Source organism: Pseudomonas sp. S3_E10, from assembly GCF_054667615.1.
In genome coordinates this window covers 4,970,385-5,028,055 of the sequence record NZ_CP162743.1, presented here as the reverse complement: position 1 = coordinate 5,028,055, position 57,671 = coordinate 4,970,385, and the positions used below count along the sequence as shown (strand labels likewise).

At 61.8% G+C, this 57,671-nt stretch carries 44 protein-coding genes and 1 pseudogene; 24 read left to right on the top strand and 21 right to left on the bottom strand.

Features of this window, described 5'->3' with window-relative positions; translation table 11 throughout:
* Positions 1 to 118: 118 nt before the first annotated feature.
* The gene (gene cysS / locus AB4N98_RS23065; RefSeq protein WP_017527137.1) at positions 119 to 1,501 is read right to left on the bottom strand and encodes a cysteine--tRNA ligase; all 1,383 of its coding nucleotides are present in this window, start codon (positions 1,499 to 1,501) and stop codon (positions 119 to 121) included.
* Positions 1,502 to 1,516: 15 nt separating this feature from the next.
* Entirely contained in the window at positions 1,517 to 3,217 is a 1,701-nt protein-coding gene (locus AB4N98_RS23060) for a glutamine--tRNA ligase/YqeY domain fusion protein (protein ID WP_116077829.1), read from the bottom strand.
* Between the two features lie 237 nt (positions 3,218 to 3,454).
* Here AB4N98_RS23060 and AB4N98_RS23055 point away from each other — a divergent pair, with 237 nt between their 5' ends.
* Both AB4N98_RS23055 and lpxH read left to right on the top strand, forming a co-directional pair.
* On the top strand, positions 3,455 to 3,961 hold the full coding sequence (locus AB4N98_RS23055; protein ID WP_065877469.1) for a peptidylprolyl isomerase: 507 nt from the start codon (positions 3,455 to 3,457) through the stop codon (positions 3,959 to 3,961).
* Positions 3,958 to 4,707, top strand: coding sequence for a UDP-2,3-diacylglucosamine diphosphatase (gene lpxH, locus AB4N98_RS23050; RefSeq protein WP_017527134.1), 750 nt, complete (start codon positions 3,958 to 3,960; stop codon positions 4,705 to 4,707). The genes AB4N98_RS23055 and lpxH overlap by 4 nt, the downstream gene beginning before the upstream one ends.
* Positions 4,708 to 4,772: 65 nt before the next feature.
* On the opposite strand, the gene AB4N98_RS23045 is transcribed toward lpxH, so the two are convergent.
* The 7 genes from AB4N98_RS23045 to AB4N98_RS23015 form a co-directional block, all read right to left on the bottom strand.
* A complete protein-coding gene (locus AB4N98_RS23045; protein WP_017527133.1) occupies positions 4,773 to 6,302 on the bottom strand; it encodes a DHA2 family efflux MFS transporter permease subunit in 1,530 nt (509 codons plus the stop codon).
* Positions 6,302 to 7,501 (bottom strand): efflux RND transporter periplasmic adaptor subunit, encoded by a 1,200-nt coding sequence (locus AB4N98_RS23040; protein WP_017527132.1) that lies wholly within the window; start codon positions 7,499 to 7,501, stop codon positions 6,302 to 6,304. Before AB4N98_RS23040 ends, AB4N98_RS23045 begins: the two co-directional genes overlap by 1 nt.
* Before the next feature lie 15 nt (positions 7,502 to 7,516).
* Positions 7,517 to 8,968, bottom strand: coding sequence for an efflux transporter outer membrane subunit (locus tag AB4N98_RS23035; RefSeq protein WP_017527131.1), 1,452 nt, complete (start codon positions 8,966 to 8,968; stop codon positions 7,517 to 7,519).
* Positions 8,968 to 9,438 carry a MarR family winged helix-turn-helix transcriptional regulator gene (locus tag AB4N98_RS23030; RefSeq protein ID WP_017527130.1) on the bottom strand — a complete coding sequence of 157 codons (471 nt, stop codon included), beginning with the start codon at positions 9,436 to 9,438 and terminating at the stop codon, positions 8,968 to 8,970. Before AB4N98_RS23030 ends, AB4N98_RS23035 begins: the two co-directional genes overlap by 1 nt.
* A gap of 190 nt (positions 9,439 to 9,628) precedes the next feature.
* Positions 9,629 to 13,300 (bottom strand): translocation/assembly module TamB domain-containing protein, encoded by a 3,672-nt coding sequence (locus tag AB4N98_RS23025; RefSeq protein WP_460148935.1) that lies wholly within the window; start codon positions 13,298 to 13,300, stop codon positions 9,629 to 9,631.
* Positions 13,300 to 15,027 carry an autotransporter assembly complex protein TamA gene (locus tag AB4N98_RS23020; RefSeq protein WP_368949749.1) on the bottom strand — a complete coding sequence of 576 codons (1,728 nt, stop codon included), beginning with the start codon at positions 15,025 to 15,027 and terminating at the stop codon, positions 13,300 to 13,302. The genes AB4N98_RS23025 and AB4N98_RS23020 overlap by 1 nt, the downstream gene beginning before the upstream one ends.
* A gap of 64 nt (positions 15,028 to 15,091) precedes the next feature.
* Positions 15,092 to 15,742, bottom strand: a complete 651-nt coding sequence (locus AB4N98_RS23015; RefSeq protein WP_017527127.1) for a GNAT family N-acetyltransferase — start codon at positions 15,740 to 15,742, stop codon at positions 15,092 to 15,094.
* A 169-nt stretch (positions 15,743 to 15,911) separates the two neighbouring features.
* On the opposite strand from AB4N98_RS23015, the gene xthA reads away from it, so the two are divergent.
* Together xthA and AB4N98_RS23005 are read left to right on the top strand one after the other, a co-directional pair.
* Positions 15,912 to 16,724 (top strand): exodeoxyribonuclease III, encoded by an 813-nt coding sequence (gene xthA, locus AB4N98_RS23010; RefSeq protein WP_017527126.1) that lies wholly within the window; start codon positions 15,912 to 15,914, stop codon positions 16,722 to 16,724.
* 129 nt (positions 16,725 to 16,853) lie between these two features.
* Complete coding sequence (locus AB4N98_RS23005; protein ID WP_137219768.1) at positions 16,854 to 18,185, top strand: substrate-binding domain-containing protein; 1,332 nt, start codon at positions 16,854 to 16,856, stop codon at positions 18,183 to 18,185.
* A 51-nt stretch (positions 18,186 to 18,236) separates the two neighbouring features.
* Here the strand turns inward: AB4N98_RS23005 and AB4N98_RS23000 are convergent, their stop codons facing one another.
* Positions 18,237 to 19,466: an acyl-CoA dehydrogenase gene (locus tag AB4N98_RS23000; protein WP_017527124.1), complete on the bottom strand. Its 1,230-nt coding sequence runs from the start codon at positions 19,464 to 19,466 to the stop codon at positions 18,237 to 18,239.
* Positions 19,467 to 19,632: 166 nt separating this feature from the next.
* Here AB4N98_RS23000 and AB4N98_RS22995 point away from each other — a divergent pair, with 166 nt between their 5' ends.
* The 3 genes from AB4N98_RS22995 (at position 19,633) to AB4N98_RS22985 (ending at position 21,961) form a co-directional block, all read left to right on the top strand.
* Positions 19,633 to 20,568: a LysR family transcriptional regulator gene (locus AB4N98_RS22995; RefSeq protein ID WP_017527123.1), complete on the top strand. Its 936-nt coding sequence runs from the start codon at positions 19,633 to 19,635 to the stop codon at positions 20,566 to 20,568.
* Positions 20,569 to 20,652: 84 nt separating this feature from the next.
* Positions 20,653 to 21,045, top strand: a complete 393-nt coding sequence (locus tag AB4N98_RS22990) for a MerR family transcriptional regulator (RefSeq protein WP_003174785.1) — start codon at positions 20,653 to 20,655, stop codon at positions 21,043 to 21,045.
* A gap of 16 nt (positions 21,046 to 21,061) precedes the next feature.
* Positions 21,062 to 21,961 (top strand): hydroxymethylglutaryl-CoA lyase, encoded by a 900-nt coding sequence (locus AB4N98_RS22985; protein ID WP_116077824.1) that lies wholly within the window; start codon positions 21,062 to 21,064, stop codon positions 21,959 to 21,961.
* A 546-nt stretch (positions 21,962 to 22,507) separates the two neighbouring features.
* Here the strand turns inward: AB4N98_RS22985 and AB4N98_RS22980 are convergent.
* Together AB4N98_RS22980 and AB4N98_RS22975 are read right to left on the bottom strand one after the other, a co-directional pair.
* The gene (locus AB4N98_RS22980; protein ID WP_175404197.1) at positions 22,508 to 27,631 is read right to left on the bottom strand and encodes an NEL-type E3 ubiquitin ligase domain-containing protein; all 5,124 of its coding nucleotides are present in this window, start codon (positions 27,629 to 27,631) and stop codon (positions 22,508 to 22,510) included.
* Positions 27,632 to 27,730: 99 nt separating this feature from the next.
* A complete protein-coding gene (locus tag AB4N98_RS22975) occupies positions 27,731 to 29,362 on the bottom strand; it encodes an AMP-binding protein (RefSeq protein ID WP_460148934.1) in 1,632 nt (543 codons plus the stop codon).
* 150 nt (positions 29,363 to 29,512) lie between these two features.
* Here AB4N98_RS22975 and AB4N98_RS22970 point away from each other — a divergent pair, with 150 nt between their 5' ends.
* From AB4N98_RS22970 to AB4N98_RS22955, 4 genes are read left to right on the top strand one after another with little or no spacing between them, the layout of a single operon-like run.
* On the top strand, positions 29,513 to 30,676 hold the full coding sequence (locus AB4N98_RS22970; protein ID WP_017527120.1) for an isovaleryl-CoA dehydrogenase: 1,164 nt from the start codon (positions 29,513 to 29,515) through the stop codon (positions 30,674 to 30,676).
* Positions 30,677 to 30,687: 11 nt separating this feature from the next.
* Positions 30,688 to 32,295, top strand: coding sequence for a carboxyl transferase domain-containing protein (locus AB4N98_RS22965; protein ID WP_065877484.1), 1,608 nt, complete (start codon positions 30,688 to 30,690; stop codon positions 32,293 to 32,295).
* A gap of 15 nt (positions 32,296 to 32,310) precedes the next feature.
* Complete coding sequence (locus tag AB4N98_RS22960) at positions 32,311 to 33,117, top strand: gamma-carboxygeranoyl-CoA hydratase (RefSeq protein ID WP_017527118.1); 807 nt, start codon at positions 32,311 to 32,313, stop codon at positions 33,115 to 33,117.
* Positions 33,114 to 35,039, top strand: coding sequence for an acetyl/propionyl/methylcrotonyl-CoA carboxylase subunit alpha (locus tag AB4N98_RS22955; protein ID WP_065877488.1), 1,926 nt, complete (start codon positions 33,114 to 33,116; stop codon positions 35,037 to 35,039). The genes AB4N98_RS22960 and AB4N98_RS22955 overlap by 4 nt, the downstream gene beginning before the upstream one ends.
* Here AB4N98_RS22955 and AB4N98_RS22950 read toward each other — a convergent pair.
* Positions 35,036 to 35,671: a LexA family protein gene (locus AB4N98_RS22950; RefSeq protein ID WP_065877490.1), complete on the bottom strand. Its 636-nt coding sequence runs from the start codon at positions 35,669 to 35,671 to the stop codon at positions 35,036 to 35,038. The two genes, AB4N98_RS22955 and AB4N98_RS22950, sit on opposite strands and share 4 nt — an antisense overlap.
* 131 nt (positions 35,672 to 35,802) lie before the next feature.
* Between AB4N98_RS22950 and AB4N98_RS22945 the strand changes: the two genes are divergently transcribed.
* A complete protein-coding gene (locus AB4N98_RS22945) occupies positions 35,803 to 36,153 on the top strand; it encodes a DUF6124 family protein (RefSeq protein ID WP_017527115.1) in 351 nt (116 codons plus the stop codon).
* Between the two features lie 462 nt (positions 36,154 to 36,615).
* Positions 36,616 to 37,767: a M14 family metallopeptidase gene (locus tag AB4N98_RS22940; RefSeq protein WP_017527113.1), complete on the top strand. Its 1,152-nt coding sequence runs from the start codon at positions 36,616 to 36,618 to the stop codon at positions 37,765 to 37,767.
* Positions 37,768 to 37,782: 15 nt separating this feature from the next.
* Here the strand turns inward: AB4N98_RS22940 and AB4N98_RS22935 are convergent, their stop codons facing one another.
* Both AB4N98_RS22935 and AB4N98_RS22930 read right to left on the bottom strand, forming a co-directional pair.
* Positions 37,783 to 38,322, bottom strand: a complete 540-nt coding sequence (locus AB4N98_RS22935) for a cytochrome b (protein ID WP_017527112.1) — start codon at positions 38,320 to 38,322, stop codon at positions 37,783 to 37,785.
* Positions 38,319 to 39,401, bottom strand: coding sequence for a catalase family peroxidase (locus AB4N98_RS22930; RefSeq protein WP_017527111.1), 1,083 nt, complete (start codon positions 39,399 to 39,401; stop codon positions 38,319 to 38,321). Before AB4N98_RS22930 ends, AB4N98_RS22935 begins: the two co-directional genes overlap by 4 nt.
* Positions 39,402 to 39,571: 170 nt before the next feature.
* On the opposite strand from AB4N98_RS22930, the gene AB4N98_RS22925 reads away from it, so the two are divergent.
* From AB4N98_RS22925 to AB4N98_RS22910, 4 genes are all read left to right on the top strand, one after another.
* The gene (locus AB4N98_RS22925; RefSeq protein ID WP_065877491.1) at positions 39,572 to 40,078 is read left to right on the top strand and encodes a sigma-70 family RNA polymerase sigma factor; all 507 of its coding nucleotides are present in this window, start codon (positions 39,572 to 39,574) and stop codon (positions 40,076 to 40,078) included.
* The gene (locus AB4N98_RS22920) at positions 40,075 to 40,812 is read left to right on the top strand and encodes an anti-sigma factor family protein (protein WP_068931686.1); all 738 of its coding nucleotides are present in this window, start codon (positions 40,075 to 40,077) and stop codon (positions 40,810 to 40,812) included. Before AB4N98_RS22925 ends, AB4N98_RS22920 begins: the two co-directional genes overlap by 4 nt.
* 83 nt (positions 40,813 to 40,895) lie before the next feature.
* The gene (zapE, locus tag AB4N98_RS22915) at positions 40,896 to 41,990 is read left to right on the top strand and encodes a cell division protein ZapE (RefSeq protein WP_065877493.1); all 1,095 of its coding nucleotides are present in this window, start codon (positions 40,896 to 40,898) and stop codon (positions 41,988 to 41,990) included.
* A 37-nt stretch (positions 41,991 to 42,027) separates the two neighbouring features.
* Entirely contained in the window at positions 42,028 to 43,329 is a 1,302-nt protein-coding gene (locus AB4N98_RS22910) for a protein kinase (RefSeq protein WP_065877769.1), read from the top strand.
* Between the two features lie 61 nt (positions 43,330 to 43,390).
* Here the strand turns inward: AB4N98_RS22910 and AB4N98_RS22905 are convergent, their stop codons facing one another.
* Both AB4N98_RS22905 and AB4N98_RS22900 read right to left on the bottom strand, forming a co-directional pair.
* The gene (locus tag AB4N98_RS22905) at positions 43,391 to 44,098 is read right to left on the bottom strand and encodes a YebC/PmpR family DNA-binding transcriptional regulator (protein WP_017527106.1); all 708 of its coding nucleotides are present in this window, start codon (positions 44,096 to 44,098) and stop codon (positions 43,391 to 43,393) included.
* A 99-nt stretch (positions 44,099 to 44,197) separates the two neighbouring features.
* Positions 44,198 to 45,055 carry a LysR substrate-binding domain-containing protein gene (locus AB4N98_RS22900; protein WP_017527105.1) on the bottom strand — a complete coding sequence of 286 codons (858 nt, stop codon included), beginning with the start codon at positions 45,053 to 45,055 and terminating at the stop codon, positions 44,198 to 44,200.
* A gap of 110 nt (positions 45,056 to 45,165) precedes the next feature.
* Here AB4N98_RS22900 and AB4N98_RS22895 point away from each other — a divergent pair, with 110 nt between their 5' ends.
* The 3 genes from AB4N98_RS22895 to AB4N98_RS22885 all read left to right on the top strand — a co-directional run bounded on the left by AB4N98_RS22895 (position 45,166) and on the right by AB4N98_RS22885 (position 47,804).
* Entirely contained in the window at positions 45,166 to 46,275 is a 1,110-nt protein-coding gene (locus AB4N98_RS22895; RefSeq protein ID WP_217855183.1) for a 2-aminoethylphosphonate--pyruvate transaminase, read from the top strand.
* A gap of 28 nt (positions 46,276 to 46,303) precedes the next feature.
* Entirely contained in the window at positions 46,304 to 47,131 is an 828-nt protein-coding gene (gene phnX, locus AB4N98_RS22890; protein ID WP_068931684.1) for a phosphonoacetaldehyde hydrolase, read from the top strand.
* A 115-nt stretch (positions 47,132 to 47,246) separates the two neighbouring features.
* Positions 47,247 to 47,804 carry a cytochrome b gene (locus AB4N98_RS22885; protein ID WP_017527102.1) on the top strand — a complete coding sequence of 186 codons (558 nt, stop codon included), beginning with the start codon at positions 47,247 to 47,249 and terminating at the stop codon, positions 47,802 to 47,804.
* Here AB4N98_RS22885 and AB4N98_RS22880 read toward each other — a convergent pair.
* A complete protein-coding gene (locus tag AB4N98_RS22880; protein WP_017527101.1) occupies positions 47,785 to 48,684 on the bottom strand; it encodes a 1-aminocyclopropane-1-carboxylate deaminase/D-cysteine desulfhydrase in 900 nt (299 codons plus the stop codon). The two genes, AB4N98_RS22885 and AB4N98_RS22880, sit on opposite strands and share 20 nt — an antisense overlap.
* A 57-nt stretch (positions 48,685 to 48,741) precedes the next feature.
* Positions 48,742 to 50,781 carry an NADPH-dependent 2,4-dienoyl-CoA reductase gene (locus AB4N98_RS22875; RefSeq protein WP_017527100.1) on the bottom strand — a complete coding sequence of 680 codons (2,040 nt, stop codon included), beginning with the start codon at positions 50,779 to 50,781 and terminating at the stop codon, positions 48,742 to 48,744.
* A 212-nt stretch (positions 50,782 to 50,993) separates the two neighbouring features.
* On the opposite strand from AB4N98_RS22875, the gene AB4N98_RS22870 reads away from it, so the two are divergent.
* The 3 genes and pseudogenes from AB4N98_RS22870 to AB4N98_RS22860 all read left to right on the top strand — a co-directional run.
* A complete protein-coding gene (locus AB4N98_RS22870; protein WP_065877496.1) occupies positions 50,994 to 52,124 on the top strand; it encodes a carbon-nitrogen hydrolase family protein in 1,131 nt (376 codons plus the stop codon).
* Positions 52,125 to 52,128: 4 nt separating this feature from the next.
* Entirely contained in the window at positions 52,129 to 53,163 is a 1,035-nt protein-coding gene (locus AB4N98_RS22865) for an AraC family transcriptional regulator (RefSeq protein WP_017527098.1), read from the top strand.
* Positions 53,164 to 53,424: 261 nt separating this feature from the next.
* Positions 53,425 to 53,535: pseudogene (locus tag AB4N98_RS22860) on the top strand (transketolase-like TK C-terminal-containing protein); the annotation flags it as partial.
* 78 nt (positions 53,536 to 53,613) lie between these two features.
* Here AB4N98_RS22860 and AB4N98_RS22855 read toward each other — a convergent pair.
* The gene (locus tag AB4N98_RS22855; RefSeq protein ID WP_065877499.1) at positions 53,614 to 54,084 is read right to left on the bottom strand and encodes a MarR family winged helix-turn-helix transcriptional regulator; all 471 of its coding nucleotides are present in this window, start codon (positions 54,082 to 54,084) and stop codon (positions 53,614 to 53,616) included.
* A gap of 145 nt (positions 54,085 to 54,229) precedes the next feature.
* Here AB4N98_RS22855 and aceE point away from each other — a divergent pair, with 145 nt between their 5' ends.
* Positions 54,230 to 56,890: a pyruvate dehydrogenase (acetyl-transferring), homodimeric type gene (gene aceE / locus AB4N98_RS22850; RefSeq protein WP_017527095.1), complete on the top strand. Its 2,661-nt coding sequence runs from the start codon at positions 54,230 to 54,232 to the stop codon at positions 56,888 to 56,890.
* A gap of 1 nt (position 56,891) precedes the next feature.
* Here the strand turns inward: aceE and AB4N98_RS22845 are convergent, their stop codons facing one another.
* The gene (locus tag AB4N98_RS22845) at positions 56,892 to 57,665 is read right to left on the bottom strand and encodes a DUF2242 domain-containing protein (RefSeq protein WP_017527094.1); all 774 of its coding nucleotides are present in this window, start codon (positions 57,663 to 57,665) and stop codon (positions 56,892 to 56,894) included.
* Positions 57,666 to 57,671 lie beyond the last annotated feature (6 nt).

Genomic DNA, 57,671 nt, shown 5'->3' with positions numbered 1-57,671 from the left:
ACAGGCTTGCGGGCTTGCCTCTCACATCACTTGAGATCGCGAGGAGAGCGTTGAGAACACAAAAAAAAACGCCCCGAACCAGTCGGGGCGTTTTTATTCAGCGTGCGGCAACCAAGCGTCAGTCAGCCAACCGCCACGTCGTCCCACCCTTGCCGTCTTCCAACACCACACCCATCGCGGTCAGTTGGTCACGGATACGGTCGGACTCCGCCCAGTCCTTGCCTGCGCGAGCGGCCAGGCGCGCCTGAATCAGCGCATCCACCTCAGCCGCATCCACACGCCCTTCAGCGCCGGCTTGCAGGAAGTCATCGGCGTGCATCTGCAACACGCCCAGCACGCTGGCCAGCTCTTTGAGGCGCGCCGCCAGGCCCGCCGCCGCGTCGAGATCGCTCTCGCGCAGGCGGTTGATCTCGCGCACCATTTCGAACAGCACCGCGCAGGCTTCCGGGGTGCCGAAGTCGTCGTTCATGACTTCGGTAAAGCGTGCCACGAACGCTTCGCCGCCGGCCGGAGCCACTGCGGGAAGGCCTTTCAACGCGTGGTAGAACCGCTCCAGGGCGCCCTTGGCATCCTTGAGGTTGTCTTCCGAGTAGTTGATGGCGCTGCGGTAATGGCTGGACACCAGCAGGTAACGCACCACTTCCGGGTGGTACTTTTCCAGCACGTCGCGGATGGTGAAGAAGTTGTTCAAGGACTTGGACATCTTCTCGCCATTGATGCGGATCATGCCGCAGTGCATCCAGGCGTTGGCGTAGGTCTTGCCGGTGGCGGCTTCGCTCTGGGCGATTTCGTTTTCGTGGTGCGGGAACTCCAGGTCGCTGCCGCCGCCATGAATGTCGAAGGTCTCGCCCAGGCAGCAGGTGGACATCACCGAGCATTCGATGTGCCAACCCGGACGCCCGGCGCCCCATGGCGACTCCCAGCTTGGCTCGCCGGGCTTGGTGGCTTTCCACAGCACGAAATCGAGCGGGTCCTGCTTGGCTTCGTCGACTTCGATGCGCGCGCCGATGCGCAGGTCTTCGATCTTCTTGCGCGACAGCTTGCCGTAGCCCATGAACTTGGCGACGCGGTAGTACACGTCGCCATTGCCGGGGGCGTAGGCATAGCCCTTGTCGATCAGGGTCTGGATCATCGCGTGCATGCCAGGGATGTGGTCAGTGGCACGCGGTTCCATGTCCGGCTTGAGGATGTTGAGGCGCGCCTCGTCCTCGTGCATCGCGGTGATCATGCGCTCGGTCAGCGCGTCGAACGCCTCGCCGTTTTCATTGGCGCGGTTGATGATCTTGTCGTCGATGTCGGTGATGTTGCGCACATAGGTCAGGTCGTAACCGCTGAAACGCAACCAGCGGGTCACCAGGTCGAAGGCAACCATGCTGCGGCCGTGGCCGATGTGGCAGTAGTCGTACACGGTCATGCCGCACACGTACATGCGCACTTTGTTGCCATCGAGCGGCTTGAAGACTTCTTTGGTCTTGCTGAGTGTGTTGTAGATCGTTAACACGACAACTCCCTTAAATCACTGGCCCCACGAATCACGCAAGGTCACGGTACGGTTGAATACCGGATGACCAGGTTTGGAGTCCTTGATATCCGCGCAGAAGTAACCTTCGCGCTCGAACTGGAAACGGTCTTCCGGCTGTGCGTCGCCAAGCGATGGCTCGGCACGACAACCCGTGAGTACTTGCAGGGAGTCAGGGTTGATGTTGTCGAGGAAACTCGCGCTGTCTTCGGCCTTCTCGGGGTTGGGCGAACGGAACAGACGATCGTACAGGCGCACTTCGCACTCGATGCTGGCAGCGGCCGGCACCCAGTGGACCACACCCTTGACCTTGCGGCCTTCAGGGTTCTTGCCCAGGGTGTCCGGGTCGTACGAGCAATGCAGTTCGACGATGTTGCCATCGGCGTCCTTGATCGCTTCGTCAGCGCGGATCACGTAGCTGCCACGCAGGCGCACTTCGCCATTGGGCTCCAGGCGCTTGTAGCCCTTCGGCGGTTCTTCCATGAAGTCATCGCGGTCGATGTAGAGTTCACGGGCGAACGGCAGCTTGCGCACGCCGAGTTCTTCTTTTTGCGGGTGACGCGGCAGTTCGAGGTGTTCGACCTGGTCTTGCGGGTAGTTGGTGATCACGACTTTCAGCGGGCGCAGCACGCACATGGCGCGCGGGGCGTTGGCGTCGAGGTCCTGGCGGATGCTGAATTCGAGCATGCCAAAGTCGACCACGCCGTCGGAACGGTTGGTGCCGACCATGTCGCAGAAGTTGCGGATCGACGCCGGGGTGTAGCCGCGACGGCGGAAGCCCGACAGCGTCGACATGCGCGGGTCATCCCAGCCATGCACGTGTTTTTCATCGACCAGTTGCTTGAGCTTGCGCTTGCTGGTGATGGTGTAGTTCAGGTTCAGGCGGCTGAATTCGTACTGGCGCGGCTGCGCCGGCACCGGCAGGTTGCTCAGGAACCACTCGTACAGCGGGCGATGGCTTTCGAATTCCAGGGTGCAGATGGAGTGGGTGATGCCTTCGATGGCGTCCGACTGACCGTGGGTGAAATCGTAGTTGGGGTAGATGCACCACTTGTCACCGGTCTGGTGGTGGTGGGCGTGGCGGATGCGGTACATGATCGGGTCGCGCAGGTTCATGTTCGGCGAGGCCATGTCGATCTTGGCGCGCAACACGCGGGCGCCGTCCGGGAACTCACCGGCGCGCATGCGGGCGAACCAGTCGAGGTTCTCCTCCACGGAGCGGTCACGGAACGGGCTGTTCTTGCCCGGCTCGGTGAGGCTGCCACGGTATTCCTTGGCTTGCTCGGGGCTCAGGTCGTCGACGTAGGCCTTGCCGGCCTTGATCAGCTCGACGGCCCAGTCGTGCAACTGGTCGAAGTACTGCGAGGCATAGCGCACTTCACCGGACCATTCGAAGCCCAGCCACTTCACGTCGCTTTCGATCGCGTCGATGTATTCCTGGTCTTCCTTGGCCGGGTTGGTGTCGTCGAAACGCAAGTGCGTGACGCCACCGAACTCCTGGGCCAGGCCGAAGTTCACACAGATCGACTTGGCGTGACCGATGTGCAGATAGCCGTTGGGCTCTGGCGGGAAACGGGTGACGATCTGCGTGTGCTTGCCCGAATCCAGGTCCGCCTGGATGATCGGGCGCAGGAAATTGACCGGGACGGCAGGTCCGGCCTTGGCGTTCGAGGTAGGGTCGACAGTGGGCTTGCTCATAGGATCCTTGAACAGACAGGTTCGTGGCCGGTTGGGGCCAGATAAAACAAAGGGCTCATGATAGCCGAAGCAGTCAAGACACTGACAGAGCGCGGCCAATTAATTGCCCGGGCGGTAAAAAACCACCTCGAAATTCGCACAGGGCAGGCTAAACTGCGCGCCTTGGCCGCCGTTTAGCCAGACAGGTAAAGCGTTTATTCGCCCAAACCCACGAATTCCCTGAAAAGAGTAGTGAACATGACTCAAGTGAAACTGACCACCAACCACGGTGACATCGTCATCGAACTGAACGCCGAGAAAGCGCCGATCACCGTCGCCAACTTCATCGAGTACGTGAAGGCCGGCCACTACGAAAACACTGTTTTCCACCGTGTCATCGGCAACTTCATGATCCAGGGCGGCGGTTTCGAGCCGGGCATGAAAGAGAAGAAAGACAAGCGCCCAAGCATCCAGAACGAAGCGGATAACGGCCTTTCCAACGACAAGTACACCGTCGCCATGGCCCGTACCATGGAGCCGCATTCGGCCTCCGCGCAGTTCTTCATCAACGTCGCCGACAACGCCTTCCTGAACCACAGCGGCAAGAACGTGCAGGGTTGGGGCTACGCGGTGTTCGGTAAAGTCACCGCAGGCACCGACGTTGTCGACAAGATCAAAGGCGTGTCCACCACCTCCAAGGCCGGTCACCAGGACGTTCCCGCCGAAGACGTGATCGTCGAGAAAGCCGAGATCATCGAAGCGTGATATTGCTGATTTCAGACTTGCATCTGGAACAGGAGCGCCCGGACATCACCCGGGCGTTTCTGGATCTGCTCCACGGCCGCGCCCGTGGTGCCCAGGCGTTGTACATTCTGGGGGACTTCTTCGAAGCCTGGATTGGCGACGATGGGATGACCGCCTTCCAGCGTTCGATTGGCGAGGCTCTGCGTGAGCTGAGCGACAGCGGCACCCCGATTTTCATCATGCACGGCAACCGCGATTTCCTGATCGGCAAGGCGTTCTGCAAAGCCGCAGGCGCCACCCTGCTCAAGGACCCGAGTGTCGTGCAGTTTTACGGCGAACCCGTGCTGCTGATGCACGGCGACAGCCTGTGTACCCGCGACCTCGGCTATATGAAGCTGCGGCGCATCCTGCGTAACCCGCTCGTGCTGTTTATCCTGCGTCACCTGCCTTTGCGTACCCGCCACAGGCTGGCGCGCAAGCTGCGCAGTGAAAGCCGTGCGCAAACCCGCATGAAGGCCAACGACATTGTCGATGTGACGCCCGAGGAAGTGCCACGGGTGATGCAGCACTTTGGCGTGCGTACCCTGGTCCACGGCCACACCCACCGCCCGGCCATCCACAAATTGCAGATCGGTGACCAGGCGGCCAAGCGCATTGTGCTGGGGGACTGGGACAAGCAAGGCTGGGCCTTGCAGGTGGATGAGCAGGGGTTCGCGTTGGCGGCGTTTGATTTTGTGAACCCGCAGTTGGCGCTGCCTGGCGCCTGACTCAAGCACACCGTCGTTCAAACGTGAATAGAGATCCAATTGAATTGCATTACAGCCTTCAGCGGTCAGTGACCTGAAGCCGCAGGCCCCGCCTTGGCGGTAAACGGCGGCTTGGCCAGCCACACCAACAGCATCAACCCGGCGAATATCCACCCCATCAAGGTGAAGTAGTCCACGGTGGACATCATGTACGCCTGGCTGGTCAGTATCTGGTCCAGTTGCGTGTATGCCTTCTGCCCTGCCCCACCCAGCGCCTGCAAGGCGTCGCGCGTGGCCGAGTCATAAACGGTCATGTTCTCGCTCATGTAGGCATGGTGTTGGTCGGCCCGGCGAATCCAGATCCATGTGGTGAGCGACGCCGCAAAGCTGCCGCCCAGGGTCCGCAGGAAAGTGGCCAGGCCGGCGCCGTCGGCAATCTGCTGCGGCGGCAGGTCGGACATCAGGATGCTCAAGGTCGGCATGAAGAACAGCGCCACGCCGATGCCCATGAACAACTGCACCAGGGCGATGTGGGTGAAGTCCACCTCGTTAGTGAAGCCGGCGCGCATGAAGCAACTCAACCCCATCGCCAGGAACGACAGCCCCGCCAGCAGGCGCAGGTCGAACTTGTGCGCATACTTACCCACGAACGGCGACATCAGCACCGGCAGAATACCGATCGGCGCCACCGCCAGCCCGGCCCAGGTGGCGGTGTAGCCCATCTGGGTTTGCAGCCACTGCGGCAGGATCAGGTTGATGCCGAAGAAGCCCGCATAGCCGCCGATCAACACAATGGTGCCGATACGGAAGTTGCGGTAGGCAAACAAGCGCAGGTTGACCACTGGGTGCTTGTCGGTCATTTCCCAGATCACGAACACCGCCAGGGCAATCACCGAAATCGCCGCGCCGATGAGGATGAAGTTGGATTCGAACCAGTCCAGGTCATTGCCCTTGTCGAGGATGATCTGCAGGGCGCCGACGCCCACGATCAAGCTGAGCAAACCGACGTAATCCATCGGCTGGTAGCTGGTCACCACCGGGCGTTTTTTCAACTGCGAACGCACCACCATCGCCGCAAAGATACCGATGGGCACGTTGATGAAAAAGATCCATGGCCAGCTGTAGCTGTCGGTGATCCAGCCGCCGAGGATAGGCCCGGCAATCGGCGCCACCACTGTGACCATCGCCAGCAACGCCAGGGCCATGCCGCGCCTGGCGGGCGGATACACCGCAATCAGCAGGGTCTGGGTCATCGGGTACAACGGCCCGGCCACCAGGCCTTGCAGCACCCGAAAGCCGATCAGCTCGGGCATCGAGGTAGAAATACCGCAGAGGAACGAGGCCAGCACAAACAGCAGGGTTGCCCACAGGAACAGCTTCACCTCGCCGAAGCGACGGCTCAGCCAGCCGGTGAGCGGCAAGGCGATGGCGTTGCTCACGGCAAACGAGGTGATCACCCAGGTGCCCTGCTCCGAACTCACACCCAGGTTGCCGGAAATGGTCGGCAACGCCACGTTGGCGATGGTGGTGTCGAGCACCTGCATAAAGGTCGCCAGCGACAGGCCAATGGTGGCCATCAACAGGCTGGGTGGCGTGAAGGAGGCGTTATTGCTCATCAGCGTTGCACAGCCTTGGGAGCGGCGACGCTGTTGTCATGGATCAACTGGGTGATCATGGCGTCAGCCTCGGCCAATTGGCGGTCATACACGTTGGTGGTGAACGAGGCCTTTTGCGGTGGCTGTTGCGCCAGCACCGGGCCGCTCTGGTCGTGCAGGTTCACGTTGACCACCGTGCTCAAGCCCACGCGCAGCGGGTGCTTGGCCAGTTCTTCGGCATTGATGTGAATACGCACCGGTACCCGCTGCACGATCTTGATCCAGTTACCGGTAGCGTTCTGCGCGGGCAACAGGGCAAACGCGCTGCCGGTGCCGGCGCCGAGGCTGTCGACGGTGCCGCTGAATTTCACGTCGCTGCCGTAGATGTCCGACTCGATGTCTACCGGTTGGCCGATGCGCATGTCGCGCAGTTGGGTTTCCTTGAAGTTGGCGTCGATCCACAGTTGGTTCAACGGGATCACCGCCATCAACGCGGTGCCCGGTTGCACGCGCTGGCCCAGTTGCACGGTGCGCTTGGCCACGTAGCCGGTCACCGGAGCGATCAGGGTGCTGCGCGCATTGGTCAGGTAGGCCTGGCGCAGTTGCGCGGCGGCGGCCTGCACGTCGGGGTGAGAGCTGATCACGGTGTCATCCACCAGCGCATTGCTGGTCTTGAGTTGCTGCTCAAGGTTGGTCAGCGCGTTCTTCGCCGCGGTCAGGCTGTCACGGGCGTGGGACAGTTCTTCCTGGGAGATCGCCCCGCCCTGGGCCAATGTCTTACGGCGGTTGTAGTTGTCCTGGGCGGTTTGCACGTCGGCTTTCTGTGCGTTCACCTGGGCTTTCATGCCGTCGACGTTGCTATACAAACCGCGCACCTGGCGCACGGTGCGCGCCAGGTTGGCCTGGGCACTTTGCAGGCCGACGGCAGCGTCATTCGGGTCGAAATTGACCAGCACCTGGCCTTCGTGGACCAGGTCGCCATCGTCGGCGCCGATGCTGACCACGGTGCCGGTGACCAGCGGGGTGATTTCCACTACGTTGCCGTTTACATAGGCATCGTCGGTGCTTTCGTTGAAGCGCCCGTAAAATTCATACCAGCCCCATACGCCCACGACGCCGAGGATGACGATCAGCGCCAGGCCGATCAGCATGACTTTGCGTTTGCGCGGGTTGCTGTCTTTCGGTTGTTCAGTTGCTTGGGTGTTTTCGGCAGTGGCCATGACAAATACCTCGAATTATTCCGTGCGTGTGGCTGGGGTGGTCGATGCCACGTTGTCGGCGTCGAAGCCGCCGCCCAGGGCCTGCATCAATTGAATCGACAGAGCGATTTGCCCGGCATTCAAGGTCGCCAGCTGACGCTGGGCCTGCAGCAATTGCTGCTCGATGCTGAGCACATCCAGGTAGTTACCGACCCCGGAGCCGTAGCGCTGAACCACGGTGTCGTAGGACTGCTGGGCAATGTCGGTGGCGTGTTGCTGGGCCTGGATCTGCCGGCCGGTTTCGCGCAGTTGCGACAGCGTGTCGCCGATATCGCCCAAGGCCTGCACCAGGGTTTTGTTGTATTGCGCCACCGCCAGGTCGTAGTCGGCGTCACGCGCGTCAAGGTCGGCGCGCAGGCGGCCGCCGTCGAAGATCGGCAGGGAAATAGTCGGTGCGATATTGAAGAAGCGGCTCGGCGAACCAAACATCGCGTCCCCCAGCAACGACTCGGCCCCGGCGCTCGCGCTCAAGTTGAGGTTGGGGTAGAAGCGCGTCTTGCTCGCGGCGATGTCCTTGCTCGCGGCCTCGACCCGCCAACGCGCGGCGATCAGGTCCGGGCGACGGCCCAACAGTTCGGCGGGCAGCACCGAAGGGACGGCAACGGCGGCGGGTTTCAACACGCTGGGGCGTGCCAGCTCATTGCCGCGATCCGGGCCCTTGCCGAGCAACACCGCCAGGGCGATCTTGGCACTCTGCAGTTGTTTTTCCGCGTCGATCAGTTGCGACTGGGAGCTGGCTTCCAGGCTCTCGGTCTGCTGGTACTGGTATTGGCTGTCGATGCCCGCGCTCAGGCGTCGCTTGCTCAATTCAAGCATTTGCCGGGTGCGCTTGAGGTCATCGGTGGCCAGGTCGCGCACGATATGCGCCTGGCCCAGGTCGCTGTAGGCCTTGGCCACATCGGCGGCAAGGGTCAGGCGCGCGGCCTGCTGGTCGACTTCGGCGGCACGGGCCTGGCCCAACGCGGCTTCCCAGGCGGCGCGCTGGCCACCCCACAGGTCGAAGGTGTAATTGAAGCTGGCGCCAATATTACGCACGGTGGAGTAGGCATCGCCCTCACCGCGCGGGTCTTGGTCCCGGGCCAGGCGCGAGCGGCTGACGCCGGCGCTGGCGTCCAGGGTCGGCATGCGCGCGGCGTTCGCGGCGTAGGCAGCGGCCTGGGCCTGGTGGGCACGGGCGCTGGCCACTTGCATGTCGGGGCTGTTTTGCAGGGCCTCCTGGATCAGGCCGTCGAGTTGCGGGTCGCCGAGGCTTTTCCACCAGTCGGCGCGAGGCCAGGCGGCGTTCGACAGGGCCGCACCGCTCAGGGATTTACCCGCCTGCAAGGTGTTGGCGTCGAGGCGCCGGCCTTGGGTGTCGAGGCCGCTGAAGTTGGCGCAACCGGCCAGGCTCATCGCCGCGAGCACCAGGCAAAGGGCACGTGGGTTCATTATTTACCTACCCGCTGCAGGGTGATGGGGTCACCGGCAGCTATCAGAATTTTCTTGAGAATCCGTTCCAGGGTTTCCAGCTCACCCGGCTCAAGTGCGCCGGCCAACTGGTTCAACGCTTGCGCGCCGATGTACGGCAGCAGGTCCGCCAGGCGCTGGCCGTCGGGGGTCAGTACCAACTGCACTTGGCGGCGGTCGAGTTCGGAGCGCTTGCGGCTGAGCAAGTCTTTTTGCTCCAGCCGGTCGAGCATGCGGGTCATCGAGCCGCTGTCCAACGACAGGTGGCGACACAGCTCGGCCGGGGTGTCGACGCCGAACTGCGCCATGATGATCAACACCTTGAACTGCGCGGCGGTAATGCCGTGGGGTTCCATATGGGTGTCGATGATGCGGTCCTTGAGGATCGCCGCGCGGCCCAGCAACAAGCCGAGGTGGCAGTTGTGGAAGTTGTCAGGGGTGAAGTGGGACATCGGAAGTCACCTTATTACTGCCTAGGCAGTGAATGTGTGACGAGATGTTACTGCCTAGGCAGCGAAAGTCAAACGGAATAATTAGGTTGCTTGGTATTTGTTCAGGAAGGAGGATTGAAAGAGGCCCCATGTGGGAGGGGGCAAGTCGCATCGTCGCCCCGCCCCGCCCACTTTTTTTACCGCTTCAGGATCAGAAATCGCGTTTGTAGAAGATATCCAGCGAGCTGGCCACGCCGCTGGCCACTTCCAGGTACACCTTCTTGCTCAGCAGGTAGCGCAAGGCGATGGTGCTGGCCGGTTCGAACACCCCGACGCCGTAACGCAGGCTGAGTTTCTCGGTGATCTTGCCGCTGGCCACCACCGCCGTGTTGTTACCACTGCCCTGGGTGTCGAGTTCAAAGTCCTTGATGCCCAGGTTCCTGGCCAGGTCGGATGTCACCCCTGCGCTGCCCATCAAGCCCAGGCCCAGGGCGGCTTGGGCGAGCATGTTGTTGTCTTCGCCAGTGGTGCTCAGCGGGCGGCCCAGCACCAGGTAGGACAGCGCCTGCTCCTGGCTCATGGCCGGTTCCGAGAAGATTTGCGTGGTGGGTTGTTCGGCGCTGCCGCTGAGGCGGATGCCGGCCACCACGTCGTCGGTCTTGCGGATGGCTTCGATATCCAGGTACGGCTGGTCCAGGGGCCCGGCGAACAGCAGGCGCGCGCGGCGTACGTCGAGTTTCTGGCCATAGGCGCGATAGCGGCCGTCGTTGAGCCACAACTCGCCACGGGTGTCTAGGTTGTCGCCGATATGCACGTGGCCCTGCACCTTGGCGGTCAGGCCGAAGCCGGAGAAATTGAGCTGGTCTTCACCCACCGCCACGTCGATATCCATAGCCATGGCCATCGGCGGCTTGCCCTCTTCGGTCTGGCTGCCAATGATGATCGTGTCGTCCGACACCTTGACGGTCGACGGCGGCAGTTCGCGCACGGTGATGTCACCACGGGGGATCCGCACCTTGCCGACGATGGCGAGTTTGTCATCCTTGAGGCTGATGTTCAGGTCGGGCGCCACTTCGAGCACCGCGTAGGGCTCCACCGTCACCGGCAACTGCGAACCTTGCAGGCTCAGGTCCACTGCCAGGGCCTGGCCCCAGTCGATGCGGCCCTTGAGGCTGCCCTGCCCGGCCTTGCCGCTGCGCCAGCCACCGTTGAGCTGCACGCTTTCACCGGCGATCAACGCCTGCACATTCAAGCCTTCGAGGCTGATGGGCAGTTCCGGCCCGGAAATTTCGCCGCCCACCAGATTCACGCTGCCGTTGACCTGCGGCGCCAATAGCCCCCCAGAGATGCGTCCATTGCCGTTGAGCGTGCCGCCGAGGGTTTCCACCATCGGTACAAAGGGTCGCGCCACGGCCAGGTCGAGGCCGACGAGGCTGAAGTTGCCCGTCATCGGCTTGCTCTTCGGCAATGGGTTGATCTGCGCCTGCACCAGCAACTCACCCAGCTTGCCACCGCGCAGGTTCAGTAGTGTGTCGATGCGCTTGGGATTGAGGGTGGTTTCCAGCTTGAGCGTGTCATACGGGAAATCCAGCCACTGGTCTTTGTCCTTGACGCGCAAGGTGCCGCCACTGGCATCCACCGAGACCAGGCCCTTGGGGCCACTGTTGGGCAGGTCCAACTGCAGGTCGGCGTTGAGCTTGCCCTGCCAGGCGAAGTCTTTAGGCAAAAACGCCGCGAGGCTGTCGAGGGGGAATTGCTTGAGGTGGTAACGCAGTTTGGGCTCAGGCATCAGCCGCTGGTCTTCGCCGCAAAGGCTGGCAGGACCGGACACCCAGCAATGCGCAGCAAAGGTCAGCTTGCCATCGGCCAGGCGCTCGATTTTCGCCGGGGCTTGCAGTTTCCAGTCCTGGCCGCCGGCTTGCACATCACCACTGGCCAGGCGCCCGCGCCAGTTGCCCTTGTCGAGGTTGCCGTCCAGGGCCAGGGCCAGTTTGAGCAACGGGCCGGCCAGGTCCAGTTGGACTTTTTGCGTGTTGATATCGCCCTGGGCGGCGGCGGTGAGCGTGCCCAGTTGGGTCTCGCCGCTTTGAATGCCGCTGCCCTTGAGATCGATGGTCGCGCGCTGGGCATTATCCAGGGTGGCGCCGAGGCTCAGGCTTTGCAGGCGGTTGTCGGCAAACGCCAGTTGCTGGCCCTTGAGGTCGAGTTTGCCGTGGGGCGCCTTGAGGCTGCCGGCCACATCGAGACGACCGTTGACCTGCCCACGCAACTGCGGCCACAGCTGGGCCAGACGCGCGAGCTTGATGTCGATTTGCCCGGCCAGACGTTGTTGCAGGCTGCCGCTGCCATTGATGCGGTTGTCACCCAGGCGGATATCCAGGTTCGCCAAGGTCCATTGCTCGCCGGCGCCATCGGCCTTGGCCGCCAGCACTGCCGTTTGCCCCCGCAAGCGCCCCTTGAGGTCGAGGTCGGCGTTGAGCTTGAGCTGCTCATTCTTGAACTCGCCTTTGCTGCGCAGCGGCCCGGCCAGCGTACCGGGCAGTTCAGCCACCCAGTACGCCGGGTTCAGCGCCGACAGGTCCAACGCCGTATCCCAGGCGATGCCATCGGCGAACTGCAGGTTCAGGTGGCCTTCGGCCTTGCCCTGGCCTGCGGTCAGTTTCAGCTCGGGCAGGAAGACTTGCTTAAGATCACCGCTGAACGGGGTGACTACATTGAACTTGCCCGCCGGGCCGTCGAGGTCGGCCTTGAGGTTGCCGAGGTAGTTGCCATCTTTGTAGGAGATCTCACCGTTGAAGGTGCGCAATGTTACCTGCGGCGCGTCGATCAGCGGATAAAGGCGATGCCACGGGAAGTCGATCCAATCGATCCTGGCGTCGGCACTGAAGCCTTGTTGCCAATCCAGCTGGGCGCTGAGTTTAACGCTCTGTTTATCCCCGGCAGTCAGGTCCAGGCCGGCGATCTGTGCGCCCTTGGCGTCGACCTTACCTTGCAGCAGCAGGTCTATCGGGCCTTTTTCCGCCGGCAGCGCGGCTTTGCCCAGCAGTTGATAGCCCTTTTTCAGGTCGCCTCGGGCGCTGAGGTTGAGCTGATTGAGTTGCAAGGTGTCGGGCAAATCGGCGCTGGGCTTGAAACCGTCAGCCTTGATATGCACGGTTGCCGGCAGGTTTTCCACCAAGGGTTGCAGCTCGCCGGTGAGCTTGGCTGCCAAGTAGCCGCTGCTATCGGCGTCGAGCTTGAGGGTATCGAGCAGGTTGCCATCGACCTTGAGGGCGATTTTCCAAGGCACGCCGCCGGGCGCGTAAGGCAGGCTCAGGTTGCCGCTGGCAGTCAACGGCCAATCGCCGGTGGGTTGCAGCAGGCCGGTGAGGTCCAGCGCCAGGTCGTCGCGCTGCAGTTGCACCGAATCGATCTGCAGGCCGGCGGCGGTCCAATGCGCCGCCAATTGCAGACCCTTGAGCTCCTCGCTGCCGTTGAACAGCAGGCTAGCGACGCGAATGTCGCCCAACTGCAGGGCAACCGGCAACGTCAAATCCGGCAACGTGATGGGGCCGCTGCTGTCTTCGGTACTCGGTGGAAATTGCAGGCTGACCTGCTCCACATCCAACCGGTTGATGCACAGCGTCATGCGCAGCAGGCAGGCCGGCGCCCAATCGAAGGTCGGCGCAGTCAGCTCCACGCGGCTGCTGCCTTGCTGCCACAGCAGATGATCGGCGCGCCACTGCCCACCCAAGTGGCCCTGGAAGTTCTCCACGCTCACCCCCGGCAAGCGGCCCAAGGCCCAGCGACTGCCCGCCTGGGTACCGAGTACCACCCACAGCGCCAGCACTACCACGGCGAGGACAGCGACAAGCGCCAGCCCCGCGATTTTCAAACCACGCATCACAACTCAGGCCCCATGGAAAAGTGCAAACGAATGCCGCCCGGGTCTTGCAGGGCATGGGCCAGGTCAAGGCGGATCGGGCCGACGGGCGACACCCAGCGAACACCGATGCCGACCCCGGTTTTCAAGCTCGGCAGCTCCAGGTTGTTGAAGGAATTGCCTTGGTCGATAAACGTCGCGATCCGCCATTTGTCGGCAATCGAATATTGATACTCGGCGCTCAACGCCACCATGTAGCGGCCACCGATGCGGTCGCCGCGATCGTTTTCGGGGGACAAGGTCTGGTACTCGTAGCCGCGCACGCTCTGGTCGCCACCGGCAAAGAAGCGCAGCGACGGCGGTACCGACTTGTAGCCATTGGTGGCGCTGCCGCCGAACTGGGCCCGCGCCAGGAAACGGTGGTTGTCCCACAAGGTGGTGAGGCCTTTGACCATGGCCGTGCCGTAAAGCAGGTTGGTGTCCGAACCCAAGCCTTCCTTGGCCACCCGGGTATCCAATTGCAGGCGGTAGCCGTGGTGAGGGTCGATGCGGTTGTCGCTGCGCAGGTAGGAATAACTGACACCCGGCATCACCAGGTTACTCAGGCCCGAGTCATCGCCCAGGCGATATTCCTCGCGCTGGTATTTGAGCGAGATCACCCGGGTCCAGCCGCTGGGCAACTTGCTGTGCCATTCCGGGCCCACGGTGAGCAATTTACTCAGGGTGTCGGTGTTGGCCAGTTCTTCATTCTGGTAGCCACCGGCGAAACGCAGTTTGTCGGTAAGCGGTGGGTCCAGCGGGATGTCGTACCACAGCCCGACGTTCTGCCGCGGCGCCGACAGTTCGGTTTCCCAGCCATAGCTGTGGCCTTGGGGGTTGACCCAGTGGCGCGTCCAGTTGGCTTTGCCGCGCGGCCCGACGTCGGTGGAAAACCCCAGGCCCAGGCCCATGGTGCGTGGCTTGCGGGTTTGCAGGCGTACGGCGACCGGGATGACATCGTTGGCCGATGCCGCCGGAGCGGCGTCCACGCGCACGCCCTCAAAAAAGCCGCTGGCTTGCAGGTTCTGGTTGAGTTCGGCGATCAGTTCGGAGTCGTACGGGTCGCCGGCCTTGAAGGGCACCATGCGTTGCAGCAGCTCTTCGTCGAACGGCGTGTCGCCGGCGAAGTTGACCTTGCCCAGGGTGTAGCGCGGGCCGCTTTCGTAGACAAGTTCGATATCGGCAACGCCGGCCTGGGGGTCCACCGCCAGTTTCTGACGGGTAAACCGCCCGCTGAAAAAACCGTAGCGCGAGGCCTGGTTCTGGATCAGCCGCTTGGCGTCTTCGTAGTGGCCATGGTTGAGCACGGCGCCGGAAATGAGGTCGTTGCTGGCGGGCACGCGAAACGCCTTGAGGTTCGCGGCCGGGCCATCGACCCGCAAGGTCACGTTACGTAAATGCACCGGTTCGCCGGGGTCGATGGTGAGGATCAGGCGCGGGTTCTTGCCGCCCTTCACGTCACTTTCGATCTGTGGCTGATAAAAGCCCAACGCCTGGGCGGCTTTGCGCGCCTGCTCCTCGGCGCCACGGCTGAACCGTAGCAAGGCCTCTTCATCACGATCGCCCACCCCGCCGATATAGCCTTCGATGTTGGCTTTCAACGCGTCGTTCGAGGGTTTGATCCGCACGTCCAATTCGCTTTGTGCAAATGCGCCGCAGCTTGTGAACAGCAGAACCAAGCCGCTGGTAAATCTTCCTGGAAATCTCATAGGCGCGGATGCTACACGAGCTGAAGAGTTACGTTGAACTGAGAATTATCTGAATAATTCTGTTCTAAGCCGTTGTCGCCTGTAACGACTGCGGGTTGGGATGGAAAAACACGTGCTCCAGGATAGGCCCTACAGCCACTTCGCCGATTTCCTCGTAGCCCTGGCGTTTATAGAAATCCAGATACCGTGAGTTTCCGGTATCCAGCACCACCCCGGACGAATGCGGGTCGTCGGCGCACCAGTTGTGGACCGCCTCCAGCAACTGCTCGCCGTAGTGCTTGCCCTGGAACTGTGGGTGAATACCCAACAATGGCAGCACGTGCACCGACTCGCTGGGCAGGCACGCCAGCACCGCGTGATGGTAGTCGAGGTAACGCCGCGTACCGCGTACGCCGGTGCTCAGCCACATGCGCAACTGCCAGGCCCAGCTCTCGGTAATTCCCAGGCGCCGTTGCGGCGGGGCGATCAGGGCAATACCGATCAGCCGATCATTCACGAACAGCCCAATGGCAGGCAGCTTCTGGAAAAAGTGTTGCTTGACCAGTTCGCGCACCGTGGCGCGTACCCGTTGTTCATAGCCGGTACGCTCTGCTTCGAAGATATAGGCGAACGTCGGCTCATGCCGATAAGCCTGGTACAGCAGTGAGCGGGCCTCGCGGGAGTACCCGCTGTTGAGCAGGCGGATTTCAGCAACGGCAGTCGAAGTTTCAGGCATACGGTCAATCTCCCTGGGCGCCATTTAAACGATGGCGTTCGTATGGGTACGAACCTGCGCGGCACAAATCGTTCTCAGACCTTAGCAGTGCAACTGTGCTACCGCCACGCTGGCCCCCGTCTGACTTGTCGGCTAGCATCGCCCTTTTGCCAGGACCGGACTGCCGACCATGAAAATCGTCTCCTTCAATATCAACGGGCTGCGCGCCCGCCCCCATCAGTTGGCGGCGCTGATTGAAAAGCACCAACCGGATGTGATCGGCCTGCAGGAAACCAAAGTCCACGACGATCAGTTCCCCCTGGCCGAAGTACAGGCCCTTGGCTACCACGTGTATTACCACGGCCAAAAAGGCCATTACGGGGTGGCCTTGCTTTCGCGCAAGGAAGCACTGAGCGTGAACAAAGGTTTTGCCAGCGATGAAGAAGACGCCCAGCGCCGCTTTATCTGGGGCACCTTCGCCGATGAAAACGGCCAGCCGATCACCATCATGAATGGCTATTTCCCTCAAGGCGAAAGCCGCGACCACCCTACCAAGTTTCCGGCCAAGCAACGGTTCTACGAAGATTTGCAGCACCTGCTGGAAAGCCAGTTCAGCAATGACCAGGCGCTGGTGGTGATGGGCGACGTGAATATTTCCCCGGAAGATTGCGACATTGGCATCGGCCCCGACAACGCCAAGCGCTGGCTGAAAACCGGCAAGTGCAGCTTCCTGCCGGAAGAGCGCGAGTGGATGGCCCGCTTGAAGAACTGGGGCCTGGTGGACAGCTTCCGCCACCTCAACCCGGACGTGGCCGACCGCTTCAGCTGGTTCGACTACCGCAGCCGTGGGTTTGAAGATGAGCCCAAGCGTGGGCTGCGCATTGACGTGATCATGGCGTCCACTGGCCTGGTGCAGCGGGTCAAGGATGCCGGTGTGGATTACGATTTGCGCGGCCTGGAAAAGCCGTCGGACCATGCGCCGATCTGGCTTGAACTGAGCTGATCCCCCTCACCGTCTTGGGTTGAATGTGGGAGGGCTTTCCCACATTTGATCGCTTGATTGCCAGTCACATTATTGCAATCCAACTGACTTAATCTCGCGGCACTCCCTTTGGCTTGAGAAGGTGCCGGCATGACGCTGCGCGTTCTGTTTCTGTTGTGTTGCGCGGTGCCCCTCTGCGCCATGGCCACTCCCCTACCCGTCCCCGAACAAGGCCCCGCGTTGCGCATCCAGGGCTCCAACACCATCGGCGCGGCGCTGGGACCTGCGTTGGCCAAGGGATTGATGGAGCAACAGGGCTTGCAGGCGATACACACTGAGCCGGCCAGCGCCAACGAGCAGCGTGTGATCGGCAAGACTCGCCAGGGGAAGTCGGTCACTGTCGAAGTGGCGGCTCATGGTTCCAGCACGGGTTTTGCTGCGCTGAAAAACTCCACGGCCGACCTCGCGGCTTCATCCCGCCCGATCAAGGACAATGAGCTGGTCGACCTCGAGCCCCTCGGCGACCTGAAAAGCCCCGGTGCCGAACAGGTGATCGCCATTGACGGCTTGGCGATCATCCTCAACCCGCAAAACCCGCTGAATACCTTGAACACCGAGCAACTGGCGCAAGTCTTCAACGGTGAAGTCAGCACCTGGGAGGCGCTGGGCGGTATCGGCGGGCCTATCCATGTGTATGCGCGGGATGATCAGTCCGGCACCTACGACACTTTCAAGGAACTGGTGCTGCGCTTGCGTGGCAAGCCCCTCGTCGCCTCGGCCAAGCGTTTCGAGTCGAGCGAGCAGTTGTCGGATGCGGTGAGCCAGGACGCCCAAGGCATCGGGTTTATCGGCCTGCCCTATGTACGCCAGGCCAAGGCCGTGGCGATTGTGGACGGCGACTCACAACCCATGTTGCCGCTCAACAGCCTGATTGCCACCGAGGATTACCCACTGTCCCGGCGGCTGTTCTTTTATTTGCCGCCGGCAGGCCACAACCCATGGGCCAAGGCACTGGTGGAGTTTGCCCAGAGCAGCAAGGGCCAGGCCATCGTCGCGGCCAACGGGTTTATCGCGCAGCAGGTGCAGGCGATGGCGGTGCAAGCGCGCGGGTCGATGCCCGAGGACTATCAAGCCATCGCCCGCGATGCCCAGCGGCTGACGGTGAATTTTCGTTTCGAAGAAGGCAGCGCCAGCCTGGATAACAAAGCGCGCCAGGATCTGCAGCGGGTGGTGGCGTACCTGCGCAACCACGCCAAGCTGGATAAACAGGTGACACTGGTGGGGTTCGGCGACGCCAAGAATGACCCGCAGCGGGCCGCGTTGCTGTCGAAGCTGAGGGCGATGGCGGTGCGTCGCGAGTTGGTAAAAAACGGCGTGGTGCTCAGGGACATTCGCGGGTTTGGCGCGCAGATGCCGGTGGCGGCGAATACCGCGGATGAAGGCCGGATCAAGAATCGGCGGGTGGAGGTCTGGGTGTATTAAAACCTGAGCCTTGCGGGGCTCAGGCTTGCTCCCGATACAGGCGACGCGATCTTACTGCCCGCCGCGCATCAGCTCTTTGGGCACGTACTTGCCGATCTCGAATTTGCCGATGGCTGCGCGGTGCACTTCGTCCGGGCCGTCGGCCAGGCGCAGGGTACGTTGCATGGCGTACATGTAGGCCAGCGGGAAGTCATTGGACACGCCCGCTCCGCCATGGATCTGAATGGCGCGGTCGATCACTTTCAAGGCCACGTTCGGTGCCACCACCTTGATTTGGGCGATTTCGCTTTTCGCCACTTTATTACCCACGGTGTCCATCATGTAGGCGGCTTTTAACGTCAGCAGGCGCGCCATGTCGATTTCCATCCGTGAGTCGGCGATCTTGTCGATATTGCCGCCCAAACGGGCTAACGGCTTGCCAAATGCGCTGCGGCTGACCGAGCGTTTGCACATCAATTCCAGCGCACGCTCGGCCATGCCGATGGAGCGCATGCAGTGATGGATACGGCCCGGGCCAAGACGGCCCTGGGCGATTTCAAAGCCGCGGCCTTCGCCGAGCAGGACGTTTTCATACGGCACGCGCACGTTGTCGAACAGCACTTCGGCGTGGCCGTGGGGCGCGTCGTCGTAGCCGAACACCGGCAGCGGCCGTACGATTTTCACCCCGGGGGTGTCCACCGGCACCAGGATCATCGAGTGCTGTTGGTGGCGCGGCGCATCCGGATTGCTCAGGCCCATGAAGATCAGGATCTTGCAGCGCGGGTCGCAGGCGCCGGAGGTCCACCACTTTTTACCGTTGATCACCCATTCGTCGCCCTGGCGTTCGGCGCGGGCGGCCATGTTGGTGGCGTCCGAGGAGGCCACGTCGGGTTCGGTCATGGCGAAGGCCGAACGGATCTCGCCGCGCAGCAGCGGCTCGAGCCAGCGGTGCTTTTGCTCTTCGTTGGCATAACGCACCAGCACTTCCATGTTGCCGGTGTCGGGGGCCGAGCAGTTGAACGGCTCCGGGCCCAGCAAGGATCGGCCCATGATTTCGGCCAGCGGTGCGTACTCAAGGTTGGTCAGGCCGGCGCCCAGTTCGGACTCGGGCAGGAACAGATTCCACAGGCCCTCGGCTTTAGCGCGGGCCTTGAGCTCTTCCATGATTGCGGTGGGCTGCCAGCGGTCGCCTTCGCTGACCTGGCGCTCGAACACCGGCTCAGCCGGGTAGACGTAAGCGTCCATGAAGGCGGTGACGCGTTCACGCAGTTCCTGAACCTTGGGCGAATAGGCGAAATCCATGAGCAGCTCCCTTCTCTGAGAGGTTGTTTAAGTCATGCAATCGATGCTAGAACAGCGTTGATAATTTACCTAGCCTATTCTCGGCGTGTATTAACATTCATCACCGATATATGATCGACGCCTCGGCACGCAACAAATCGCCACCTAACAATAAGAGCGCACCCCAATGAATCTGAGCAAGGTCGACCTCAACCTCTTTATCGTCTTCGACGCGATCTACACCGAAGCCAACCTGACCCGCGCCGGGCAGATCGTCGGCATCACCCAGCCGGCGGTGTCCAACGCATTGGCGCGCCTGCGCGAGACCTTCAACGACCCGCTTTTCGTGCGCACCGCCCAAGGCATGGTGCCTACGCCCATGGCGCAGAACATCATCGGGCCGGTGCGCAATGCGCTGTCGTTGCTGCGGGTGTCGGTGCAGGAAAGCCGCATTTTCAACCCGCAACAGGCGGCCAAGACCTACCGCATCAGCATGACCGACCTGACGGAGGCGGTGATCTTGCCGCTGCTGTTCCAGCGCCTGCGCCGCCTGGCGCCGACGGTGGTGATCGAGAGTTTCCTGTCCAAGCGCCGCGAAACCACCAAGGAACTGGCCGCCGGCCGCCTGGACTTTGCGGTGGACGCGCCGCTCAACACCGACCCGCAAGTGCGCCATGTCAAGCTGATGGAAGACCGCTACGTGTGCGCCATGCGCAAGGGCCACCCGATGGTGGGTAAAGACAAACTGACCCTGGACGATTACATGGGGCTGACCCATATCCATATCTCCAGCCGCCGCAACGGCTTGGGCCATGTCGACCTGGCCCTCGGCAAGATGGGCCTGCAGCGCAAGATCGCCCTGCGCTCCCAGCATTACCTGATGGCCTCGCAAGTGCTGCAGCAGACCGATATGGTCATGACCGTGCCCGAACGCTTCGCCCGGCGCCATGAACTGCACTGGTTCAATTTGCCGGTCAATGATGTGCCGCCGGTGGAAACCCATTTGTACTGGCACGAAAGCACCGACCAGGACCCGGCCAACCGCTGGATGCGCGAACAGATGATCGAGTTGTGCCAGCAAGTGACGGCCCATGAGAAAAAACTGGATGGCAAGCAGGCTTGACCTGCGCCGGGGCTGCAAAGCAGCCCTTGACGTTAACGTAAACCAGCCACTAGCCTAACGCCCAAGCCACCCTTGAGCATCGTCATGAGCACCACTTACAGCATTTCCGACCTCGCCCGCGAGCTCGACATCACCACCCGCGCCATTCGCTTTTATGAAGAGCAAGGCTTGCTGGCCCCGGAGCGCCGGGGCCAGGAACGCATCTACTCGGCGCGGGACAAGGTCAGCCTCAAGCTGATCCTGCGCGGCAAACGCATCGGCTTTTCCCTAGCCGAATGCCGCGAGTTGATCGAACTCTATGACCCCACCAGCGGCAACCATATCCAGCTCAACAGCATGCTGGCGAAAATCGCCGAGCGCCGTGAGCAACTGGAACAGCAGTTGCTGGATATCGAGCAGATGAAACTGGAACTGGACACCGCCGAAGAGCGCTGCACCCAGGCCCTTGCGCACACCATGAGCCAGGCCGGCCATTGATCAGAAGGTAACTGCCATGTCCCTCCCCTCCTACGTACGCCTGGTGGAAGTCGGCCCGCGCGACGGTTTGCAGAACGAAGCCCACCCCATCAGCGTGGCCGACAAAGTGCAACTGGTGGACGCTCTCAGCGCCGCGGGCTTGAGCTATATCGAAGTCGGCAGTTTTGTCTCGCCCAAGTGGGTGCCGCAGATGGCCGGTTCGGCCGAGGTGTTTGCGCAAATCCAGCGCAAGCCCGGCGTGACCTACGGCGCGCTGGCGCCGAACCTGCGCGGCTTTGAAGATGCCCTGGCGGCCGGGGTGAAGGAAGTCGCGGTGTTTGCGGCCGCGTCCGAAGCGTTTTCCCAGCGCAATATCAATTGCTCCATCAGCGAAAGCCTGGAACGGTTTGTGCCGATCATGGCCGCCGCCAAAGCCCATGGGGTGAGCGTGCGCGGGTATGTGTCCTGCGTGTTGGGTTGCCCGTACGAAGGCTCGGTCGCACCGGAACAGGTGGCGGCGGTTGCCCGCGAACTGTTCGCCATGGGCTGTTATGAAGTGTCCCTGGGCGACACCATCGGCACCGGCACGGCGGGCGCCACGCGGCGGCTGTTTGAGGTGGTGGGTGCCCAGGTGCCACGGGACAAACTGGCCGGTCACTTCCATGACACCTACGGCCAGGCGATTGCCAATATCTACGCCAGCCTGCTGGAGGGCATCCAGGTGTTCGACAGCTCTATCGCGGGCCTTGGCGGCTGCCCCTATGCCAAGGGCGCAAGCGGTAACGTCGCCACCGAGGATGTGGTGTACCTGCTCAATGGCTTGGGGATCGACACCGGTATCGACCTGGAGGCCTTGATTCTTGCGGGCCGGCAAATCAGTACGGTACTGGGCCGGCCTACCGGCTCACGGGTGGCCAAGGCGCGCAGTGCGGTTTGAGTAGAAGGCTTGTGACAATGTGTTACCGAGCCTCTACACATCGAGTAACACGGGAACATATTGTGGGGCATTGGCCGCGTGGCATTTCCCCTAAAAAACTCAAGCCATTGAATTTAAACGACTTTTAAAAGTTGGCACGCCTTCTGCTATCTCTATTGCATAACAAGAATAAAAAGCACCAAACCTAATAAAAATAAGACGAAACGACTCTGACATAACAAAAACAACACGGCAGAGACGCAGCTAACAGATTTTTTTGGAGAAGATGTGCTTCGCAGGGTACGGCTTGCCGAAACCCGCAACCGGTTAGAGAACAATAAAACTACCTCAGGTAGCTACCCACTGGTTGGATCGTTTACGAAGAAGCAGATCAGCGCTCAAAAAAATACGTTTGCTCTTGACCCCGAATGGGGGTCGCCAAAAACAGCAACAAAGGGCCACGGCTGCCAAAAACAACAACAGGCCGCCCCTCAATAATAAAAAAGAGCACGCAACGACACATTAAAGGGGACCTTCGGGTCCCCTTTGTGTTTTCCGGTGGGTATTTCAGAGCTGCGAGCCATGCTCCGCAGCGTGATTATTGAGCACTTTTCGCGTCAATAGTGTTAGCCCCAGTTTTTCCTCTCTCCTTCGCGCGATGCTGAGCGCGTCCATCTGCTTCACATAAAAGTCACTTTGCATCGAGCCATCGACCAAAATTTCTTCGCGGCTCATGCCCAGCGTACTGACCACTGTGTCAACCGCCCTGTCTCGTTCCGTTTGCCAGGCCTCCCTTGCCGCTTGATCCGCTTGAGCACCGGGCCCCTCCTGCAACCTCGACAGCTCATACAGCGCATCGCTCTTTTCATCTATCAGCTTGATTGCGGGGGCTGTCAGCATTTGCAACTCATCGTTGTAGTGCGTACGCAGGTATCTGTCCCAGAATGTTTGTTCAACCAGAAACGTTTCCCGGTCGCCGCTGACAGCTTCGGCTGTCAGCACTTGCGTGTAGGCGTCATCGATGGCCGCCTGGCCCACATTGGCCGTCTGAGAAAACAGCATGTTCCGCGACTTGACCGGTAAACCCAACTTGTCCGCCAACCCAATTCGATACGCCAGAATCACTTCACTCTGCTCTGTAAACGCCGCGCCTCTGGCGATCACATCTCGTTGCGCAATGTCATCTACCAACTTCAGTCGAAACAGTTTTTTCGAAGCGTTCAACAACTGATCCTTGAGCGCCGGTCCCTCTGCCAGCTCCATGACGTTCAGCACGAACAGTTCACGCTCCAGGTTCATGAACTCAAGCGTACTGCCATCACCACACGTGGCCCTGTCATCGGCAATCACGAATAACTCATTGCGAATACGCTCGTTTTCGCTGACCGCCTTGAGCATCTCCCAGACACGCGCTCTCAATTGCGGTCGAGTGGCCGCGCTGCGGTATTCGGCAGAGCGTGTGGTATCGGCCACTACCGTCAGCAATGCACTCGATTCCGGATTGGCCGTGAGCGAGTCCCAGATCGTTTCATAGCGTGATCGCTCGATCTGTTCCAAGTCGCGCAGCCATGACTCCCGCCCTTCGGCAGCCGTAACATGCTCCCAGTTCGGTTGAACCACAGGGGCCTGGAGACCCAGCCGCTGGAGCGTCTGTGCGGATAACGGATTGTCGTGCAGATTGATTCGTGCAGGTTGTTCGAACACGTAATCGGGCAGCGTGCTGATCTGATTGGTATGCAAATCGATATCGACAAGCTGCGGCAAATGCTGCACACCTGTGGGGAATGTTCTTGTCCCGGTACGGCGCAGGTTGAGCCGGTTCAGGCTTCGCAGGCCGCTCAGGTCTGGGGCCCACCCCAGCAGGGTGTTATGGGAAAGGTCGAGGATTTGCAGGCTATGCAGGCTCTCAAGGCGGGCGGTCGACTGTTCGGTCAGGCGAATATCGTTGGCGCTCAGGTTCAGCTCAGTGAGGTTGACGCCGCCATTGGCAAACTCCGGCAATTGGGTCAGGTTATTATTTTCGAGCAGCAGCCGTCGCAAGCCGCCAAAGGCCCGCAAGAACCCCGCCGACTCATCGCTCAACGCCATACGGCTCAAACGCAGATCGCTCACATGGTCCATATTTGCGCTGATCGCGGGGAGCTCTTCGATCATCTCGTCAGACAAATCCAGGGTATGCGCTCCTGCAAATGCCTGGGTGGTGCTGCGCTGCCAAGCAAGTTTGAGGGTGCTGGCGACCCTGCGCCTGGCCCTTGCATAACCCGAACCCGCCTCGTCAACCCATGTGCTAAGCACCGTTTGGAGTTGTTCAAACTCAACCCCAAGCTCAGTCAGCTTCGCGTGGAAGTCAGCGTCGCTACGCCCCTCAAATCCCAAAAAGGCGCGCACCTCTTCAAGCGTCCTGGAGGGATAGATTTTCACCGCCGCAAGCTCAAGTGCCAGAGGTCGCTGCGAGGCGCCCCCCACAGGGCTCAATGGATAACCGAAACGCCCATCGGCAAGGCGCATGGGGGATTTGTAACCTGGCTTGATGGGTTGTAGCGCTAATGCACGCCGGGCCTGCGCGTCGTTCAAAGGTTGTCTCATAAGCTCAAGCTTCAGCGCCTGAGTGTCGGCGTGCAGCCGTTCCCAACTGGTGAACTTACCCCCTGCGGCGAACCAGAGGGCGCTGTAGAAAGCGTCTTTATCGGTTCGGGCGTACAGCGTTTTACCGGACTCATCCACAACTTCCCAATGTGCCAGGGTGACCCGAACCAACCGGCGCTGTAGGGGAGCATCCTTGCTGCCAACACGATCGAGCAGCGCGCCGGTGAGGCTGTCGGCACGTAACTCGATGCCGATTGCCTCCAATCTACCAGGCATGGCCGCCAGCGTGTGCAGGGCCAGTTGCACAGTATCCATTGTGAGAGGGCCGTCAAAATTAAGCGCGGCATGCGCCCGCAGGATGCGTAAGCGCGGCAAGTAGCGGCGCGCCTCTTCCGCCAGCCGCAACGGCACGCGTGAGTGCTGCGTCATGTGTGCCAGCTCCTCGCTGTTGGCATTGGCCAGCAATTCTTCGATGACCAGTTTGGGCAGGCCAGGAAAGGAGCGCTGGATCCGCTGCACGTTGCTGTCAACGGACAGGTCCCCGGACGCAATGTCGCGCTCAATGATTTCACTGCGGTACTCAGTTGCCAGTTGCAGCAAACGACGCTGGTAGGTGACAAGCCTTTTGGCGTCGGAAGGCGCTTCAAGCGCCCTCTTGGCGAGAGGGCGTTGCAAGTGATCCGGCAGCTCGACCTCTGTCTCACCGACGAGGGTATCGAGTCTTACCGTATCGCGCGCAATGCCTTCATCCAATAACTGACGAGCTTCCGTCAGCTCCAGCTGTGCCAGGAGCGACGGCAGGATACGCCCAGCAAGCACGTCCTGTTCGTGCAGCAGCACGACTGGCTTTTCTGTGTCTCCCTTATAAGAACTCCACACGGCGTCTCCCGCCGCATTGTCAATCCGCAGCTCCTTGGTGTCAGGCCACACACCCTTACGCATGATCAAATTGAGTTGCTCATAGCCGGCTACGCGCGTAAGCGCTTGCGGGTCCGTACTGCGCAGATTATCGAGCAATGCCTGGTGTCTGGCGCTTGCCTCGAAGTGTCTCAGGGCTTCCCTGAACAGCGGTGGGGGTAACTGCTGGTCAATATAGATGCCACGCAGCGCTTCATCCGTCACCCCGCTCATGACCCTGAGCTGTTCCAGGTCTGTATCGCTCAAGGCGTCGACACTGTGCCCTATACGGCGTAACAACGTCTTACGGTCCCAGGTGAGGGGCTGTTCGAACTCATGCACCCAGGCGCCGCCGCCGTTATGCCGAATACGCGGTGAATACAGCGAAGCGTCGTCTGGATGGACAAGCCGGATATCGTTATGGCTGCCTGCGACTTTGTAGTGCCCGCCCTCCACCGGCAGATAGCTTTCGCCCGCATGCGCGTATAACCCTCGGGCATCCGGCTTGAGTTCGGCAGGCAGGGTAACCGTGTGCCTGAAGGCCCTCAGATCGGAATCAAACAAGCGTACTCTTGCGCCCCCGAGTTCGACACGGACCAGGCGTTTGACGAACGCCGACTCCTTGGCCACCAGCAGTGCCTTGGGAACCGCCAGCCCCGCCACACCCAGCAATACCGTCGAGAAATGCGCCCAGCCCTCTTGTACTTGCCCCTCGGACCACGACTCGATGCCTTCGAAAAGCTCATAGGACATTTGCAGCGCTCCGACGACCAGCATGACTTCGCCAAGACCCGGCACCACAAGCCCGGCCAGGTTCAGAATGTCCAGCAGCCTGTTTCCCCACAACGACAGCCTGGCGCGTGCGACACGATTATCCATGTCCCCCGTCGAAACGGCTGCGGTACTGCAGTTGGCCATGATCAAACGGACTTTCTGCACCGCGCTGTCCTGCCACACATCCTTTAATGACGGACCGTAGCCGTAGTCGGCCGGGCTAAAGATTCTGCGCTTGGAAGCCGGGGCGAAATCCTCGGATTGAGTGAACTTTCCCTCAGGGTCAAGCAGTGTCTTGAGCTTGGTGAAAAACGCCTGCTGCTCGGAAAGCGGCACGAACTGGCTGAAGAACGTCCGGTATTCGGCCTTGCACAAACGCGTGGTCAGATCATCGGCAAACCAGCCGAGATTGGGATATTCCTTCAATACACATTCCGGATCGCCCGGAATGTAGACCCAGCATCGCCGGGGCTGAAGCGAAGCATTCCTGAAGTGGGCTTTAAACACTACGGGCCCGATGACCAGAATATTTTCCAGCGCCAATGCGCACAGCGAGAACCTGGAGAACTTAATATCCTCCCCATCCAACTGCCGGCCGCGATGGTTAACCAGGATGTCCTTGATCAAGGCATGACCATCATTCTGGATGTCCTGCTTCATCACCGCGATCTGCGCGGCCAGCTCCAGCTGGTTGCGATGCGCGGTAATCATCGCGCTGTAGAGTTTACCGGCGGCTGCCCCCGGGATTGTCGAGGTGATCCGGGCATTGAGCGTGGTACGCACATGCGCGTAATACTTCGCCCCCAGGTCCAGTGTCCTGCACATGCGGGCAAACTCGTGAGCCTTGATTCCCACCGGCACAGACCTGACGTTGCCCGCATCCGGCCATGCCCGCAATGAACGCCGATGAAAGGGGTATCGGGTAATCAGGTGGCAGTCCTGGCAGACAGGCACACTGGTTTCGTCTTCGCTGAAGTTGCTTAGTGCCGCTTCCAGCAGGCTAACCCCTTTATAGGAGTAGAACTCTGACGCCAGTGGCGACTCACGACTTCGGGACGCTTCAGCGGACAGGCGCTCGCATTCCTTTTGTTCTATCTTGCGTGCATAAAAAGTCTGCCTGACGTCCAATTGAACGCCGAAGGTTTTCTTGATGGCCTCGACCAGCAAGGGTTCGGCAAAGTCAGTGACACTGTTCAACCCGACCAGCAGTTGATCCAGCTGATTCAATGAGCGCCGGCTACGTATATGGATCGCCTTGAGCGCGTCCCTGGCTGACTCCGGTGCGTGCCTGTACCAACCCGGAATGTTCAGCGGCTGGAGGGCCAATTGTGTTTTGTGTTCCGCCAGCGCGTCGGTGTACCAGTCGGGTGTGTTGTCTGTGATGGTGTGAAGGTGAACGTTTTGTTCATTCTGGCCTGAAGTGGTCTGTGTCACGAGCATAACCCTGGGGGAGCGAAATAGATTCGCTACCCTAGGCTGTGGCACCGGCACACAGGCGGCACACGAGTATCGCCCTGCGTATGCCGAAGTGTGTCAAGCGCGGCCGAGTTCCTTCAGGGTGATCTCACGCATCCGAAACTTCTGGATCTTGCCTGTCACCGTCATGGGAAACGCCTCCACGAACTTGAAATACCTCGGCGTCTTGAAGTGCGCGATGCGGCCCTTGCACCAGTTCTGAAGCTCAAGCTCGTTGACCATATGGCCTGAATGACATTTGACCCAGGCGACGATCTCTTCGCCGTAACGCTCATCGGGAATACCGATGACCTGCACGTCCGCCACCGCCGGATGGGTGAAGAAAAACTCCTCCAATTCCCGCGGATACACGTTCTCGCCGCCACGGATGATCATGTCCTTGTTACGCCCCGCGATGCACACGTAACCCTGCTCGTCCATGGTCGCCAGGTCGCCGGTGTGCATCCAGCCGGCCTCGTCAATCGCGTCGCGGGTGCCTTCGGGGTTGTTCCAGTAGCTGAGCATCACGCTGTAGCCTCGGGTGCACAACTCGCCAATCTCACCGCGCGCGACCGTGTTGCCATCGCCGTCGATAATCTTGTGTTCCAAGTGCGGCTGGGTGCGGCCGACCGTGGTGACGCGGCGTTCCAAGTCGTCCGTGGCAGCGGTCTGCAACGACACCGGGCTGGTTTCGGTCATGCCGTAGGCGATTTGTACTTCGCCCATGTGCAACTCATTGATGACCCGGCGCATCACTTCGATGGGGCATGTGGCGCCGGCCATGATGCCGGTGCGCAGGCTGGACAATTCAAACTCGCCCCGCCGTGGGTGGTCGAGCAAGGCGATAAACATGGTAGGCACGCCGTACAGGCCGGTAGCGCGCTCCGCGGCGATGGCGGTGAGGGTCAGCAGCGGGTCGAAGCCGTCATTGGGGTAGATCATGGTGGTGCCGTGGGTGATGCAACCCAGGTTGCCCATAACCATCGCGAAACAGTGATACAGCGGCACCGGGATCACCAGGCGATCCCGCGCAGTCAGGCCCAGGCTTTCGCCGACCATGTAGCCGTTGTTGAGGAGGTTGTGGTGACTGAGGGTGGCACCCTTGGGGAAGCCGGTGGTGCCGGAGGTGTACTGGATATTCACGGGCTGGTCGACGTGCAGGCTGGCCTGGCGGCGGTGCACTTGCTCGGGCGGCACACCCGCGCCGAGGGCCGTCAGTTGCGACCAGGGCAAGAACCCCGAAGGTGGGTTGGGGTCAAGGCTGATGAGGCCGCGCAGATCGGGCTTCAGCTCTTGAAGCATCGCGTGGTAATCGGAGGTTTTGAACGACCCGGCACATACCAGCCATTGGCAACCGGATTGCTTGAGCACGTAGTCCAGCTCACTGCTGCGGTAGGCCGGGTTGATATTCACCAGGATCACCCCGAGCTTGGCGCTGGCGACCTGGCTGATGCACCACTCGGCACAATTGGGCGCCCAGATCCCCAGGCGGTCGCCGGCCCGCATGCCCAACGCCAGGAATGCACGGGCGTGCAGTTCAACCGTTTCGGCCAGTTGCCGCCAGGTATAGCGGCGCTGCTGATGACGCACCACAAGGGCTTCGCCGTCGGGGTATTGCGCCACCGTGTGATCGAAGGCCTGGCCAATGGTCATGGCCAGTAAGGGCTTATCCTGAGAGCCACGGCTGTAGCTCGGGTGCGGTTGATCCATAACGACCCCTGTTGTCTTTTTTGTAGGTTGACGTGAACGTAAACTACGATTGACAGCGTCGTAACGCAAGCTTACGTTAACGTAAAGGTGAGCGCCCTCCCCTGGCGCGCCATCGACACAACAACAACGCTGACATTAAGGTGCCTGTCCATGAGTTACCCGTCCCTGAACTTCGCCCTTGGCGAAACCATCGACATGCTGCGCGACCAGGTGCAGTCCTTTGTGGCCAAGGAAATCGCTCCCCGCGCGGCACAGATCGACATCGATAACCTGTTCCCCGCCGACCTGTGGCGCAAGTTCGGAGACATGGGCCTGTTGGGGATCACCGTGGCGGAAGAATATGGTGGCGCCGGGCTGGGCTACCTGGCCCACGTGGTCGCCATGGAAGAAATCAGCCGTGGCTCGGCTTCGGTGGCACTGTCCTACGGCGCGCACTCGAACTTGTGCGTGAACCAGATCAACCGCAACGGCAACCACGAACAGAAACTCAACTACCTGCCCAAACTGATCAGCGGCGAACACGTCGGCGCCCTGGCCATGAGCGAGCCGAATGCCGGCTCCGATGTGGTCTCGATGAAGCTGCGCGCCGACAAACGTGGCGACCATTACGTGCTCAATGGCAGCAAGACCTGGATCACCAACGGTCCCGACGCCAACACCTATGTGATCTACGCCAAGACCGACCTGGACAAGGGCCCGCATGGCATCACCGCGTTTATCGTCGAGCGCGACTGGAAAGGCTTCAGCCGCAGCAACAAATTCGACAAGCTGGGCATGCGCGGCTCCAATACCTGTGAGCTGTTTTTCGACGACGTCGAAGTGCCGCAGGAGAACATCCTCGGCGTACTCAACGGTGGCGTTAAAGTGCTGATGAGCGGCCTCGACTACGAACGCGTGGTGCTCTCCGGCGGCCCCACCGGGATCATGCAGGCCTGCATGGACCTGATCGTGCCCTATATCCATGACCGCAAGCAGTTCGGCCAGAGCATCGGCGAGTTCCAGCTGATCCAGGGCAAGGTCGCCGACATGTACACCCAACTCAACGCCAGCCGTGCCTACCTCTACGCGGTTGCGCAGGCCTGCGAGCGCGGCGAAACCACACGCAAGGACGCCGCCGGGGTGATCCTGTACAGCGCCGAACGCGCCACGCAAATGGCCCTGGATGCCATCCAGATTCTGGGCGGGAATGGCTATATCAATGAGTTCCCCGCCGGGCGCTTGCTGCGTGACGCCAAGCTGTACGAAATCGGCGCCGGCACCAGTGAGATTCGGCGGATGCTGATCGGGCGCGAACTGTTCAACGAAACCCGCTGAGGGAACGCGCCATGGCCACCCTGCACACCCAACTCAACCCGCGCTCGGCGGAATTCGCCGCCAACAGCGCGGCAATGCGCCAACAGGTCGACGCCCTGCACACCTTGCTCGCCCACGTGCAGCAAGGCGGCGGCGCCAAGGCTCAGGAGCGGCATACCTCACGGGGCAAGCTGCTGCCGCGCGAGCGCATCAACCGCCTGCTGGACCCCGGCTCGCCGTTTCTGGAACTCAGCCAATTGGCCGCTCACCAAGTGTATGGCGAGGATGTGCCCGCCGCCGGGGTGATCGCCGGGATCGGCCGCGTGGAGGGCGTCGAATGCATGATCGTCGCCAACGACGCCACGGTGAAAGGCGGCTCGTACTACCCACTCACGGTGAAAAAACATCTGCGCGCCCAAGCCATCGCCGAGCAGAACCGCCTGCCGTGCATCTACCTGGTGGACTCCGGCGGCGCCAACCTGCCGCGTCAGGACGAAGTGTTCCCCGACCGAGAACACTTCGGGCGCATCTTCTTCAATCAGGCCAACATGAGTGCCCAGGGCATCCCGCAGATCGCCGTGGTGATGGGCTCATGCACCGCCGGTGGCGCGTATGTACCGGCCATGGCCGACGAAGCGATTATGGTGCGCCACCAGGCCACCATCTTCCTCGCCGGCCCGCCGCTGGTGAAAGCCGCCACCGGTGAAGTGGTCAGCGCCGAAGACCTTGGCGGTGCCGATGTGCACTGCAAGGTCTCCGGCGTGGCCGACCACTATGCCGACAGCGACGAACACGCCCTGGCCCTGGCCCGGCGCAGCGTGGCCAACCTCAACTGGCGCAAGCACGGCCAATTGGCCCAGCGCGTGCCGATGGCGCCGCTGTACAGCGGCGAAGAGTTGTATGGCGTGATCCCGGCCGATGCCAAGCAGCCGTTCGACGTGCGCGAAGTAATCGCGCGGCTGGTGGACGGTTCGGTGTTCGATGAGTTCAAGGCGCTGTTCGGCACCACCTTGGTGTGCGGTTTTGCGCACCTGCACGGCTACCCGATTGCAATCCTGGCCAACAACGGGATTCTGTTCGCCGAAGCGGCGCAAAAGGGCGCGCACTTTATCGAACTGGCCTGCCAACGCGGAATCCCGCTGCTGTTCCTGCAGAACATCACCGGTTTTATGGTCGGGCAAAAATACGAAGCCGGCGGCATCGCCAAGCATGGCGCCAAACTGGTCACTGCCGTGGCTTGCGCCAAGGTGCCGAAATTCACCGTGATCATCGGCGGCAGCTTTGGCGCCGGTAACTACGGCATGTGCGGCCGCGCCTACGACCCGCGTTTTTTGTGGATGTGGCCCAACGCGCGCATTGGTGTGATGGGCGCCGAGCAGGCCGCCGGGGTGCTGGTGCAGGTCAAGCGTGAGCAGGCCGAGCGGGCCGGTAACCCCTTCAGTGCCGAGGAGGAAGCGGCGATCAAACAGCCGATCCTCGACCAGTATGAAACCCAGGGTCACCCCTACTATTCCAGCGCGCGCCTATGGGATGACGGCGTGATCGACCCGTTGCAGACCCGCGATGTGCTGGCCCTGGCCCTCTGCGCCGCGCTGAACGCCCCCATCGAGCCGAGCCGCTTCGGCGTGTTCCGCATGTAACTGGAGCTGTACCCCATGAGCGATTTCAACACCCTCGAACTGATCACCGACCGCCGTGGTTTTGCCACGCTGTGGCTCAGTCGTGAAGCCAAGAACAACGCGTTCAACGCCGAAATGATCCGCGAACTGATCATCGCCCTCGACCACGTGCAAGGCGATGCCTCCCTGCGTTTCCTGGTGCTGCGCGGGCGCGGCAAGCACTTCAGCGCCGGCGCCGACCTGGCCTGGATGCAGCAGTCGGCCGAGCTGGATTACCACACCAACCTCGACGACGCGCGCGAACTGGCCGAGCTGATGTACAACCTGGCCAAGCTGAAAATCCCTACCCTGGCGGTGGTGCAAGGGGCGGCTTATGGTGGCGCGCTGGGCTTGATCAGTTGCTGCGACATGGCCATCGGCGCCGACGACGCGCAGTTCTGTCTGTCGGAAGTGCGTATCGGCCTGGCACCGGCGGTGATCAGTCCCTTCGTGGTGCAGGCCATCGGCGAGCGTGCGGCGCGGCGCTATGCCCTTACCGCCGAACGCTTTGGCGGCCAGCGTGCGCGGGACATCGGCCTGCTCGCGGAAAGCTATCCGGCGGGCGAGCTGGACACGCACGTGGAACAGTGGATCGCCAACCTGCTGCACAACAGCCCCGCCGCGATGCGCGCCAGCAAAGACTTACTGCGTGAAGTGGGTAACGGCGCCCTCACCCCTGCCCTGCGTCGCTATTGCGAAAATGCCATCGCACGGATTCGCGTCAGCGCCGAAGGCCAGGAAGGCTTGAGAGCCTTCCTGCAAAAACGTGCGCCCAGTTGGCAACCGCAGGAGCCGCGCTCATGAGCACGTTGACCACCTTACTGGTGGCGAACCGTGGCGAAATCGCCTGCCGGGTGATGCGTACCGCCAAGGCCATGGGCTTGACCACGGTCGCCGTGCACAGCGCCATCGACCGCGACGCGCGACACAGCCGCGAGGCTGATGTCCGCGTCGACCTGGGCGGCAGCAAGGCCACGGAGAGCTACCTGCAAATCGACAAGCTCATCGCCGCCGCCCAGGCCAGCGGGGCCCAGGCGATTCATCCGGGCTACGGCTTCCTGTCCGAAAACGCCGCCTTTGCCCGCGCGATTGAAGCCGCGGGCCTGATCTTCCTCGGCCCACCCGCCTCGGCCATCGACGCCATGGGCAGCAAATCCGCCGCCAAGGCGCTGATGGAGACCGCCGGCGTGCCACTGGTACCGGGTTATCACGGCGAAGCCCAGGACCTGGAGACTTTCCGCGAAGCCTGCGCACGCATCGGTTACCCGGTACTGCTCAAGGCCACAGCCGGTGGCGGCGGCAAGGGCATGAAGGTGGTCGAGCACGTCGACCAACTCGCCGAAGCCCTGGCCTCGGCCCAGCGTGAAGCCCTGTCGTCCTTTGGCAATGGGCAGATGCTGGTGGAGAAATACCTGCTCAAGCCACGCCATGTGGAGATCCAGGTATTTGCCGATCAACACGGGCATTGCCTGTACCTCAACGAGCGGGATTGCTCGATCCAACGTCGCCATCAAAAAGTCGTCGAAGAAGCACCGGCACCGGGGTTGAGCGTTGAACAACGCCGGGCCATGGGCGAAGCCGCCGTACGGGCGGCCCAGGCTATTGGCTACGTAGGCGCCGGCACGGTGGAGTTCTTGCTGGACGCACGCGGCGAGTTCTTTTTCATGGAAATGAACACGCGGTTGCAGGTGGAGCACCCGGTGACCGAGGCGATTACCGGCCTGGACCTGGTAGCCTGGCAGATTCGCGTGGCCCAGGGCGAAGCGCTGCCGCTCACCCAGGAACAAGTGCCGCTGATCGGCCACGCGATTGAAGTGCGCTTGTATGCCGAAGATCCGACCCATGACTTCCTGCCCGCCACCGGGCATCTGGCGCTGTATCGCGAATCGGCACCCGGTGCGGGCCGCCGGGTAGACAGCGGTGTCGAGCAAGGTGACAGCGTATCGCCCTTTTACGACCCGATGCTCGGCAAGCTGATTGCCTGGGGCGAGGACCGTGAACAGGCACGCCTGCGCTTGCTGAGTATGCTCGATGAATTTGCCGTCGGCGGGCTGAAGACCAACCTGGGGTTCCTGCGGCGCATCATCGGGCACCCGGCGTTTGCAACCGCGCAGTTGGATACCGGGTTTATTCCACGTTATCAGGATGAGTTGCTACCGCCACCCGGTGAATTGAGCGATGAGTTCTGGCAGGCGGCGGGCGCGGCCTTTATGCAGAGCTTGCCCGTGGCTGAAGGGCCGTGGGCGGATAGACGTGGTTTTCGTGCCGGTTTGCCCGCCGAGGTGTCGTTGCACCTGAGCTGCAACGGACAGGATCGGTTGGTGACGTTGGCGGCAGATGCTGCGCAGTTGCAGGGCGAACAGTTGCTGATCGAGCGTCAGGGCGTGCGCCGTTCACACTTGGCGGTGCGTCGCGCGGGGGCGGTGTTTTTGCGTTGGGATGGCGAGATGCAGTGCGTCAGCCTGTTCGACCCGATTGCAGCGGTGGAGGCCAGCCAGTCTCACCAGGGAGGCCTCACGGCGCCAATGAACGGCAGCATCGTACGGGTGCTGGTGGACATTGGCCAAGCGGTCGAAGCCGGCGCGCAACTGGTGGTATTGGAGGCAATGAAAATGGAGCACAGCATCCGCGCGCCCCAGGCGGGGGTGGTCAAGGCGCTGTTCTGCCAGGAGGGCGAAATGGTTGCCGAGGGGTGCGCACTGGTGGAGCTCGAAACAGTCGGCTAGAACTTCGCGGTGGCCTGCACCACGACGCCAAGGATGCGGCAATCGGCGTCAAACAGCTGTTTCGGATAAGTGGGGTTGAGCGGCACCAGGTAGCGCTGGCCGCTCTCTTCCAGTAGCTGGCGGAACGTCGCGTGAGGCCGGTCAGCCCATTGGGCGACCACCAAATTGCCGGGCTCGGCGCTAAGGGCCGGATCCACCAGGATCATCATGCCCGCAGCGATGCTCAGGCCGCTGGGTGCGGTCATGGCATCGCCTGTAACCGGCAGCCAGAAGGCGTCGCCTCGCGCATGGTAGTCGGTCGTTTCGAAACGCGCGGCGCCGTAGGCCTGGCGTTCTTCGCGGACTTCGCACAGGCCACTCCAGTCGTTGACCGGGTAACGAAAATACGGGTTGTACTGTGTTGACAGGGCTGGTGCGTCGCGGGCCTTTTCGCGGACTTCCTGCACCACTTCCAGATAACCCAGGCCCAGTTCTTCGAGCACCCGGTTCATGTCCGCCAGGCTCGGCACGCGGCGTTTGTTGAGCCAATGGCCGACGCCGCCCTGGGACATGCCCAAGCGTTCAGCCAGCTCACCCTGCGTGACCTTGCGGTCTTTCATGTTGGCCTTGACCAACGCTATCCAGTTATCCATGGGGCCAGACAATACGTCAGGTATTTTTCAGGGCAATAAACAGTTTGTAGTAATCCACGAAACGACATTAATACGACACGTACTATCATCAGGCATAAGGTTTTCGACACCCACCCAGAGTACCGCCCCTTATGACGACGAGCCCGTACCTCCTGCCCGAACCAACCGAAAACAATGACGCGCACGACCTGCGTGGCAGCGGTGCTGCCCAGCGCGCGCTGGACTTTTATTTGAAAGAAAAAATGTCGGCACCCGCCCCGGACGAGGCCATGTTTGCCATCAAGCCTGGCATCAGCCAGGAGGAGGCGCTGGTCTACGCCTCCGACCTGCTGCGCAGTGCGGCGGCAACAGCCTACGAGTCAGCAAGCAGCCATCAAGGCAATCACCGCGACCTGGCGTTTTCAGTGGTGTATTTGATTGATATGGCGAAGGCGATGCTGGAGCGCTCGTTGCAGGCGACAGAGGCTCAAGCGAACGTATAGAAGGCCCGAAGGAAAAATATTTCTATCCCACGGATAAAAACATTTGACTTGCAAATGATAATGATTATTATTGGGATCAGCTGATCGCGAGATCAGTCGATAGTCCAAGGGACCTTAGGTCGGACTCTTGGAATATCTCCTCATCAGGCTAATCACGGTTTTTGACCCGGCTCTTTGGCCGGGTCTTTTTTTTGCCAGTTTCCCTGGCATGGCTTCAGGCTAATGAAGACTGTGTGCTGCTTGATGGCGCGCATGGTAGCAAAAGACCATCGCCTAATGAAAGCCAGCGTAGCGCTCCGGCTCGTATCTCTGCGAAATAGCGCTTGAGAATCAATCTCATAAATTCTAAGCTGCGGCCGCGTCATGGACGACGCCCCCTCCTCGCAACAATTTTGCATCCGGGCTTTACCGGACTCCTGTGTAATATAGCCGCCACAACACTCATATTCAGGCAACCAGACTATGACCGTGGCCTTGACCTCCATCAAGATCAGCACCAACTTCGACAGTGGCAACATCCAGGTGCTCGACGCCAGTGATGCCTATCAGTTGCTGCTGGCAATCAAACCCGATACTCGCAGCCAGCATTTCCAATGGTTTCATTTCAAGGCCGAAGGCATGCATGTGGGCCACACCCACACGTTCCGCCTGAGCAACGCGGGCAAGTCTTCCTACAAGCATGCCTGGAGCGGCTACAACGCCGTGGCGTCCTATGACCATGTCAACTGGTTCCGAGTGCCTACGCGCTTTGATGGAGAAATCCTGCACATCAGCCTGGAAACCCGCGAGAAACACGCCTGGTTCGCTTATTTCGAACCCTACAGCCGCGAACGCCACGCCTGGCTGATCGAGCAGGCATTGAAATACGCCGGCACTAAGCTGTTGGCCACGGGCAAAAGTGTCGAGGGGCGCGACATCCAACTGCTTCGCCGTGGCAAAGGCGGCGAGGGCCGACGCAAGGTCTGGATCATCGCCCAGCAGCACCCTGGCGAGCACATGGCGCAATGGTTTATGGAAGGCATCATCGAGCGTCTGCAACAAGACGGCGATGCCGAGGTGAAAAAGCTCCTGAAGGTGGCCGACCTGTACCTGGTGCCCAATATGAACCCAGACGGGGCCTTCCATGGCCATCTGCGCACCAATGCCGCCGGCCAGGACCTCAACCGCGCCTGGCAAAGCGCCAGCCAGGAGAACAGCCCGGAAGTGCTGTTTGTGCAGCAGCAAATGGAGAAGTACGGTGTCGATCTGTTCCTCGATATCCACGGCGACGAAGAAATCCCCTATGTGTTCACCGCCGCTTGCGAAGGCAACCCGGGCTACACCCCGCGTATCGAGACCTTGGAAAAACACTTCCGCCGCCACTTGAGCGCCTTGACCCGCGACTTCCAGACCACCCACGGTTACACCCGCGACCAGCCAGGCCAAGCCAATATGACCCTGGCCTGCAATGCGGTCGGCGAGCGATACGATTGCCTGTCCCTGACCCTGGAAATGCCCTTCAAGGACAACAATGACGCCCCCAACCCAAAAACCGGCTGGTCAGGTGAACGGTCCAAGCAATTGGGCAAGGATGTGCTGAGCACCGTGGCCGATATCGTCACAGCCCTGCGCTAACCCCTGCCCCCGGCATCAGCCCTTGGTGCCGGTCATGCTCTGCAGCACACCATCACGCCGAACCCAGCCATGGAACAGCGCCGCCGCCAAGTGCAGCAGCACCGTCAGGAACAGCAGGTAGGCCAAATACCCATGGGCCTTGCGCAACAGCGCAAACAATGGCGCATCCGCCGCCACCAACGCCGGCAACCGTACCGAACTGCCGAGCATCACCGGGTCGCCCGCCGCCGAAATCATCGCCCAGCCCAACAACGGCAACACCAGCATCAAGGCATACAAGAGCAGATGAGACGCCTTGGCCGCCAGCACTTGCCAACGCGGCAAGTCGGCGGGCAATGGCGGTTGGCGCGTAGAAAAGCGCACCACCAGGCGCACAATCACCAGTGCCAGGATCGCAATCCCCAAGGGTTTATGCAGGTGAATCAACCATTCATGCCGCTGCGACACCGACGCCGCCAGCCCTGCCCCGATAAACAGCATGGCAATGATCAGCAACGCCATCAGCCAATGCAGCAGGCGCGCCAAAGGCGCGAAAAAGCGCGGTTGTGCATTCATGGTTTCGACTCCTTGGGGGCGCTGTGCAACGGGCTGACTTCACCGGCACGGCGCAGGTACGAGCTGGCATACGCCGCCGAACGCGCGGCCAGCAGCGGGTCATTGGAGGCTTCGATGCCGCTGGGCAGAACCAGCGGGTCGAAGTTGATGTCGCGACAATCGCCCTCCGCCTGGGGCTGGCTGCTTTGCAGCACCAGGGTGCCGGCGTTCAAGACCTTATGCTCACCGGCCCAGGGCTTACTCGCATCGTCCAGCGGGTCGCCGGGGTTGGCCAGGGTCATGTTCAACTGCCAACGCAACGGGCCGGCAGCCAGACGTTGCACCAGGTCTTTTTCGAGGAAGTCAGCGCCGGCCGGTGCGGTCTCGCCCTCGGCATCCTCGTGTTGGGGCACTACGCTCCAACGTACGGCCTGACGCTTGCCCTCGGCGCTCACCAGGTAAAACGCGTTGATGCCGTTATAGGTTTCGGTGGCATAGCTGGCCGAGGGCTTGGCGGTCTTGACCCACGCCAAAAATGGCGCGGCCTCCGGATGCGCGGCAAAAAACGCCGGCATATTTGCCGGGTTCGGCTTGCCGGTGGCCGGGTCCGGCGCGCCAGCCTTGAGCAACTGGTAAAACGCCTCGGGAGTGCCCACGGGGAACACCGGCATGCTGTTCATTCCCGTGCGCCATTGCTGGCCGTTGGCCTGGCTCAATTGCACGGCAAAACTGCGGATTGGCACACTGCTGTCCGGCGCATAGGGGTTACCGCTGGGCAAGGCAAACCGGCCGATCAGCGGGGTCCTGGCGTCGCTGAACAGCTGTGCGCTGGAATACGCGCGGGCTTGGGCGCTGCTCTCGAAATACCCGGCCACGCACACGCCCTTGGCATGGTTACGCCGAAAGCCTGCGTGCACGCCATTATTGGTTTCCAAGGCGTTGACCAAGGTTTTCGGACGCAGCCGTTGTGGGTCGAGCGTGCCATTGACGTAGGCAAATGCCCCCGCAACAACGGCAACCACGGCGCCGATACCGGCAAGGCGCGCGATCAGGCTCGCCGTACTCAACGGGGGACGGGGCGGTGATGAGTGATCTACCATGAACAAACTCCAGGGCCAAAGGCCTTAGGGGGTCAAACATAAGGTCGGAGCATTGAGACGAACGCCGATCCACCCTATTCCCTCGCCGCGGATTTATTTTCCGTGGCCCGGAATAACCGCCAGCGCCGGGCGTCTCTCTAGTCCCAGCGCAGTGACCAGCCAGACATCCCATGCATGAACTCGACGAACCGTTACGTGAACTCATCCCCAGGCTGCGGCGTTTTGCCGTGTCCCTGACCCGTAACGCCAGCAGCGCCGACGACCTGGTGCAATCGACCCTGGAACGGGCGATTACCCGCTGGGCCGACAAGCGCATCGAAGGCGACCTGCGTGCATGGCTGTTCTCGATCCTCTATCGCCAGTTCCTCGATGCCCACCGCCGCACCCGGCGCTATGCGCGCATGCTGGCGTTTTTCACCGGCCGCGAGGATGTGCAGCCATCCGTCGAGCGTACGGTGATCGCCCAGTCGACCCTGCAAGCGTTCGATCAACTCAACACCGAACAGCGCGCGTTGTTGCTGTGGGTATCGGTCGAAGGCTTGAGCTACAAGGAAGTCGCCGAAATACTCGATGTGCCGCTTGGCACCGTGATGTCACGCCTGTCACGCGCCCGCCAAGCCCTGCGGCAACTCAGCGATGGTGAAATTGCCAGCCCTTCCCTGCGGATACTCAAATGATCAGCCTGCCCCCCTGCGAACGCGACCTGCATGCCTACGTCGATCACCAACTGCCGGAAAGTGATCGCCGAGTCCTCGAAACCTGGCTCGCCGCCCACCCCGACGCCGCCGCCCAGGTACATGCCTGGCAGCAGGACGCGCACGTGCTGCGTGCCTCATTGAGCGGCACCCTGCAACTGCCGGCCAACCCCGACCTGGACCCGGCGCTGATTCGTCGGCGCATCAGGCTCCAATCGCGCCGCCACCTTGCGACGGCCGCCGTGCTGTTGATCGCCGTGAGCCTCGGCGGCCTCGGCGGCTGGCACGCCCGCGAAGCCACTCAACCGTCGATGCTACCGATGGCCGACGCGATGCAAGCATTCCGCCTGTTTGCCCAGGACGGTGTCCTGCCCGCCGATTACCGTGCCCAGGACAGCGGCACCATGCAGGCGTGGCTCGACCGCTATTTCAACCAGGCCCATCGCCTGCCGGATTTGAGCCCATCGGGGTTCAAACCGGTCAGCGGGCGGCTACTCAACACCGAGCAAGGCACGGCTGCCATGGTGCTATACGAAGACCCACAAGGTCGGCGCATCAGCTTTTACATTCGCCCACCGGGTCCGAACAATGGCTTCCTGCCCCACGGCAGCCGCACGGCAAACGGGCTGCAAGCGCAATACTGGTCCGGCGCCGGCTACAACTATGCGGTGGTCAGCCCGGCGGATCTGGCGCCCACGCATGTGTTGCAGTTCTAGGCGAACGCAGGCGCCTTCTGTATTGGTCAAATCACAGCGAGCGTCCTAAAGTGAGCGACCACCGCACTACAGAGTGACTCGCATTGGCCGTGCTTTCGTTGATCCGTCGCTGGCTCGGTAAACCTTCCGACAGCCACAAACACTCGCCCATCCAGACGTTCTTTCAGAACAAGGCCCGACAGCAGGGGTATACCCTCAGCGCGGGCCAGGCCCAGGCGATCGCCGCCATGGCCCGCGAAACCCGACACCTGCTCGCCAACCAGCCCACCCGCAGCCTGTACCTGCACGGCCCGGTGGGGCGTGGCAAAAGCTGGCTGCTGGATGGTTTTTTCGAGGCGCTGCCCATCGCCGAGAAACAACGCGTGCACTTTCATGGTTTTTTCGCTCGCTTGCACCGGGGCATGTTCGCGCACCAAGCCGCGGACGACGCACTGGGCGTGACCCTCGACACACTGCTCGCCGGCTGCCGGGTGCTGTGTTTCGACGAGTTCCACGTCCACGACATCGGCGACGCCATGCTGATCACGCGGCTGTTCAAAGCCCTGTTCGAGCGGGGTGTGCTGGTACTGGTCACCTCCAACTATCCGCCCGAAGGCCTGTTGCCCAACCCGCTGTATCACGAGCGTTTCAAGCCGGTGATCGACTTGATCGCCGCGCGCATGGACGTGCTGGAGGTCAATTCACCCAAGGATTTTCGCAGCCTGCCCCAGGCCCATGCCACGCAGCGCTTTACCACCGGGCACTACCTGTGGCCAGGCACCGCGGCCCAGCGTGCAGCGCTCGGGCTGCCCGCCACGGATGGCCCGGCGCACCCCCTGGCGGTCGGAAACCGGCAGCTGATCTGCCGCTTTCATCAGGCGCGCACTGTCGCGTTCACCTTCAACGACCTCTGCGAACAATTGACCGCGGTGATGGACTATCTGCTGTTGTGCGAGGCTTTCGACCACTGGATCATCGACGGCCTGCCGCCTCTGGCGCACTGCCCGATCGCCGTGCAGCAGCGCTTTATCAACCTGGTGGACGTGCTCTACGACAAGGACAAGCATGTGGTGTTGATCGGCGACCAACCGCTGGCACAGGCGCTGAGCGGCCAGGCCATCGACCTCGCCCGTACCGCCAGCCGCCTGAACCAATTGCAACAGGCCAGCCCGCAACCGCTGCCCGACCCGGTATCATGAACGCCCTTTACCCCCTAGCCGAGTGACCGCGCCGTTCATGCATACCCTCGCCCAACTCAAGGCCGGCCAACTGGCCGGCATTACGCGCCTGGACCTGTCTTGCGGGCTTACCGAGTTCCCCCGGGAAATCTTCGAACTGGCCGATTCCCTGCAAATCCTCAACCTCAGCGGTAACGCCCTGAGCCAGTTGCCCGACGACCTACACCGCCTGCCGCACCTGCGTGTGCTGTTTTGCTCGGACAACGCCTTCACCGAGCTGCCCGAATGCCTGGGCCAGTGCGCGCAACTGAGCATGATCGGCTTCAAGGCCAACCGCATCAGCCACGTCCCCGCCGCCGCGCTGCCGCCCTTGCTGCGCTGGCTGATCCTCACCGACAACCGCATCAGCCAATTGCCCCGCGAATTGGGCGAGCGCCCCCACCTGCAAAAGCTGATGCTGGCCGGCAACCACCTGGCAGAGCTGCCGGACAGCCTGGCCAACTGTCACCACCTCGAACTGCTGCGCATTGCCTCCAACCGCTTCACCCGCCTGCCCGAGTGGCTGCTGACGCTGCCAAGCCTGACCTGGCTGGCCTATGCCGGTAACCCGGTAGAAATGGCGGTGAAGGTGGTTACCGACGACGCCACGCCGACTATTCCCTGGGCAGAGCTGGAACTGGGCGAGGTGCTGGGCGAAGGAGCATCGGGAGTGATTCGCCAAGCGCTGCGCAAACCCACAGGCACACCTGTCGCCGTCAAGCTCTACAAAGGCACCATCACCAGCGACGGCTCGCCGCTGCACGAAATGCAGGCGTGCATCGCCGCCGGGCTGCACCCCAACCTGATCAAGGTGCAAGGCCGCGTGGTCGGCCATCCCGACCAACAGGCCGCACTGGTAATGGACCTGATCGACCCGAGCTACCGCAACCTCGCGAGCCTGCCGAGCCTGGCCTCATGTACCCGCGACGTGTACGCCGCCGATACTCGCTTCAGTGCCGCAGTGGCCCTGCGCATGGCCCGGGGCATCGCTTCGGTGGCCACGCATTTGCACCGCCACGGCATCACCCATGGCGACCTGTACGGCCACAATATTCTGTGGAATGACGCGGGGAGTTGTCTGCTCGGGGATTTTGGCGCGGCGTCGTTCCATGCCACGGCGGACACTCTCGAAACGTGGGCGTTGCAGCGGATTGAAGTGCGGGCGTTCGGGGTGTTGCTGGGGGAGTTGCTGGCGCGGGTTGAGGGGGGAGCGAGCGACGAACTGCTGGAACTGCATAGAACCTGCTGTCAGTCGGATGTGTTGGCGCGACCAAGCTTTGAAGAGGTAGAGGTCTTGCTCAAATCTATCCAACACCCCTGAAACCAATGTGGGAGGGGGCTTGCTCCCTCCCACATTTTGCCCCCATGCATCCAGATAAGAATCAGCCCGCCAAACCGACAAACATGTCCTGCACGTCGTCATGATTGTCCAGGCCTTCGAGGAACGCCTCGACTTCAGCCATCTGCTCATCGGTCAAACCGCTCACCGGGTTTTTCGAGAGGTAGCCCAGCTTGGCCGACAGCACGGTAAAACCCTGCTCCGGCAGTGCTTTCTGTACCGCATCCAGGTCGGTGGTCTCGGTGATAAACAGGGTCGTACCCGCTTCCTCGCCCTCTTCAAAATCCTGGGCGCCGGCTTCGATAGCGGCCATTTCCGGATCGGCGTCCGGGCTGTCCGGGGAAGCTTCGATCAAGCCGACGTGGTTGAAGTCCCAGGCCACTGAGCCCGAAGCCCCTAATTGGCCCTTGCGGAACGCCACGCGGATTTCGGCCACGGTACGGTTGATGTTATCGGTCACGCATTCGACGATCAGCGGCACCTGGTGCGGGGCAAACCCTTCGTAGGTCACGCGGTGGTACTGCACGGTCTCACCGAGCAGACCGGCGCCCTTCTTGATCGCGCGTTCCAGGGTTTCTTTAGGCATCGAGGCTTTTTTGGCCTGCTCCACTACCAGACGCAGGTGGGCGTTGGTCGCGGTGTCGGCACCGTTGCGGGCGGCGATGGTGATTTCTTTCACCAGCTTGCCGAAGATCTTGCCCTTGGCATTGGATGCCGCTTCTTTATGTTTGACTTTCCACTGTGCGCCCATGACTCACTCTCTGATTTCCATAGCGCCGAGACGTCTACTGGCCGGCGCTTTGGGGGCAGAGTTTATAGCGCGAGAACGCATCGTTCCACCAAAAAACCCTCAGGGCGCCAAGTCGAAAAACGCCTGGATCAAGCGCAATGAGCGCCGCCGCTCCAAACAACCGAGCAGGTGTCGATTGACCAGCCCATGGCCCTGAAGGGCAATCGCCTGCACGCGGGGGTCGGGGCTGACCTCCAATGACGACACGACCCCCACGCCCAGTTGCGCCGCAACGGCTTCGGTCACGGCTTCACGGCTGTCCAGTTCCAGCAGCACGCTAGGCTGCACACCGGCCGCCTGGCAGGCATCGTCAAAGGTGCGACGGGTAATGGAGCCGGGTTCACGCAGCACCATGATCACCTCATGGAGCTGTTCGAGACGAATGCCCTCGGCCTGCATCGCCCAGGGGTGACCGGCCGGCACCAAGGCGCAGATGCGTGATTCGTCCAGGGGCTGCAAGTGCAGGCCATTGCGCGCCTGCACTTCGGTGAGCACCGCCACATCCGCGTGCTCGGACAACAACGCGGCCAGGGTTTCCTGGGCATTGCCCAAGCGCAGGTTGACGGTGATGCCGGGGTAACGCGCGCGCAGGCTGGCGATCATCGGCATCACCAGGTGCGGGCCGTCCGCCGCCACTTCCAGGCGCCCGGTGAGCAATTGCCGATTGGCTTCGAGCAGCGTCTGCGCCTCGTCCACCAGGCCGAAGATCGCCCGGGTGATCGCGGCCAGGCGTGCGCCCTCCTCGGTCAACTCCACCCGCCGGGCGGTGCGACGCAACAGGGGAATCTGGTAGTACTCCTCCAGGGCCTTGATATGCCCGGTCACCGCCGGCTGACTGATAAACAGCCGCGCCGCCGCACGGGTAAAGCTGCCCTCGCGGGCCACCGCGTCGAATGCGCGCAATTGGAACAGGTTCATAGCTATCGGCCTCACTGATAGCTCGCATAACAACAAACAATTTGATTGATAACAAGCCAAACTGCAATTTAGGCGCCGTAGATTCACACCGTTGTTTACGAGGACACGAGATGACCCCTGCCGCGCCCCTCCTGCTCACCCCTGGCCCCCTGACCACAGCGAACCGCACGCGCCGGGCGATGCTGGTGGACTGGGGTTCATGGGATGAAGGTTTCAACCAACTCACCGCCAGCGTCTGCGCCCGGTTACTGGCGATCCTCCACGGTGCGGCCAGCCATCACTGCGTCCCCTTGCAGGGCAGCGGCACCTTTGCCGTCGAGGCCGCCATCGGCACCCTGGTCCCGCGTAATGGCAAGGTGCTGGTGCTGATCAACGGCGCCTACGGCAAGCGCCTGGCGAACATCTGTGAAGTGTTGGGCCGCGACTTCAGCACCTTTGAAACCGCTGAAGATGAGCCCACGACGGCCGCCGATGTCGAGCGCCTGTTGCAGGCCGACGAGGGCATCACCCACGTTGCCTTGATTCACTGCGAAACCAGCACCGGTATCCTCAACCCGCTGCCGGAAATCGCCCAGGTGGTGAAGCACCACGGCAAGCGCCTGATCATCGACGCCATGAGCTCCTTCGGCGCGCTGCCCATCGATGCCCGCCAAGTGCCGTTCGACGCCCTGATCGCCGCCTCCGGCAAATGCCTGGAGGGCGTGCCCGGCATGGGCTTCGTCTTCGCCGAAAAGCAGGCACTGGCCGCCGCCCAAGGCAACTGCCACTCCCTGGCGATGGACCTGTTCGACCAATACACCTACATGGCCAGGACCGGCCAATGGCGCTTCACCCCGCCAACCCACGTGGTCGCCGCCCTGCACGAAGCGTTGCTGCAATACCAGGAGCAAGGTGGCCTGCCCGCGCGCCATCAACGTTATGCCGACAACTGCCAGGCGCTGCTGGAGGGCATGGCCGGGCTCGGCCTGCGCAGCTTCCTCCCGGCCGCTATCCAGGCCCCGATTATCGTGACCTTCCACGCCCCGAAAGACCCGCGCTACCAGTTCAGGGACTTCTACGAACGGGTCAAGGCCAAGGGATTCATCTTGTACCCCGGCAAACTGACCCAGGTTGAGACCTTCCGCGTCGGCTGCATCGGCCACGTCGACGCCACCGGCATGCGCGCGGCAGTCAAGGCCATCGCCCACGTGCTGCAAGAAATGGACGTGTTGGACATTTGATTCCCCCCTTACCCACAGGATTTGAACCATGAACTATCAAAACCCCAACACCCTCCAGGCCGTGATCCTTGACTGGGCCGGCACCGTGGTCGACTTCGGCTCCTTCGCGCCTACCCAGATTTTTGTCGAAGCCTTCGCCGAGTTCGATGTGCAAGTCTCCATCGAAGAAGCCCGTGGCCCGATGGGCATGGGCAAGTGGGACCATATCCGCACCCTCTGCAACCAGCCGCAGGTCGCCGAGCGCTACCGCAAGGCGTTCGGCCGTACGCCCACCGACGACGACGTGACCGCCATCTACCAGCGTTTCATGCCCCTGCAGATCGAGAAAATTGCCGAGCACTCGGCCCTGATCCCCGGCGCCCTCGACACCCTCGCGCATCTGCGCGGGCAAGGGATCAGGATCGGCTCGTGTTCCGGCTACCCCAAGCAAGTGATGGACAAGGTGGTCGCCCTGGCCGCCACCCATGGCTACGTCGCCGACCATGTAGTGGCTACCGACGAAGTACCCAACGGCCGCCCATGGCCGGCCCAGGCGCTGGCCAACGTGATTGCCCTGGGGGTTGATGATGTGGCGGCGTGTGTGAAGGTCGACGACACCGTGCCGGGCATCCTTGAAGGCCGCCGCGCCGGGATGTGGAGCGTGGCGCTGACCTGCTCGGGCAACGCGCTGGGCCTGACCTATGAGCAATTTCGCGCCCTGGACAACGCCACACTGGCCGGCGAGCGCAAGCGCATCGAGGCGATGTTCGAAGGCTCGCGCCCGCACTACCTGATCGACACCATTACCGACCTGCCGGCGGTAATCAGCGATATCAACCAGCGCCTGGCGCGCGGTGAAATGCCGCAAGGCCGCTGATGGAGGTCAATAGTGCGGCATTCGCGCCGGGTAATCCGTTCAAAACAGGCATACAGTAACCGTACTCCGTCGCCAAAGAACGGAGGCTTGCCCTGATGAATGAGGAAACCCAGCGATGCCGTGGAAAAATTCCGATACGCGCTACAGCACCATGTCGATTGCGCTGCACTGGCTGATGGTGGTGCTGCTGGCGGTGGTCTACGCCTGCATTGAGTTACGCGGCCAGTTCCCCAAAGGCAGTGGCGCACGCACACTGATCGTCGAGATGCACTTCATGCTCGGCCTCACCGTGTTTGTGCTGGTGTGGCTGCGCCTGTTTGCACGCAGCCTGGGGGTTGCGCCGAAGATCGTACCGGCGCCGCCGAAGTGGCAGAGCCTGTTGGCCACGCTGACGCATTTTGCGTTGTACGCCTTGATGATCGGCCTGCCCATCGCGGGCTGGTTGATCGTCAGTGCCGAGGGGCATTCGGTACTGTTCTACGGCATCGAGCTGCCGCCGTTGATCGGCGAGAACAAAGCCTTGGCCAAACAGATTGAAGGTTGGCACGTGCTGTTCGGCCAGATCGGCTATTGGTTGATCGGGCTGCATGCATTGGCGGGGATCTTCCACCATTACGTGGTGCGCGATAACACCGCGTTGCGCATGATGCCGGTCAAGCGCGCCCGGCTGTAAACCCACGCCGGCCTTGCAGGCCGCCGGTGTGCACAAAGATCAGGCGAGTGCCGGGCGCGACGTGCCCGGCCTCGACCTGATGCTTCAACGCCAGTAACGCTTTGCCGGTGTAGAGCGGTTCCAGCGGCACGCCGCAGGCCTGCTCCGTGGTTTCAATAAAGTCGCGCAACAGCGGGTCGACCTTGGCGAAGCCGCCCCGGCTGGCGTCCAGCAATTGATAGCCGCCCTGCACCAAGGCACTCACATTTTGCGCCACGCCATGATCGTGCGGCACCGCCATGGCGCCGTACACCAAATGCGCCCCCGCCTCGGCCAAGACCAACCCCGCCAGCGTGGTACCGGTGCCCGCCGCCAGCCACCAGGCGTCGTAATCGGCCCAACCCAGGTGGCTCAATTGCGCGCGAGCTTGCTCGACCAGCACCCGGCAACCCGTTGCGCCCGCCAACCCGCCGCCCCCTTCGGGCACGGGATACAGATGCGGGTAACGCTCACGCCAGGGCGCCCAGAAACCCGGCTCATGGCGCGCGCGATAGCCGCCGAAACCCAGCCAATGCAGGTGCATGCCAAATGCCTGCAGATCCTCGACGGTAGGCGTGTGGTGCGCATGGCCACGCAGCAGGCCGACGGTGGCAAAGCCAAAACGCTTGCCCGCCGCCGCGAGTGCGTGCAGATGGTTGGAATAGGCGCCGCCAAGGCTGATAACGCCACTGGCCCCCGCCTGATGCGCCTGGGCCAGATGCTCGGTGAGCTTGAACCACTTGTTGCCGCTGATCAGCGGGTCGATGCGATCCAGGCGCAGCACGGCCAACTCGACGCCATTGAGCCAATCCAGCGCCAAGGGTTCAAGGGGTGCGTAGGGAAGCCAATCGAAGGGGCCCATTGGAGGGGAACCGCATGAAAAACGGGGCGGTAGTCTAACACCGCCCCGCATGGGTTTTTACAGCTCGGCCGCCAGGCGCGAGCCCTGGTTGATAGCGCGCTTGGCGTCCAACTCGGCCGCTACGTCAGCACCGCCGATCAGGTGCACGTTCTGGCCCGCAGCGACCAGGCCGTCGTGCAGTTCACGCAACGGGTCCTGGCCGGCACAGATGACGATATTGTCCACCGCCAGCAGTTGCGGCTCGCCCTCGGCGCCGATGCGGATATGCAGGCCGTCGTCGTCGATCTTCAGGTACTCAACGCTGTTGAGCATCTGCACCTGCTTGTTCTTCAACCCGGTGCGATGGATCCAGCCGGTGGTCTTGCCCAAACCGTCGCCGACCTTGGACGCCTTGCGTTGCAGCAGGAATACTTCGCGCGCCGGCGCATGGCGCTCAGCCTTGATCCCGGCGACGCCGCCACGGGCTTGCAGGTGGGTGTCGATGCCCCACTCCTTCCAGAACGCTTCGCGGTCCAGGCTGGTGGACACGCCTTGATGCACGAGAAACTCCGAGACGTCAAAACCGATACCGCCAGCACCGATCACCGCGACGCGCTTGCCCACTGGCTTGCGTTCGAGGATCACGTCCAGGTAGCTCAGCACCTTGGCGTTTTCTACACCAGGGATCGCCGGCGTGCGCGGTGCGATGCCGGTGGCCAGGATGATCTCGTCGTAGCCGCCGGCCGCCAACTGCGCGGCATCCACGCGAGTGTTGAGGCACAGCTCGACGTGGGTGGTCTGCAGCTTGCGGTTGAAATAGCGCAGGGTTTCAAAGAACTCTTCCTTGCCCGGCACGCGCTTGGCGATGTTGAACTGGCCACCGATCTCGCTGGCCGAATCGAACAGCGTCACTTGATGGCCGCGCTCAGCCGCCACCGTGGCGGCGGCCAGACCCGCCGGGCCGGCGCCGACCACGGCGATTTTTTTGATCTGCCGCACCGGCAGGTAGTTAAGCTCGGTCTCGTAGCACGCCCGCGGGTTAACCAGGCAAGTGGTCAGCTTGCCGCCGAAGGTGTGGTCCAGGCACGCCTGGTTGCAGCCGATGCAGGTGTTGATTTCATCGGCGCGACCGGCAGCAGCTTTGTTGACGAACTCCGGGTCGGCAAGGAACGGTCGCGCCATCGAGACCATGTCCGCATCGCCCTCGGCGAGGATCTGCTCGGCAATTTCCGGGGTGTTGATGCGGTTGGTGGTGATCAGCGGGATCTGCACCGCGCCGCGTAATTTGGCGGTGACTTTACTGAATGCGCCGCGTGGCACTTTGGTGGCGATGGTCGGGATACGCGCTTCGTGCCAGCCGATGCCGGTGTTGATGATCGTCGCGCCTGCCTGCTCGATCGCCTTGGCCAACTGCACGATCTCTTCCCAGGTGCTGCCGCCTTCCACCAGGTCGAGCATCGACAGGCGGAAAATAATGATGAAGTTCGGGCCTACCGCTGCACGCACACGGCTTACGATTTGCACGGCCAGGCGCATACGGTTTTCGTAGCTGCCGCCCCAACGGTCGGTGCGGTGGTTGGTGTGGGCGGCGAGGAACTGGTTAATGAAATAACCTTCGGAGCCCATGATTTCCACACCGTCATACTCGGCCACCTGGGCCAGCAGCGAGCAGGTGACGAAATCCTGGATCTGTTTTTCGATGCCCTCTTCGTCCAGTTCCCTGGGCTTGAACGGGTTGATCGGCGCCTGGATCGCGCTTGGCGCCACCTGCTTGGGGCTGTAGGCATAACGGCCGGCGTGAAGGATCTGCATGCAGATCTTGCCACCCGCCTCATGCACCGCCTGGGTGACGATCTTGTGCTTTTGCGCTTCTTCGTCGGTGGTCAGCTTGGCCGCGCCGGAATACACCCCGCCTTCGTCATTCGGGCCAATGCCGCCGGTGACCATCAGGCCCACGCCACCCCTGGCGCGCTCGGCAAAATAAGCGGCCATGCGCTCGAAGCCGCCGGGTTTTTCTTCCAGGCCGGTGTGCATCGAGCCCATCAGGGTACGGTTGCGCAAGGTGGTGAAACCCAGGTCCAACGGGGCCAGCAGGTGCGGGTAGGCAGCAGCGGTCATGGTACAGCTCCACAACGGATCATCACGGGACGTGAGGCGTTCGAATGACGCCCCATCGGTTTATGTCCCACAGACTAAGAGCCGATGCCCTACCGCTCAATGACCGAAACTCACAAGTTATTGATCCAAATGCACAGCGCCCCTTGGCAAGCCGCCACAGGCGCCCTACCCTAGTCGGCGAACCCAGCACACGGTCTGTTGTCTGTTGCCCCATGCGTAAACTTCTAGCGTTCACCGTCACCCTGGCCCTGGTTGCCACCGTCGCCGCGTATCTGGTCTGGACCCAGGAGCGCCCCGTGGCGCATTACCTGTCGGACCTGCGCATCACCCTCGCGGTCAACGAAGGCCAGCCGGCCGATCGCGGCAACTTGCTGGGCATCCAACCGCAGCTGTACCCCGCCGATTACCAAAGCCTGGAACGCCTGCACCTGAAACTCGCGGCCTACCTGCAAAACGCCCGGGACCAAGGCCTGATCAACGACAAGACCATCGTGGTGCTGCCGGAGCACATCGGCACCTGGCTGATGCTCACCGGCGAAAAAAACGAGGTGTACCAGGCATTGCATGTGAAAGATGCGATGAACTGGTTGTCATTGAGTAACCCAGTGCAATTCCTGCGCGCCTGGATCAGCGCCACCGGCACCAGCCGCAGCGACGACGCGTACCTGCGCATGAAGGCCCCGACCATGGCGCGTGACTATCAAGTGCTGTTCGGTGGCCTGGCCAAGGAATTCGGCGTTACCGTGGTGGCCGGCTCCATCGCCCTGCCCAACCCGACGGTGAGGCAGGGGCAACTGCAGATCGGTCATGGTGCGCTGTACAACGCCAGCGTGGTGTTCGCGGCGGACGGCTTGCCGATCGGCGATCCACAGCGCCAGCTCTACCCGATCTACGATGAACGCGGCTTTATCGAGCCCGGCGACGAGAACATCGTCAGCGTGGTCGACACGCCAGCCGGACGCCTCGGCGTGTTAGTGGGCAGCGACAGCTGGTACCCGGACAACTACCGCAAACTCAACGAACAAGGCGCGCAATTGATCGCGGTGCCGGCCTTTGTGCTCGGGCGCGATACCTGGGAACGGCCGTGGCGCGGTTTCAAAAGCGTGTCGACACCGCCGGAAATCAGCCTCAAGCCCGAGGAACTCAGCGAAGGCGAAGCCTGGCGGCGCCTCACACTGATCAGCCAACAACCGATCAGCCAGGCCAGCGCCGGCATGAGCGTGTTCCTGCGGGGTCAGTTCTGGGACCTGGGCACCGCCGGGCAGAGCTTCCTGAGCCACGCCGGGCATATCAGCGCCGACGGCGACGCACAGGGTGCGCGCTTATTGAATATCTGGCTGTAACGCCGTGAAACCGGTGCGCCTGGGGGATCTGTCGGTGGGCTTCGTGCACACCCTGGCCGATGCCATCAGCAGCCATGGCCTGGACCCGCAACCGCTGCTGCTGCAATACGGCCTCGACGCGGCGCGCCTTGCCGAAGCGGGCGCACGCTTGTCGATCCCACGCTACATGCGCCTGGGCCATGCGGCCATCCAACTCACCGGCGACGCCGGCCTGGGCCTGCGCATGGGCCGGCTCAGCCGCTTGAGCCAGGCGGGGCTCGCCGGGGTCACCGCCGCCCAGGCGCCCAACGTCCGCGAGGCGGCCCGCACGCTCACGCGCTTCGAGCCGCTGTATGGCGCCAATTATCGTGGGCAGTCCAGTTTTGAAGAAGATGCCGACGGCGCCTGGCTGCGTTTCTATTCCATCAGCCCCTACAACGCCTATAACCGCTTTGTGGTGGACTCGATCATCGCCGGCTGGCTGCACCAGCTGTCGAGCCTGGCCCAACAACCAGTGCAGGCGCAACGCATCGACATCGAGTTCGAAGCACCGGACTATAGCGACCAATACCGCCTGTTGGGCGACAGCCCGGTCCACTTTGGCGCCGACGCCAACCAACTGCGCCTGAACCAGGCCACCCTGGCCCTGCGCAACCCGCAGCATTGCCCCAGTACCTGGCAGCTGTTGTTGCAATTGTGTGAACGGGAATTGGAGCAGTTGACCCGCACCCGCAGCCTGCGCGAGCGCATTACCCGCTTGCTCGGGCCAATGCTCAATGGCGGCCGGGAACCCGACCTGGAAGAAGTGGCGGCACGCCTGAAGCTGCCAACCTGGACACTGCGCCGCAAACTGACCGAAGAAGGTACTCAGTTCCGCGCGATTCTCAACGATACCCGCCGCGACCTGGCCATGACCTACATCCGCGATACGGAACTGGCGTTCGGCGAGATCGCCTACTTGCTCGGTTTTGCCTCGGCCCAAGCATTCCAACGGGCGTTCAGGCGGTGGAACAACCAGACCCCAGGGGAGTTTCGCCGCAGTCAGCGGCAGTACGCCTGAAATCGGTCCTACAGCTCGGTGGCGTCGTCGGCCGGATCCAGCGGATCCCATTCAAAGGCCTGGTACTCCAGCAGTTCTTCCTGGTAATCATCCATCGTGGACTCCTTGTTGACGTTAAAAGCGGCTGCACACAGATGACCTGCATGAGCAGCTTAAAGTGCCGTCATGACGAAAAAATGTCTGCGTCATGGCGTTCCCGCACTCCAAGATTAAACGTAGCAGCGTTATCCGAATTTAGCCCCTGAGCTTCGAGGCGGCGCAGTGATTGCGGTAACCGGGTATCCGCAGGCGATTGTCGATCAGTTAGCGGCCTACGTGGACTCAAGGTTTATCGCGCTGGGAGCAGGTTCGGTGCAGCCATCGGCACCAGCGGTGCATCAGCCAACGCATCTGTAGCTGACCCGGTGCTATCGGGAGCAAGCCCCCTCCCACACGGGATCGGCTTCGACTTCAGGATTTGCGGCGGCTGCGGGTCTGCACACTCGCCTCCATCGCCAGCCCGGCCGTGCGCTCCAACGCATCGGCAAACCCCTGGCGCTGTTCGGGCTCGATCTGCGAGAGGAACAGCTCATCTACCGTACTTTCATAGATCTTCCACATCTTTTTTCGCAGCGCCCGCCCGGCCTCGGTAATCGAGGCAAACGCCGCGCGGCCATCGCCGTCCGAGCGGGAACGCTCCACCAGGCCGTCTTTTTCCAGGCGGTCTACCAGGCGCGTGAGGTTGTAGCGCTCGATGGCCAGCACATCGGCCAATTCGTGCATGCGGCGGGTGCCGTCGGGGCCGCTTTCCAGGCCCCACAAGGCGTCGTACCAGGCGTAAGGCGGCAGGTTCGCCTCGGCCAGGCGGCGTTCGATTTCACGGATGACCGTCCTGTGAGCCCTGACAAAACGGAACCATACATCAGGCTCTTTCGACGACATGCAACACCATCCGGGGGATTTCAAGAAGGTTGCAATAGTAGCTCATCCCGCGCTAGATTCGTTTATGTAGTTGTAATTGCAATTACTTTGGCGACACTCCCACAAGGAGCCCGCCACTCGATATCCGCCTACCCTGGAGCCTCACATGACCCCCAATACCGCAGTGCGCCGCGACGACGACCCACAGGAAACCCGCGAGTGGCTGGAGTCCATCGAATCGGTGCTGTCCACCGAAGGCCGCCCGCGCGCCCACTACCTGATCGATCAATTGCTGGATTTCGACGTGGCGCGTCACGGTGATTTCTACGGGCGGGTGACAACCCCCTACGTCAACACCATCGCGGTGGAGCGCCAACTGCCCTACCCCGGCAACCTGGCCATCGAACGCCGCACCAACGCGTTTATCCGCTGGAACGCCATGGCGATGGTGCTGCGTGCGGGCAAACATTCGGGCGTCGGTGGGCACATTGCGACCTATGCGTCAGCCGCCGTCCTGTACGACGTAGGTTTTGACCATTTCTTCCGTGGTCGCACCGATAGCTTCGATGGCGACCTGGTGTACATCCAGGGCCACTCCTCACCCGGTATCTACGGCCGCGCCTATCTCGAAGGGCGCATCAGCGAAGCGCAGTTGGACAATTTCCGGCGCGAGGCCAATGGCGAAGGGATTTCGTCCTACCCGCACCCACGACTCATGCCGGACTTCTGGCAATTTCCTACGGTATCAATGGGCCTCGGGCCGATCACTGCCGCCTATCAAGCGCGCTTTATGCGCTACCTGGAGTACCGCGGCCTCAAGCAACACCAAGGCCGCAAGGTCTGGGCGTTCCTCGGTGATGGCGAAATGGACCAGCCGGAATCCCTCGCCGCCATTTCCCTGGCCGGGCGCGAGAAACTCGACAACCTGATCTTCGTGGTCAACTGCAACCTGCAACGCCTGGACGGGCCGGTGCGCGGCAATGCCAAGGTGATCCAGGAATTCGAAAGCCTGTACCGCGCCGCCGGTTGGAATGTGATCAAGGTGATCTGGGGCGGTGGCTGGGATGCGTTGCTCGACAAAGACCAGAGCGGCCTGCTGCGCCAGCGCATGATGGAATGCGTAGACGGCGACTATCAGAACTACAAATCGCAGAACGGCGCCTACGTGCGCGAGCATTTCTTCGGTAAATACCCAGAATTGCTGGCACTGGTTGCGGACATGTCCGACGACGATATCTGGAAACTCTCACGCGGCGGGCACGACCCGGACAAGGTTTACAACGCCTACGCCGCCGCCGTGCGCCATACCGGCCAACCCACTGTGATCCTGGCCAAAACCGTCAAGGGCTTCGGCATGGGCGAAGCCGGCGAAGGCCAGAACATCAACCACCAACTGAAGAAGATGGGCGCCGACGCCGTCAAGGCCTTCCGCGACCGCTTCGGCCTGGACGTGGCCGACGAACAACTCGCCGACATCCCTTACCTCAAGCCCGCCGTCGACAGCGAAGAAGCCCGCTACTTCGCTGCCCGCCGCCAAGCCCTGGGTGGCCACGTGCCAGCGCGTCACAGTGCCGTCGAGCCTTTGCAGATCCCCGACCTGGCCGCCTTCGCCACTCAACTCAAGGACACCGGCGAGCGGGCCATTTCGACCACCATGGCGTTCGTGCGCATCCTCGGCACCCTGCTCAAGGACCCACAGATGGGCAAGTTGATCGTCCCCATCGTGCCGGATGAGTCACGCACCTTCGGCATGGAAAGCCTGTTCCGACAGATCGGCATCCACTCTGCTGTCGGCCAGCTCTATACGCCACAGGACGCCGGGCAACTGAGCTACTACAAGGAGAGCAAGGACGGACAGATTATGCAGGAAGGCCTGAATGAGTCCGGCGCTATTTCCTCGTGGATAGCGGCCAGTACGTCCTACAGCAACCACGGTTTGATGACCGTACCGTTCTATATTTTTTATTCGATGTTCGGCTTCCAGCGCGTCGGCGACCTGGCCTGGGCGGCGGCCGATGCGCGGGCGCGTGGCTTCCTGCTGGGCGCTACGGCCGGGCGTACCACGCTGATGGGCGAAGGCCTGCAGCATGACGACGGCCATAGCCATATCCTGGCGTCGGTCATTCCGTGCTGCGTGTCGTATGACCCGACTTTTGCCTACGAGCTGGCAGTGATCATTCGCGAAGGCATGCGGCGCATGTATGTCGAGCAAGAGGACATTTACTACTACATCACGCTGCTCAACGAAAACTACCCGCACCCGGCCATGCCAGAAGATGTGGAAGAAGGCATTCTCAAGGGCATGTACCCGCTCGGCGTCAGCCCGCAGGCCCAGGTGCAACTGATGGGCAGTGGTTCGATCCTGCGCGAAGTGATCGCGGCGGCGCAATTGCTCGCCAAGGATTTCGCGGTGTACAGCAACGTGTGGAGCGTGACCAGCCTCACCGAATTGCGCCGTGACGGGCAGGCAGTCGAGCGCTGGAACCTGTTGCACCCGGAAGGCGAGCCACGCATGGGTTATGTGGAGCAATGCCTGGCCGGACAGACGGGGCCGGTGGTGGTGGCGACGGACTACATGAAACTGTTCGCCGACCAGATCCGCCCATTCGTGCACAACCGACGCTTTGTGGCGCTGGGCACCGACGGCTTCGGGCAATCGGATACGCGGGAGGCCTTGCGCGAGTTCTTTGAGGTGGACCGACACTTCATCGCACTCGCGGCCTTGAAGGCACTGGCCGATGACGGCGTGATCGGTCGCGATAAAGTCAGTGAGGCAATCAAGCGCTACGGGATCAACGTCGACAAGACCGACCCCGCAGCGGTCTGATTTATGGAGCAGGCGTCGGCAGCGGTGGAATCGCCTCTGTCGGCGCCGGCAGCTCAGGATTGGTCGGCGACGGTGCCGGCTCTGACTGAGGCGCGATCGGCGTAGGTTCGGCCGGCGGTGCCACAGGTTCCGAAGCGGCGGGTTCTTCCTTCGGCGCTTCGACCTTCTCGGCAGCCGGTGCGGCCTTGGGTTCCGGAACACCCAGCTCCGCCTTGGGCTGCTCGGGAATGTGCGCCGCCTGCTTCACTTCCTGAGGCAGGAACACGTCCACCAGCGCAAAGTAACGCTCGTAGAACTTCGGTGCCGAAACGGTCTCACTGGCCACTTTCACCATCGAGTCATCGGTGGAGCCGATCGGCATCGACACCGACCCCAGCACACCCACACCCAGGCTTGCCGAGTTGTTGACCTTCTTCAGCGCATAACGGTCCTGCAAGGCGTTGGCGAACATCGTCGAATGGTGGGTGCCTTTGCCGTCATCGGCGCACACCACGTTGAAGCTGATCTGCAGATGGGTTTCGCCGGTCTGCTGGAAACTCTTGTTACCCACTACCAACTTCGGATCGCTGCTGGTGATGATGTAACCCTGGCTCAGCAAGGCACGCCGGGCAGCTTCGCACGCGGCGGTATCACTGACCGGATAATCCCGGGAAAACGTGCCGGAGTCGTCGAAATTCTCATGTTCGTAAATAGCGGTCTTGGGTGACGAGCAGCCCGCGGCGCCCGCCAACACCAGCGCCATCCCGAGGCAACGCAAGTGAAATGATGTCGACATTGAAAA

Excerpts from the sequence above, each read along its gene's own strand:
- AB4N98_RS23060 (WP_116077829.1), bottom strand. The coding sequence starts at position 3,217 with ATGAGCAAGCCCACTGTCGACCCTACCTCGAACGCCAAGGCCGGACCT.
- AB4N98_RS23055 (WP_065877469.1), top strand. The coding sequence starts at position 3,455 with ATGACTCAAGTGAAACTGACCACCAACCACGGTGACATCGTCATCGAA.
- AB4N98_RS23045 (WP_017527133.1), bottom strand. The coding sequence starts at position 6,302 with ATGAGCAATAACGCCTCCTTCACGCCACCCAGCCTGTTGATGGCCACC.
- AB4N98_RS23040 (WP_017527132.1), bottom strand. The coding sequence starts at position 7,501 with ATGGCCACTGCCGAAAACACCCAAGCAACTGAACAACCGAAAGACAGC.
- AB4N98_RS23035 (WP_017527131.1), bottom strand. The coding sequence starts at position 8,968 with ATGAACCCACGTGCCCTTTGCCTGGTGCTCGCGGCGATGAGCCTGGCC.
- AB4N98_RS23030 (WP_017527130.1), bottom strand. The coding sequence starts at position 9,438 with ATGTCCCACTTCACCCCTGACAACTTCCACAACTGCCACCTCGGCTTG.
- AB4N98_RS23025 (WP_460148935.1), bottom strand. The coding sequence starts at position 13,300 with ATGCGTGGTTTGAAAATCGCGGGGCTGGCGCTTGTCGCTGTCCTCGCC.
- AB4N98_RS23020 (WP_368949749.1), bottom strand. The coding sequence starts at position 15,027 with ATGAGATTTCCAGGAAGATTTACCAGCGGCTTGGTTCTGCTGTTCACA.
- AB4N98_RS23015 (WP_017527127.1), bottom strand. The coding sequence starts at position 15,742 with ATGCCTGAAACTTCGACTGCCGTTGCTGAAATCCGCCTGCTCAACAGC.
- xthA (WP_017527126.1), top strand. The coding sequence starts at position 15,912 with ATGAAAATCGTCTCCTTCAATATCAACGGGCTGCGCGCCCGCCCCCAT.
- AB4N98_RS23005 (WP_137219768.1), top strand. The coding sequence starts at position 16,854 with ATGACGCTGCGCGTTCTGTTTCTGTTGTGTTGCGCGGTGCCCCTCTGC.
- AB4N98_RS23000 (WP_017527124.1), bottom strand. The coding sequence starts at position 19,466 with ATGGATTTCGCCTATTCGCCCAAGGTTCAGGAACTGCGTGAACGCGTC.
- AB4N98_RS22995 (WP_017527123.1), top strand. The coding sequence starts at position 19,633 with ATGAATCTGAGCAAGGTCGACCTCAACCTCTTTATCGTCTTCGACGCG.
- AB4N98_RS22990 (WP_003174785.1), top strand. The coding sequence starts at position 20,653 with ATGAGCACCACTTACAGCATTTCCGACCTCGCCCGCGAGCTCGACATC.
- AB4N98_RS22985 (WP_116077824.1), top strand. The coding sequence starts at position 21,062 with ATGTCCCTCCCCTCCTACGTACGCCTGGTGGAAGTCGGCCCGCGCGAC.
- AB4N98_RS22975 (WP_460148934.1), bottom strand. The coding sequence starts at position 29,362 with ATGGATCAACCGCACCCGAGCTACAGCCGTGGCTCTCAGGATAAGCCC.
- AB4N98_RS22970 (WP_017527120.1), top strand. The coding sequence starts at position 29,513 with ATGAGTTACCCGTCCCTGAACTTCGCCCTTGGCGAAACCATCGACATG.
- AB4N98_RS22965 (WP_065877484.1), top strand. The coding sequence starts at position 30,688 with ATGGCCACCCTGCACACCCAACTCAACCCGCGCTCGGCGGAATTCGCC.
- AB4N98_RS22960 (WP_017527118.1), top strand. The coding sequence starts at position 32,311 with ATGAGCGATTTCAACACCCTCGAACTGATCACCGACCGCCGTGGTTTT.
- AB4N98_RS22955 (WP_065877488.1), top strand. The coding sequence starts at position 33,114 with ATGAGCACGTTGACCACCTTACTGGTGGCGAACCGTGGCGAAATCGCC.
- AB4N98_RS22950 (WP_065877490.1), bottom strand. The coding sequence starts at position 35,671 with ATGGATAACTGGATAGCGTTGGTCAAGGCCAACATGAAAGACCGCAAG.
- AB4N98_RS22945 (WP_017527115.1), top strand. The coding sequence starts at position 35,803 with ATGACGACGAGCCCGTACCTCCTGCCCGAACCAACCGAAAACAATGAC.
- AB4N98_RS22940 (WP_017527113.1), top strand. The coding sequence starts at position 36,616 with ATGACCGTGGCCTTGACCTCCATCAAGATCAGCACCAACTTCGACAGT.
- AB4N98_RS22935 (WP_017527112.1), bottom strand. The coding sequence starts at position 38,322 with ATGAATGCACAACCGCGCTTTTTCGCGCCTTTGGCGCGCCTGCTGCAT.
- AB4N98_RS22930 (WP_017527111.1), bottom strand. The coding sequence starts at position 39,401 with ATGGTAGATCACTCATCACCGCCCCGTCCCCCGTTGAGTACGGCGAGC.
- AB4N98_RS22925 (WP_065877491.1), top strand. The coding sequence starts at position 39,572 with ATGCATGAACTCGACGAACCGTTACGTGAACTCATCCCCAGGCTGCGG.
- AB4N98_RS22920 (WP_068931686.1), top strand. The coding sequence starts at position 40,075 with ATGATCAGCCTGCCCCCCTGCGAACGCGACCTGCATGCCTACGTCGAT.
- AB4N98_RS22910 (WP_065877769.1), top strand. The coding sequence starts at position 42,028 with ATGCATACCCTCGCCCAACTCAAGGCCGGCCAACTGGCCGGCATTACG.
- AB4N98_RS22905 (WP_017527106.1), bottom strand. The coding sequence starts at position 44,098 with ATGGGCGCACAGTGGAAAGTCAAACATAAAGAAGCGGCATCCAATGCC.
- AB4N98_RS22900 (WP_017527105.1), bottom strand. The coding sequence starts at position 45,055 with ATGAACCTGTTCCAATTGCGCGCATTCGACGCGGTGGCCCGCGAGGGC.
- AB4N98_RS22895 (WP_217855183.1), top strand. The coding sequence starts at position 45,166 with ATGACCCCTGCCGCGCCCCTCCTGCTCACCCCTGGCCCCCTGACCACA.
- phnX (WP_068931684.1), top strand. The coding sequence starts at position 46,304 with ATGAACTATCAAAACCCCAACACCCTCCAGGCCGTGATCCTTGACTGG.
- AB4N98_RS22885 (WP_017527102.1), top strand. The coding sequence starts at position 47,247 with ATGCCGTGGAAAAATTCCGATACGCGCTACAGCACCATGTCGATTGCG.
- AB4N98_RS22880 (WP_017527101.1), bottom strand. The coding sequence starts at position 48,684 with ATGGGCCCCTTCGATTGGCTTCCCTACGCACCCCTTGAACCCTTGGCG.
- AB4N98_RS22875 (WP_017527100.1), bottom strand. The coding sequence starts at position 50,781 with ATGACCGCTGCTGCCTACCCGCACCTGCTGGCCCCGTTGGACCTGGGT.
- AB4N98_RS22870 (WP_065877496.1), top strand. The coding sequence starts at position 50,994 with ATGCGTAAACTTCTAGCGTTCACCGTCACCCTGGCCCTGGTTGCCACC.
- AB4N98_RS22855 (WP_065877499.1), bottom strand. The coding sequence starts at position 54,084 with ATGTCGTCGAAAGAGCCTGATGTATGGTTCCGTTTTGTCAGGGCTCAC.
- aceE (WP_017527095.1), top strand. The coding sequence starts at position 54,230 with ATGACCCCCAATACCGCAGTGCGCCGCGACGACGACCCACAGGAAACC.
- AB4N98_RS22845 (WP_017527094.1), bottom strand. The coding sequence starts at position 57,665 with ATGTCGACATCATTTCACTTGCGTTGCCTCGGGATGGCGCTGGTGTTG.